Here is a 54,971-nt window from a genome sequence, read left to right as displayed (position 1 = left end):
AGAACCGGGCGCAGCTGGACCCGGACGTCTCGCTCTGGGACAGCCTGGCGCACGACCCCGAGCTGGGCGTGCGCGGCCGCAACGACCAGGTGATGGTGCGCGGCGCGCCGCGGCACGTCGTCGGCTATCTGAAGGACTTCCTGTTTTCCGAGGCGCAGGTGCGCAGCCCGGTGCGGGCGCTGTCGGGCGGCGAGAAGGCGCGGCTGCTGCTGGCGCGGATCCTGGCGAAGGAAAGCAATTTCCTGGTGCTGGACGAGCCGACCAACGATCTGGACGTCGAGACGCTGGACCTGCTGCAGGAGCTGATCGACGACTATGACGGCACCGTGCTGCTGGTCAGCCACGATCGCGATTTCCTGGACCGGGTGGCGACGCTGACCGTTCACATGGAGGGGCGGGGCCGGGCGACGGTCTACGCCGGCGGCTGGTCCGACATGCTGGCGCAGCGCGGCCCGCCGGAGCCGGTGGCGGAGGAGACGACGCCGCGCGCGAAACCGGCCGCCGCGCCGGCGCCGAAGCCGCGCCCGCGCGCAACCGGGCTGACCCAGCCGCAGCAGCACCGGCTGGCGCGGCTGCCCGCCGAGATCGAGCGGCTGGAGGCCGAGATCGCCAAGCTGGAGCAGTTCCTGTCCGATCCCGAGCTTTACACCCGCGCGCCGGCCAGGTTCGCCAAGGCGACCGAGGCGCTGGCCGAGCGGCAGGCGGCGCTGGCGGCGGCCGAGGAGGAATGGCTGGAGCTGGAGGCGCTGCGCGAGGCTTCGGGCTGAGGCCGGCCCGGCTCAGCCGGCTGCGGGTTCCGCCGCCGGTTCCGGACTGCCCAGCAGCCCGGCCCAGTCGGCGTGGCCCGCTGCGGTCAGCGCCGCGACCGCCGCCAGCCGCCCGGGCCGGCGGTGCTGCGGGTCCGGATCGAAGCGGTGGCGGCGGTAGCGGGCGACCAGCGCGGCGTCCAGCCCGTGCTGCCGCGCGCCGGCGACGATCAGCGCCAGGTACCAGTCCAGCGGGTTGATCGGCGCGATCGGGGCGCAGGCGATGTAGGTGCTGGCCGCGAGCGGCGCGCCGTCCAGCCGCACCGCGACCGAGTCGAGCCGGTGATAGCCGTGGCCGACGCCCTCGATCAGGTCCAGCGTCGCCAGATCGCCGTCGCTCAGCGCGTACAGCACGCCGTGCGCGGTCTGCCGTGCCGCTGGCAGGATTGTCGCCTTGCCGGAGCCGTCCACGGTGCTGAGCTTGGCGAACGCGACGCGGTGCCCGTCCAGCGTCGCGCGGCCCAGCGGCCGGGCGCCGGGGCAGCGCGCGGTCAGCCGCTGCGTCAGCAGGTTCGAGCCGTAGGCGAAGTAGAGCCGGGTCATCGCCGCAGTCTGAAGCGCGGCGATGTCGGGTGCAAGCATTGACCATTGTTCCGGATTGCGCCGCGCACTAGCTTTCCGGCGAGGGGGTCGGACCCTGCCGGAGCCGTGGTTGCGCGCGCGCGTCGGCATGGCCCGCCTGGCCGGAGACCCGAAGATGGCTGGAAGGGGACCGCGAATGATCGTGACCGGACGGGCGGCCGTGCTGATCCTGCTGCCGGTGCTGGCGGCATGCACCCCGCCGCTGGACAGCTGCGTGCGGCAGGCCACCGGGGACCTGCGCGCCGTGCAGGCCGACATCGCGCGCACCGCCGGGAACATCGACCGCGGCTACGCGATCCACCGGCAGGTGGTGCGCACGCCGCAGATCGGAATTTGCGGCGGCTTCGGGCAACATCGCGGCCCGATCGGCATCCAGGTGTCCGGCTGCCGCGGCCCGGACTACACCCGGCTGGAGACGCCGGTGCCGGTGGACGTCACCGCCGAGCGGCAGAAGCTGGTCGCGTTGCGGGAAAGGGAACTGACGCTGCGGGCGCAGTCTCAGCCCGGCGTCGCCGCCTGCTACGCCCGCTATCAGGGCTGACGCCGGTCAGTCGACCCGGTCGACGAAGCCGCCGCCGGTGCTGATGAAGGCATCGCGCGGAATCGCGCCGCCGCGGATCAGGCGGGCGCGCACCCGGTCGATCTCGCGCACCGGGAACGGCCCCAGCGCCGTCGCGTACATGCCGTTGCGCGTGCGCACCCGGATCAGTTGCGCGTCCGCCGGCAGGCCGTCGGCCTCGCGCCGAAGCGCCGCGGCGCTGCGGGCGCTTTCCAGCACCAGCCAGCGCTGGTCCGCGGGAAGGGACAGCGGCAGGTCGATGGCCGCGGTGGCGTTTCCGGTCCCGGTCGTCGCCCCTGCTTCCGCCGCGCCGGACGCGGTCACGGCCTCCCGTGTCGCGGTCTCTGCCCCGGTTTCTGTCCCGGTCTCTTTCTCGAGCGCGCGCCCCGGATCGAGTTCCGCCGCGGCCACGGTGCCGATCGCGGCGGGATTCGCCCGCTCCGGTGCCGACGGGTCCTGCTCCGGCGCTGCCGCCCGCGGCGCCTGCGCCGGGGCCTCTGGTGCGTCCTCCGGCGTCTCGGCCGGGGGCTCCTGCGCCGCGGCGGCGAACGCGCGGTCCGCGCCTTCGATGGCGATACCGGCCGCCTGCGCCGCCGCCGGCGTCAGCCAGGCGCTGCGGTCCGGATCGCCCGGCCGGAAGGTCATCGCCGGGAACAGCGGCTTCAGCCGGGTGTCCCGCAGGTAGTTCCGCACCAGCGTGGCCAGCGCCGCGGCCGAGGGCGCGGCCACGGTCGCGGTGGTGTCAATGCTCAGGTTCACCCGCGCGTCCGGCGCCATGTAGCGCGTCGCGCCCGCCAGCCAGGCCAGCGCGCAGCCCGAGGCGCAGCGGCTTTCCGGCACGATCGCCGTGGCGTAGCCGCGGGCGGAGATCAGCGCGCCGATCTTCATCGCCGTCACCGGGTCGCCGCCGGGACCGCGCAGCAGCACGATCGCGTCGTCGACGCCGTCGACGGCGGTCAGGAAATCCAGATCGTTGCCGACCGCGAGATCGCCGGCGATCATCACCAGGTGCGGACCGGACAGGGTCGCCAGCCGCTCGATCTGCGCCGCCTGCGCGGCGCCCGCGGCCAGCCCCGCGGCCGCAACCAGCAGCCCTGCGGTCGCTACCACCAGCCCTGCGGCTGCGCGGCGCATGTTCACACGTCCAGCGCTTCGACGAAGCGCGCGTTCTCCTGGATGTAGCTGAAACGCATCTCGGGCTTCTTGCCCATCAGCCGTTCCACCAGGTCCAGGGTCTCGCCCGGTTCGTCCTCGTCGATCGAGACGCGGATCAACTTGCGGGTGGCCGGGTTCATCGTGGTTTCCTTGAGGTCTTTCGCGTCCATCTCGCCCAGGCCCTTGAAGCGCGACACGTCGATCTTGCCGCGCCCGCCAAGGCCCTTCTGCATCAGCCGGTCCTTTTCGGCGTCGTCCATGGCATAGACCCGGTGTGCACCCTGAGTCAGGCGATAAAGTGGCGGACATGCGAGGTACAGGTGGCCATTGTCGATCAGCGGCCGCATCTGGGTGAAGAAGAACGTCATCAGCAGCGCCGCGATGTGCGCGCCGTCGACGTCGGCGTCGGTCATGATGATGACCTTGTCGTAGCGCAGGTCCTCGACGTTGAACTTCGTGCCCATGCCGGTGCCCAGCGCCTGGCACAGGTCCGACAGCTCGGTGTTCTGGCCCAGCTTGGAACTGGCCGCGCCCAGCACGTTCAGGATCTTGCCGCGCAGCGGCAGCAGCGCCTGCGTCTCGCGCAGGCGCGCCATCTTGGCGCTGCCGCCGGCGCTGTCGCCCTCGACCAGGAACAGCTCGGTGCCGTCGCGGGTATTGCGCGAGCAGTCGACCAGCTTGCCGGGCAGCCGCAGCCGCTTGGTGGCGGACTTGCGGCTGGTCTCCTTCTCGGCCTTGCGGCGCTGCCGTTCCTCGGCCTTCAGCACCAGGTAGTCGAGGATCGCGCCCGCCGACCTGGTGTCCGAGGCCAGCCAGTGGTCGAAATGGTCGCGCACGCTGGCCTCGACCAGGCGCTGCGCTGTGGCGGTCGACAGCCGGTCCTTGGTCTGGCCGACGAAGTCCGGCTCGCGGATGAAGACCGAGATCATCGCCGAGCCGCCGGCCTGCACGTCGTCGCGGGTGACCTGCGCCGCCTTGCGGTTGCCGACCAGCTCGCCGTAGGCGCGGATGCCCTTCAGGATCGCGGACCAGAACCCGGCCTCGTGCGTGCCGCCCTGCGGCGTCGGCACGGTGTTGCAGTAGGACGAGACGAAGGCGTCGCGGCCGGGGGTCCAGTTGATCGCCCATTCGACATAGCCGGCAGTGTCGTCGCGGAACTTCTCGGCGAACACCACCTTGCCGGCGAATGGCGCCTCGGCATAGGTCGCGGCGCCGTGCAGGCGCTCGTTCAGATAGTCCGCCAGCCCGCCGGGAAAGTGGAAGCTGGCTTGCGCCGGGGTGTCGTCGTCGTTGCCCAGCATTTCCGGCGCGCATTTCCAGCGCACCTCGACCCCCGAGTACAGATACGCCTTCGAGCGCGCCATCTGGTGCAGCCGCGCCGGCTTCAGCCGCGCGGCGGCGCCGAAGATCTGCGGATCGGGCAGGAAGGTGAAGCTGGTGCCGCGCCGGTTCTGCGTCGGCCCAAGGTTCTGCAGCGGGCCCTGCGGAATGCCCTGCGAGAATTCCTGCGCGTACAGCGTCTTGTTGCGCGCCACCTCGACCCGGATGTGCGACGACAGCGCGTTGACCACCGAGGCGCCGACGCCGTGCAGGCCGCCCGAGGTCTGGTATGACTTGCCGTTGAACTTGCCGCCCGCGTGCAGCGTGCACAGGATCACCTCAAGCGCCGAGCGGTCGGGGAACTTGGGGTGCGGATCGACCGGGATGCCGCGGCCGTTGTCGCGCACCGTCACGCTGCCGTCGGCGTGCAGCTCCAGCTCGATCCGGTTGGCGTGGCCGGCGACGGCCTCGTCCATCGAGTTGTCCAGCACCTCGGCCACCAGATGATGCAGCGCGCGCTCGTCGGTGCCGCCGATGTACATGCCGGGGCGCAGGCGCACCGCCTCGAGCTGCTCGAGAACCTCGATCGACGAGGCGTCGTAGCCGGTGTCCTCCGGCAGATCGTTGAACAGGTCGTCGGCGGCCATTGTTATGCTCGATATAGTGGTTTCTTGATCCGGCATTAGAACATCTGGAGGGATGCGGTGCAATACCGCGCCGCGCACCGTACCGGGGACCGCGGCGCAAACGCTTGCGGCGCGGCGCGATTCACGCGACATGGGGGGCGGCGAGGCGATGAAGCGATGGGTAGATGACCGACGAGCGGATTACCAGCCTGACCGAGACGCCCGACTGGCGCTATCTGCTGAAGGAGTTCTACGAATTCTACCGGCGCATGTCCTCGGGCGGCAGCGACAAGATCCGGGCGCACCAGCGCGCCGTGCGCGAGGCGATCAGCAAGACGCTCGCCGACCGGCCCGCCGTGCGCCTCGGCCCGCCGGTGCGGCGCCCGGTGACGGTGCACCTGCGCCGGGCGCTGGACCTGGGGCGGCGCTATCAGATGGACGGGGTGATCCGCGCCATCGACGCGGTGGCGGACGATCTGAGCTGGCAGTTCGGCTATGACAAGGTCCCGAAGGGGCTGGAGAACCGCTATGCCTATGCCGAGATCGCGGGGCCGAACGGGCCGGTCGCGACCGAGCGGGTGATCCTGGGGCTGGTGCTGTTCGCGCCCGGCTGCGTCTACCCGGCCCACGCCCACGACGACATCACCGAAAGCTACATCTGCCTGTCCGGCGCGGTGTCCGAGAACCACCAGGGGGTCTACGAGCCCGGCTCGCTGATCTTCAACCCGCCCGGACACATGCACCGGATCACCGTCTCCGACCGCGAGCCGTCGCTGCTGGGCTATGCCTGGGTCGGCCCGGCCGAGCAGCTGCGCGGCCAGAAGATGGTGTTCTCCCGTCCGCGGCCGGGCCGGTGACCCCGCTCAACCGGTGATCCCCCGCGCCGCTTCCGGGCAGCCGGCGGCGGTTTGCCCGACCGTTGCGGGCTCCAGTTGCGTGCGGATCTCGATCCGGGCATGCAGCGTGCGGTGCACCGGGCACTTTTCGGCGATCTCCAGCAGGCGGCTGCGCTGCGCCGGGTCCAGATCGCCGGTCAGGGTGATCCGCCGGTGCATCACGTCGACCTTCTCGCCGCCGTTGCAGTGCCGGCAGTCCGACGCGTGCACCTTGTCGTGGGTCACGTCCACCGAGACATGGGTCAGCGGCCAGCCCTTGCGCCGGGCGTACATCCGGATCGTCATCGAGGTGCAGGCGCCCAGCGCCGCGGCCAGGAACTGGTACGGCGTCATGCCGGCGTCGGTGCCGCCGAAGGCCTTGGGCTCGTCGGCGCGGGTGTAGTGCCGCGGCCCGGCGATCACGTCCTGCAGAAAGCCGTCGGGGTCGGCCTCGGCGACGCGCACCACGCCCTCGGGGGCGCCGATCGGCGCGGCGGGCTGGTGGATCCGCAGGTAGCGGCGGCTCCAGGTGGCGATCAGCTCGGCGGCGTATTCGGCATCCTTGGCGCGCGTCAGCAGGTGGTCGGCGTCGTCCAGCGTGACGAAGCTTTTCGGGTGCTTCGCGGCCAGGAAGATGTCCGAGGCGTTCTCGATCCCGACGGTCTCGTCGGTCGGCGCGTGCAGCACCAGCAGCGCCTTGCGCATCGTGCGGATCGCCTCGCCCAGCCGTGCGGCCGAGATGTCCTCGAGAAAGGCGCGGCGGATGGTGAACGGCCGCCCGCCCAGATCGACCTCGGCCTCGCCCTCCTGGCGGATGCGCTCGATCTGCCTGGCGAAGTGGTGCGCGACGTGGCCGGGATCGCACGGCGCGCCGATCGTCACCACCGCGCGCGCCGAGGGCACCTGCGCCGCCGCCTTCAGCACCGCCGCCCCGCCCAGCGAGTGGCCGATCAGCAGGCCGACCGGGTGGCCGAGCGTTTCCATGTGGCGGCAGGCCAGCACCAGGTCATCGACGTTCGAGGTGAAATGCGTGTTGGAAAACTCTCCCTGCGAATGCCCCAGCCCGGTGAAGTCGAACCGCAGCACCGCGATTCCCATCGCCGCCAGCCGGTCCGAAATCCGCCGCGCCGCGGCGATGTCCTTGCCGCAGGTGAAGCAGTGCGCGAACACCGCCGTCGCCAGGTGCCCGACGCTGGGGCGGTCGAGGCGCGCGGCCAGGCTGTGACCGGCGTGGCCGGTGAATGTCAGTTTCTCGGTCGGCATGGCGGGTTCCGTGGGATCCGGGCGATTGATTGGCAAGCATGCCGGAAGGTGAGGGGCGGCGGAACCGGATGCGAGAGGCTGGCACGGGATTGTGAGGGCCGGGGACGGCGCGTGAGGACGGGCTGGCCGGACAGGGGCCATTGCGTGCATGCTGCCGGGGCGAAGGGTGAGAGGACGACATGACGGACGCGATTCGCGGGGCGGTTTCGCTGTGCACGGCGCTGGCCATCCTGCTGACGCTGGCGGGGTATTTCGGTCACGCGCATCCGGCCTTCGACACGCTGGGCGCGCTGCGCATCCAGTTCGCGGTGGCCTTCGTCGGCGTGCTGCTGTTCTCGGTCGCCTTTGCCGCGCTGACCGCGCGGATGCTGGCGCTGACCGGACTGATGATCGCCGGCGCGGGGATCGCGCCGGCGGCGCTGCCGGCCGAGCGGGTGACCTCGGCCGACCTGAGCGTCTACAGTCAAAACCTGCGCTACGACAACGGATCGCCCGAGGCGGTGCTGTCCGCGATCGAGGCCTCGGACGCCGACGTGCTGGTGCTGCAGGAGGTGAGCGAGGGCAACATGCGCGTCATCGACCGCCTGCGCCGGCGCTACCCCGCCAGCATCGTGTGCGATTTCACCGGCGTCGGCGGCGTCGCGATCCTGTCGCGGATTCCGGACACCGGGCCGACCGGCTGCGCCGAGGGCGGCGGCGCGGCCTGGCTGCGGGTGGTCACCGCGTCGGGGCCGCTGACCGTGGTCGGCCTGCACCTGTACTGGCCCTGGCCCTACGGGCAGGCGGCGCATGTCGACCGGCTGGCGCCGGCGCTGTCGGCGCTGGCGGAGCCGGTGCTGATCGCCGGCGACTTCAACGCGCCGCCGTGGACCCACAGCGTCGACCGGATCGAGGCGGCCACCGGCACCCGCGTCGTCGGCGGGCTGCGGCTGACTTACCGGCGGTCCGAGATCTGGCCCGGGCTGCCGCTGGACCATGTTCTGGTATCCGAGGACATCGCCGCCGAGACCCGGCAGCTGGGCACCAGTGGTTCCGATCACGCGGCATTGCTCAGCCGCGTCGCCTTCCGTGTCCGCGCTGCGGTGCGCTGAGCTTGCGATACAATTTGCGCGCGAGGCCCGATCTGGTTCAATCTGGACGAAAGGGAGGAGCCGATGACCGATATCGACAAGCGGCGCGAGCAGCTGGAGACGCGCCTTGCCGAGCTGGAGGCGAAGTTGCGCGGGATCGAGCAGGAGCTCGACCAGCCGATGCCGAAGGACGACGAGGACCGCGCCACCGAGCGCGAGGGCGACGAGGTGATGGAAAGCATCGGCCGCGGCGGCCTGCACGAGATCCAGATGATCCGCGCCGCGCTGGACCGGATCGACAAGGGCACCTACGGCATCTGCGCGAACTGCGAGGAGCCGATCTCGGAAGAGCGGCTGGACCTGGTGCCGCACACGCCGCTGTGCCGCAACTGCGCGAGGTGACCCGATGAGTTTCGAATCGCTGAAGGCCAGCGCCTACGCGCTGCTGGAGGAGATCGCCGGCACGCCCACCGACCGGCACGTGCTGCACGAGCGCCTGCAGGAGACGATCCGCGAGATGTGGGCGATGGGCCAGACCCCGCCGAACGATCTGGTCGAACTGGAGGAGTGGCTGGCGCGCGACCTCTCGGCGCGGACCGCCGGGCAGGCGCATGCGCCGCTGCCCGACAGCGTGCGCCGCCGGGTACGGGACCGCCGCCCGGGCGGCGACCGTCCCGACGACGGGCGGCCGGACCGCGACCGCGGGCGCGACTGATTATCTAGCGGCCGAACCGGGGCGGCGGCGCGATCCATACCTCGATCAGGCCCGGCTCCGGCGGCGGCCGGTAATGGGTGAAATCCCGTGCCTCGGCGGCCAGGCCATAGGCGGTCAGCACCCGTGCGACGCGTTCGGCGACGGCCCGGTCCGAGGCGTGGAAGAAGCGCACGTTCGGCGCCCCAAGGCCGAAGCGGAAGGTGCGCACCGCGAACACGTCCAGCCCGTCCGTCATCAGGTAGCCGGCCACCGCGCGCCCGAAATCGACGTCGGCGTCGTAGGGCACATGCACCGCCACCCGCGTCCCGCTCATGCCCGCCGCGGGCCGGTCGAGCGCGGCGAGGCCGGTGCCCGGCCCCGGGCTCACGGTCGGCAGCTGCCTGCTGCGGCCCGTCTTTCCGGCGCGGGGTTCCGCATCGCGGCGGTCGCGGCGGTCGCGGCCCTCGGACACGGGCAGCGTGGGCGAGCGGTCGGCCCGCGGCCCGGCCTCGGGGGTGGCCAGCGTGGACGCCGTTGCCAGCGCGGGACGGCCCTCGGCCGGGCGCGGCGGCAGCGCGTCGCCGCGGCTGCGCGTCAGTCCCACCGGCGCCGACAGCGCGTCGGCGATCCTGGGGCGCTCGGCCGGCCCGTCGGATGGCGGGTAGGCCCGGTCGGCCTGTGGCAGCGCACGGTCCGCGCGCGGCGCTTCGGGCGCCTTGCGCTGCGCGGCGCGGGCCGCGGTCTCGGCCCCGGGCGGGCGCGGCAGCACGTCGGGCGCTTGCCGGTAGGCGGTCTGGCGCGGCGGACGGTCGGCCGGCGCGCCGGACCGGGTCTGTGCGATATCCCGCACTTCGTCCGTCGCGGGCGCACCGGTAGCCGGAGCCGCGTCGATCACCGGCGCGGGCGGCACGGCGTCAATCTGCGTGGCGCCGATCTGCGTGGCGTCGATCTGCGCGGTGTCGTTCTGCGTGGTGTCGTTCTGCGTGGTGTCGATCTGCGCGGCGGCGATGATGTCGCGCACCAGCCGGGTGGTCTGGCCGTTCTGCGCGGTGCGGGGCGGGGCCGGCGACAGAACTTCGGCCAGCAGCGCGATCGGGATGATCAGCGCCAGCGACCAGTATCCGGCGCCGCGCAGCCACCTGGGCCCGCGTCTATCGGCGCGCCATCGGTCGAGTCCGCGGGGCAGGATCCGCTCCGCGCGACCGACTTGTCCTGGCCCGGTCCGACCGTGTAACAAAACCACCGTCCCCCGCGTACTGCGGATACCCACTGCACTGCCGGCGCGCGCGCCGGTCGGCGGCGGCACTTCGGCCCCCGCCATGGGCGTTGCCGCCCTGAATCACTGTCGATCTGCCCCAATCGCGAACGGCGGCCGCGCCGCCATCCGACCGGACCATGATCCGCCGGATCGGCGTGCGTGGCAAGCCCGGGGCGCAAGGGACTGTGAAAATTGTCGGAATGCCCGCCTCTGGGCGGCGGTAAGGCCGCCGCCGGGGCGGGCTGGCGATCGGCCGGTCGGTTCCGGACCCCGGCCGGTGGCAACGGGCCGGCGGATAATTGTCCGCGCCGGAGGCCCGGCCGCGCCCGTGCGCGTACTGTCGTGCGTATTGCCGTGCGTACTGCCGCGAGTATTGCCGTGCGCGCTGCCGCGCCCGAAGGATGGCGCTGGCCGCGGGGCGGCCAGCGTCGGCGCGCTGACCGCGGGTCAGCAGCTGTAGTACATCTTGAACTCGACCGGGTGCGGGGTGTGCTCGTAGGCGTACACCTCTTCCCACTTGAGTTCCGAATAGCCCTGGATCTGGTCCATGGTGAACACGCCGCCGGCGGTCAGGAACTCGCTGTCGGCCTCCAGGCTTTCCAGCGCCTCGCGCAGCGAGCCGCAGACGGTCGGGATGCCGGCCAGTTCCTCGGGCGGCAGGTCGTACAGGTCCTTGTCCGCCGCGTCGCCCGGGTTGATCTTGTTCTTGATCCCGTCCAGGCCCGCCAGCAGCAGCGCCGAGAACGCCAGGTAGGGGTTGGCCGACGGATCCGGGAACCGGGTCTCGACGCGTTTCGCCTTCGGGCTTTCGGTCCACGGAATGCGCACCGAGGCCGAGCGGTTGCGCGCCGAATAGGCCAGCAGGACCGGCGCCTCGAAGCCCGGGATCAGCCGCTTGTACGAGTTCGTCGACGGGTTGGTGAACGCGTTCAGCGCCTTGGCGTGCTTCAGCACGCCGCCGATGTACCACAGCGCCTCGTCGCTCAGGTCGGCGTACTTGTCGCCGGCGAACAGCGGCTTGCCGTCCTTCCAGATCGACTGGTTGACGTGCATCCCGGTGCCGTTGTCGCCGGCGATCGGCTTGGGCATGAAGGTTGCCGACTTGCCGTAGGCCTGCGCGACCTGGTGGATGACGTACTTGTACTTCTGCAGGTTGTCGGCCTGCTCGGTCAGCGTGCCGAAGATCAGCCCCAGCTCGTGCTGGCACGACGCCACCTCGTGGTGGTGCTTGTCGACCTTCATGCCGATCCGCTTCATGGTCGACAGCATTTCCGAGCGCAGATCCTGCGCGGCATCCACCGGGGGCACCGGGAAGTAGCCGCCCTTGACGCCCGGACGGTGGGCCATGTTGCCCATCTCGTACTCGGTGTCGGTGTTCCAGGCGGCGTCATGCGCATCGACCTCGTAGCCGACCTTCTCCATCGAGACCGAGTAGCGGACGTGATCGAAGATGAAGAATTCGGCCTCGGGGCCCCAGAACGACTGGTCGCCGACGCCCGAGGACTTCAGATAGGCCTCGGCCTTCTTGGCGGTGGTGCGCGGGTCGCGCTCGTAGGCCTCGTTGGTGTCCGGCTCCAGCACGTCGCAGTGCACGCAGAGCGTCTTTTCCGCGAAGAACGGGTCCATGTAGGCGGACGATGCGTCGGGCATCAGCTTCATGTCGGACTTGTCGATCGACTTCCAGCCGGCGATCGACGAGCCGTCGAACATGAAGCCTTCGGACATGAAGTCCTCGTCGACCAGGTCGTTGATCACCGTGACGTGCTGCAGCTTGCCGCGCGGGTCGGTGAAACGGACGTCGATGTACTCGACCTCCTCGTCCTTGATCGTCTTGAGAAACTTTTCGGTGTCGCTCATCGGTGTCTTCCCTGGTCTTGGATCTGGGCTTGGATTGGGGGGAGGGGCGTCAGAGGGCGTCGGAGCCTTCTTCGCCGGTGCGGATGCGGATCGCCTGATCCACGTTCGAGACGAAGATCTTGCCGTCGCCGATCTTGCCGGTCTTGGCGGCGGCGATGATCGCCTCGATGGCCTGGTCCAGCATCGAGTCGTCGATCACCACCTCGATCTTCACCTTCGGCAGGAAGTCGACGACATACTCGGCGCCGCGGTAGAGCTCGGTGTGGCCCTTCTGGCGGCCGAAGCCCTTCGCTTCGATCACGCTGAGCCCCTGGATGCCGATTTCCTGCAGCGCCTCCTTCACCTCGTCGAGCTTGAAGGGTTTGATGACGGCCTCGATTTTCTTCATGTTTCCGGTCTCCAATGCCCCCGTGCACGGGACGGGTGGTCGTGTTTCGGGCGGTGAAAGCACCTCGCCCGGGCGATTTCAAACCGGTAGCATGGGGCGAGGCGGGGCGTCAGCAGGATTTGCGGGATCTTGCCCATTATTTGTGCAGATTGCCCAACCGGTGGGCTGGGTGAAAAGGTAAAGCGATGAGCGAGCTGCTGACCGCCGCCCAGATGCGGGCCATCGAGAAGGCTGCGATCGACAGCGGGGCCGTCACCGGGCTGGAGCTGATGGAGCGCGCCGGCCGCGGCGTGGTCGAGGCGATGCTGGACTGGCGCCCCGAACTGGCCACGGCCCCGCACCGGGCGGTGGTGCTGTGCGGGCCGGGCAACAATGGCGGCGACGGCTTCGTGGTGGCGCGGCTGCTGACATGGCGCGGCTGGAAGGTGGAGGTGTTCCTCTACGGCGACGAGGCCAGGCTGCCGCCGGATGCCGCCGAGAACTGTCGGCGGTGGCGGGAGATGGGGGAGGTGAGGCCGAGCGCCGATCTGGACGGATTTGACGGTTATGCCGAGATCCGCGTGGATGCGCTGTTCGGCGCCGGCTTGCAGCGCGACCTTGCCGATGCCGAGGCGCTTCGATGCGCACAGGCCATTCGCGGTGAAAACTGCGTCGCTGTGGATTGTCCATCGGGGCTATGCCTCGACAGCGGCCGCTTCCGTGTGCCGAAAGACCAGCGCGATCACTTTCTCGACACCGCGCTGACGGTGACATTCGAATTCGAGAAAATCGGTCACCGATTGGCCGACGGACCGCAGATCTGCCAGCGCCTTCGCACCGTCCCGATCGGTCTGGATCGACTGAAGGCAATGCGCGAAATCGGACGAGTACGGGACCCGGGAAGGCCGGGCAGGTTCGACAGGACAGCAGCTGTCACGATGGTCCCGCCGTCGGTCTCCGAGCCATCCAACGCGCGCGATTATCTCGCGAAGACTTTCAATACCCACAAATACACCCACGGCCACGCCCTGATCCTCGCCGGCGGCGTCGGCAAGGGCGGCGCCGCGCGCATGGCCGCGCGGGGTGCCCTGCGCATCGGCGCCGGCCTCGTCACCCTCGGCTGCCCGCCCGCCGCCGTGATCGAGAACGCCGCCCAACTGAACGCCATCATGTTGCGCCCCATGGGCGATGTCGACGCCCTGACCGCCGCGCTCCAGGACCCCCGCCTCGCCGCCCTGCTGATCGGCCCCGGCCATGGCGGCGGCGAGGCGACCCGCGCCATGACCCTCGCCGCCCTCGCCGGCAACCGCGCCACCGTCCTCGACGCCGACGCGCTCACCGCCTACGCGGGCGATCCCGGCACCCTTTTCGCCGCCCTGCACGAGCGCTGCGTCCTCACCCCCCATGCCGGCGAGTTCGCCCGCCTGTTCCCCGACATCGCCGAAAAGCTCAGCCAGCCCGCCACCAGGGGCCCCGCCTTCTCGAAGGTCGACGCCACGCGCGAGGCCGCCGCCCGCGCCGGCTGCACCGTGCTCTACAAGGGCGCCGATACCGTCATCGCCGACCAGACCGGCCGCGCCGCGATCAGCTCCGCCCATTACGACCGCGCCGCCCCCTGGCTGGCGACCGCCGGCGCCGGCGACGTGCTGGCCGGCTTCATCACCGGCCTGCTCGCCCGCGGCTTCTCTCCGATGTCCGCCGCCGAGACCGCCGCCTGGCTGCATGTCGAATGCGCGCGCAGCTTCGGCCCCGGCCTGATCTCCGAGGACCTGCCCGAGCAGCTGCCTCGGGTGTTGCACGAGCTTGGCGTCGGCGGAGCGGGCCGGGCGCGATCCGGTTGACGCGGGCTTCGGATCCGGTTGACGCGGGCTTCGCCGGGGTGCGACCCTCGACGGTGAAATTTCTGCTCGCCCCCGCCGGATCGCTTTGCTAGAAGGCGCGGGATTTCGGGACGCCCGGCGCCCGGACGCCGGTGATGCGGGTGTGGTGGAATTGGCAGACACGCCAGATTTAGGTTCTGGTGCCGCAAGGCGTGGGGGTTCAAGTCCCTCCACCCGCACCAGGCGCCGGCGGCGGGCGGCAACACGGCAATAAGGACGACGGACGGATGCAGGTCACCGAGACCCAGAACGAAGGACTGAAGCGGGCCTACGCGATCACGCTGACCGCGCAGGAGCTGGACCAGAAGGTCAACGCCAAGCTGGAAGAGGCGCGCAAGAACTTCCAGATGAAGGGCTTCCGCAAGGGCAAGGCCCCGGCCGCGCTGATGAAGAAGATGTTCGGCAAGTCGGTTCTGGGCGAGGCGATGCAGGAAAGCATCGACGAGGCCATGCGCGAGCATTTCGAGCAGACCGGCGACCGTCCGGCGATGCAGCCCGACGTCAAGATGACCAACGACGAGTGGGAAGAGGGCCAGGACGTCGAGGTCGCGCTGAGCTACGAGGCGCTGCCCGAGGTACCCGAGGCCGATTTCTCGGGCATCGAGCTGGAGAAGCTGGTCGCCGAGATCGACGACGCATCGGTGTCCGAGGCGCTGGACAACCTGGCGAACTCGGCCAATCACTTCGAGTCGCGCGCCGAGGGCGATGCGGCGCAGGACGGCGACCAGGTGGTGATCGACTTCGTCGGCAAGATCGACGGCGAGCCGTTCGACGGCGGCTCGGCCGAGGACTATCCGCTGGTGCTGGGCTCGAACAGCTTCATCCCCGGCTTCGAGGAGCAGCTTCAGGGCGCGAAGGCCGGCGAGGAGCGCAACGTCGAGGTCTCGTTCCCCGCGGAATACCAGGCCGAGGCGCTGGCCGGGAAGCAGGCGGTGTTCGAGTGCAGGATCAAGGACGTCAAGGAGCCGAAGCCGGCGCCGATCGATGACGAGCTGGCCAAGCGCTTCGGCATGGACGATCTCGAGGCGCTGAAGGCGCAGGTGCGCGAGCGTCTGGCCGACGAATACGCCGGCGCCGCCCGCCAGGTGCTCAAGCGCAACCTGATGGACAAACTGGACGAGCAGTTCGACTTCGACCTGCCGCCGAGCCTGGTCGAGACCGAGGCGAAACAGATCGCGCACCAGCTGTGGCACGAGGACAACCCCGATCACCAGGGCCACGACCACCCGGAAATCGAGCCCACCGAAGAGCACAACCGGCTGGCCGAGCGCCGCGTGCGTCTCGGCCTGCTGCTGGCGGATGTCGGCAACAGGGCCGAGATCAACGTCAGCGACGCCGAGATGCAGCAGGCGATGATGGCCCAGGCCCGTCAGTACCCGGGCCAGGAGCGCGCCTTCTTCGAGTTCATCCAGAAGAACCCCGGCGCCCAGCAGCAGCTGCGCGCGCCGATCTTCGAGGACAAGGTCGTCGACCACATCGTCGAGCAGGCCAAGGTGACCGAGAAGACCGTGACCAAGAACGAGCTGCAGAAGGCCGTCGAGGCGCTGGACGACGACGCCTGAGCCTCGGGCCGGTGAACTTCGATGGCCCCGCCCGCGGGGCCATCGGCATTTTGCGGCCACGGCCGCCGCGTGACGCGAACGCGCGCTTGCAGGTCGGAGGCGGATGCGCCGGACCCGCGCCGCCGCGCTAAGCGGGATCAGACCTTCCGAAGGAGGAGCCGTTGTCCGAAGCCGACCACACCGCCGCCGAACAGGACTATTCCGACCAGGCCGCGACCTTCGGCGACCGCATCGTCGCCGCGCGCGAGATGATGGGCATGAACCAGGCCCAGCTGGCCCGCCGGCTGGGCATCAAGACCCAGACCCTGCAGAACTGGGAGGAAGACCGCGCCGAGCCGCGGGCCAACAAGCTGCAGATGCTGGCCGGGGTGCTGAACGTGTCGATCGTCTGGCTGATGAGCGGCGAGGGCCCGGGCGTGAGCGTCCGCGACGACGGCGCCGCGCCGCCGGACCTGCGCGACATCGTCGCCGAACTGCGCGAGCTGCGCGCGCTGCAGACCGATCTGGCCAACCGCACGCTGCGCCTGGAGCGGCGGCTGATCGGGCTGCTGCGAGAGTGACATGAGAGCCGCCCCCGACCTGCCGCCGCACCGGAAGCGGCTGCTGCTGCGCTGCTGGCGCCGCGGCACCAGGGAAATGGACCTGATTCTGGGCCCCTACGCCGACGCCCGCATCCAGGACATGACCGCGGACCAGCTTGCCGCCTTCGAGGCGCTGCTGGTCGAGAACGACCAGGATCTCTATGCCTGGATCACCGGGCAGAGCCCCGCGCCCGCCGCGCTGGCGGCGGTGCTGGAGCCCGTCCGGCGCTTTCACGGCATCGGCTGACGCGATTCGACGGCATTAACCGGATATTGTCGGTATTCGTGAAGTTTCGGGAAGAACCTCTCCCGAAGACACGGATGTTGCCCATGAACGCGCTACCCAAGACCAACTCGCCGCAGGCCGACGCCGAAGGTGCCGGCTACATGCCGCAATACCTGGAGCTTCTGGCGATAATCGAGCGTTTGCATCGGCTTCTGCTGGATGTCGTCAAGGACGAGTTCGAACGGCTTGCGATCCTCGACATCAACGCGGTGCAGGCGCTGCTGATCTTCAACGTCGGCGACAACGAGGTCACGGCGGGCGAGCTGAAATCGCGCGGCTACTATCAGGGCTCGAACGTCTCCTACAACCTGAAGAAGCTGGTCGAGGCGGGGTACATGCATCACGAGAAGTGCCACATCGACCGGCGCGCGGTGCGCATCCGGCTGACCGACAAGGGACGGAAGATCTCCAGCATCGTCGGCGAGCTGTTCCGCGACCAGGCCGAGGAACTGCGCGCGCAGTCGCGGCTGGGAAACGTCTCCGTGGGCGAATTGAACGACGCCTTCCGCCGGCTGGAGCGGTACTGGACCGACCGGATCCGGTACATCTACTAGGACGGTCGGCTGTTTTCCGCCACCTGTCCGAAAGCGGCGCGCGGGGCCGGGGTGGCCACGCCCCCGTCATCGCCGGGTATGCAAGAAGTCGCGCGCAAGCGCCCGGAACGGTTGAACAATCCGTTCCCCCGAACGCACGCGACGACGGCCGGAACCGGGCCGATCGCACGCGCCGGCCGCTGCCGGACCGGGCTGCGCAGCACCGCGGACCGCCGGCGTTTCAGGGCCGAAACAGGCAGTGCAGCGGTGCCCGTCGATCATCAGAACCAGGCCGCAACCTGCTGGGAACAGGGAACATTCACGGAAGTCGCCGGGGGCGGTTGGACCTTGTGGCCGGACCCGCCCCGCGCCGCGGCCGGCGGCACTGCAGCGCACCGCCGCGGCCGAAGATGCGCCGTCTTGTACGATCACGCGTTCGTGTTAATACCTTGCCTGCGGCGGTGCGGATCGGCCGACGGCAGGCCTGCGGCCGGAGCAACGGACAAAAATGGCGCGGGACTGCGTTCGCTTTGCAGCAGGTCGGTCATGATCACGTCAAGAAGCAAACATCCTGTCCACATGGATTGGGTTTAGTGATATTCAAGACTCAAAAAACCAATGATTGGCAGGACATACGATTCGTTCGTCCAGAGCAGGCAGAGAAGGGGCGGCACGAGAATTGATGGGCAGTGAGGATCGGGATATCGGACTGCGTGGTTTCGACGCCTACGACGTGACGCTCGGCGACCACCTGAGGGGCGAGCGCGCGACGCTCGGGAAATCGCTGCTGGACGTGCAGCGGGAATTGCGGATCCGTGCCTCGTACATCGCGGCGATCGAGAACTGCGACAAGGCGGTGTTCCCGAACCCCGGTTTCGTCGCCGGTTACGTCAGATCCTACGCGCGGTACCTGAAGCTCAATCCGGACGAGGTGTTCGCGCGCTTCTGCCATGAAAGCGGGTTCAGCGGCCCGAACGCCGCGCTGCAGAACCGGCAGTCGGACAGCGCGGGCCGGATCGTCGCCTCGGGTCCGGTGAAGGTGTCGTCCGACGATCCGCTGATGCGCTCGTTGCGGGTGCCGGCATCGGATCTGCAGCCCGGAATGCTTGAGCGGTTGTCGGTCTCGGCGATCGGCTCGCTGCTGGTGCTGTTGCTGCTGGTCGGCGGTGTTGTCTACGGCGGCTTCCAGGTGCTGCAGAACATCCAGCGGGTGACCATCGTGCCGGTCGACCAGCGACCGGACACGCTGTCCGACGTCGCCGGTCTCGAGACGCCGATCCTGAACGCCGAGGATACCTCGCTGTCGCAGGCCCCCGACGCCGGGCAGGCGAATTCGATCGACCTTGCGCGGCTCTACCAGCCGCGGGAACTGGAAGTGCCGGTGGTCGAAAGCCGCGACGGCCCCATCGTCGACATCGACCCGACGCGGTCGGGCCTGTTCGTCGCCACGCGGACCGAGCGCGAAGGCCAGGAGGCGGAAGAGGTGCTGCGCGCCGTCATGGCCTCGGAACAGCCGATCCTGCCGAGCGAACAGCCGGACCCGCAGGTGCGCGAACCCGCCGCCGTCCCGGTCGTGCATGTGGTGGCGCGGCAGCCGGCGTGGGTGCGTGTCTACCTGACCAACGGCACGGTGCTGTTCGAGAAGATCCTCGACACCGGCGAGACCTATACCCTGCCGACCGACATCGACCAGCCGCCGCTGCTGCGCGCCGGCAACGCCGGATCGGTCTACGTGGCGCTGGGGGACACCAGCTACGGGCCGCTGGGCAACGGTGCCTCGGTGGTCAAGAACGTCTCGCTGTTGCCGGACGACGTACGCGCCGGCCTTCCCCAGCTGACCGACCCGCCGGAGCTGATCTCGGCCACGGTCAGCGCGCTGAACCTGCCGCCTGCGGCGCAGTAGCACGTCCCGGCGGCGTCCCGCCCCAGTGACATCCCGCGGCGGTTTGATTACATCGCTGACTGACGCAACGTCCAAAGCGGAAACCTGTTTCATGATGCAGAACCACGTCCGACCGTGGCGCAACATCTACCGCCGCAAGAGTCGGCAGGTCCGGGTCGGCGACGTGCCGGTCGGCGGCGACGCGCCGATCAGCGTGCAGACGATGACCAACACGCTGACCACCGACGCCGCGGCCACCATCGCCCAGGTCCGGGCCTGTGCAGAGGCCGGGGCCGACATCGTGCGCGTGTCCTGCCCCGACGCGGCCTCGACCGCGGCGCTGCGCCAGATCGTGCGGGAAAGCCCGGTGCCGATCGTCGCCGACATCCATTTCCACTACAAGCGCGCGATCGAGGCCGCCGAGGCCGGCGCCGCCTGCCTGCGCATCAACCCCGGCAACATCGGCTCGGAGGACCGGGTGCGCGAGGTGATCCGCGCCGCCCGCGATCACGGCTGCTCGATCCGCATCGGCGTGAACGCGGGCAGTCTCGAGAAGGACCTGCTGGAGAAGTACGGCGAGCCCTGTCCCGAAGCGATGGTCGAGTCGGGTCTGCGCCACATCCGCATCCTCGAGGACAACGACTTTCTCGACTTCAAGATCAGCGCCAAGGCGTCGGACGTGTTCCTGGCCGCCGCCGCCTACCAGGGCCTGGCCGACGCCACCGACGCGCCGATCCACCTGGGCATCACCGAGGCGGGCGGGCTGACCACCGGCACCATCAAGTCGGCGATCGGGCTGGGCAACCTGCTGTGGATGGGCATCGGCGACACCATCCGGGTCAGCCTCTCGGCCGACCCGGTCGAGGAGGTCAGGGTCGGTTTCGAGATCCTGAAGGCGCTGGGCCTGCGCCACCGCGGCGTGAACATCATCTCGTGCCCGTCCTGCGCCCGCCAGGGCTTCGACGTCATCAGGACCGTCGAGATCCTGGAAAACCGGCTGGAACACATCAAGACGCCGATGAGCCTGTCGATCATCGGCTGCGTGGTGAACGGCCCCGGCGAGGCGCTGATGACCGATGTCGGCTTCACCGGCGGCGGCGGCGGGCACGGCATGGTCTACCTGGCCGGAAAACAGGATCACCGCCTAGATAATGACAAGATGATCGACCACATTGTCGAGATGGTCGAGAAGAAGGCCGAAGAACTGGAAGAGGCGCGCAACGCTTCGCAGGCAGCCGCGGAATAACACCATGAAAACAATGCTGGTGATCGTCATTCTGGGGCTCATGGGCCTGTTGGGGTACCTGGCCTATGTCGTCAGGACGATCGATCACGATCCCGCGGTCTGGCATGTCGAGCCGTTGAACGCGCCGCCCTCGGACTCCCCCAACGACTTCCGGGTCGCGCCGCCAGAAGTGTCGGAACATCCCGTCCAACTGGACGCGCCGGTCTATGCCGGCGACGCCCGGACCCTCGCCGCCGCCTTCGACGAGTTCATCATGGCGCAGCCGCGGGTCGAGCGGGTCGCCGGCACCGTCGACGAAGCCTGGCTGACCTATGTGCAGCGGACCGAGACGCTGATGATGCCGGACTACATCAGCGTGCGGTTCTACGACCTGGAAGGTGCTGAGACCGAGATAGATACCGCGCAGACCAGTGCGGCATCGGGCGCAACCGGCACGGACGCCACCGATGCCGCGCCCGCGCCCACCGTCGAGCCGCGCGCGACCGTCGCCATCTATTCGCGGTCCCGGTTCGGGTACGGCGACATGGGCCTGAACGAGGAGCGCGTCACCTCCTGGCTGCGCGCGCTCGACAGTTTCGTCGCCGACGAGTGACCGCGCCTGCTTGACCTTCGCGCGGGGCGGGGGCATCACCGACAGATGCTTCCAGTCGAGACCCTTGACCAGATCTCCCGGCGTTTCGCCTTTCTCGAGGCGCGGCTGAACGAAGGCCCGCCGGCCGAGGAGCTGACCGCGCTCAGCCGGGAATACGCCGAGCTGCGCCCGGTGGCCGAGACGGTGGCCGCCTACCGCGACAGGATGCGGCGCATCGCCGATGCCGAGGCGATGCTGGACGATCCGGACATGCGCGAGCTGGCCGAGGAGGAGCTGGACGCCCTGCGCGCCGATCTGCCGGAGCTGGAGCAGGCGGTGCGGCTGGCGCTGCTGCCGAAGGACGCCGCCGACGCGCGGCCCGCGATCCTCGAGATCCGCGCCGGCACCGGCGGCGACGAGGCCGCGCTGTTCGCCGCCGACCTGGCGCGGATGTACCAGCGCCTGGCCGAGGCCCGCGGCTGGCGCTTCGAGGTGCTGGAACAGTCGCAGACCGAGTTGGGCGGCTACAAGGAATTCGTCGCCAGCGTGAAGGGCGAGGGCGTGTTCGCACGGCTGAAGTTCGAAAGCGGCGTGCACCGGGTGCAGCGCGTGCCGCAGACCGAGAGCGGCGGCCGGATCCATACCTCGGCCGCGACCGTGGCGGTGCTGCCCGAGGCCGGCGAGGTCGACATCCAGATCCCGGCCGAGGACATCCGCATCGACACCATGCGCGCCAGCGGCGCCGGCGGCCAGCACGTCAACACCACCGACAGCGCGGTGCGGATCACCCACCTGCCCAGCGGCATCGTCGTCACCAGTTCCGAGAAGTCGCAGCACGCCAACCGCGCCCGCGCGATGGAGGTGCTGCGCGCGCGGCTGTTCGACCTGGAGCGCCAGCGCCAGGCCGACGCGCGCGCCGCGGCGCGCAAGGGCCAGGTCGGCTCGGGCGACCGGTCCGAGCGGATCCGCACCTACAACTTCCCGCAGGGGCGGCTGACCGACCACCGCATCAACCTGACGCTCTACAAGCTGGATCAGGTGATGCAGGGCGACCTGGACGAGGTGATCGACGCACTGATCGCGGCGGACCATGCCGAGCGCCTGGCCGAGCTGGAGCCGTGAGCGAGACCCTGGCCCAGGCGCTGGCGCGCGCCGCCGCGCGGCTGAACGCGGCGGGGGTGCGGGATGCCGCGCGCGATGCGCGCGCGCTGCTCGCCCATGCCGCCGGCCTGCCGCCCGACCGGGTGCTGCTGGAACGGGACGCCCCGCTCGGCGCGCAGGCGGCGGCTGTGCTGGAACGCGCCCTTGCCGACCGCGGGCGGTTCCGGCCGGTGGCGCAGATCATCGGCCGGCGCTGCTTCTGGGGCCGCGATTTCATCGTCACCGGAGACGTGCTGGACCCGCGCCCCGAGACCGAGACGATCGTCGATCTGGCGCTGCGCGGCCCGGCACCGGCGCGGATCCTCGATCTGGGCACCGGGACCGGCGTTCTGGCGCTGACCCTGCTGGCGGAATGCCCGCAGGCGCGGGCGGTGGCAGTCGATATCAGCCCGGCGGCGCTGGCGGTCGCGGCCCGCAACGCCGAGGCGCTTGACGTCGCGGACCGGGTGCGCTTCGTGCAGGGCGACTGGTGCGCGGGCATCGAAGGCCGGTTCGACCTGATCGTGTCCAATCCGCCATACATTCCGCAGCCGGAAGCGGAACGACTGGACCCCGACGTGCGTTTGTGGGAACCGGATGGGGCGCTTCTTGCCGGCCCCGACGGGCTGGACGCCTATCGGGCCATCGCGCAAGACCTTGCGGCACGGATGTCGCCCGGCGGGCGCGCACTGTTCGAGCATGGGCGGGATCAGGGCGCGGCAGTCGCCGCGATCATTGCGGCGGGGCATGAATTCGTGATCGCTCATCACGACGACATGAGCGGCAAACAGCGGGTGGTGGAGGTTCTATACCCCCGCTGACGCGCTATTCGGGCCGTCAGGGGTTGTGTTTTCGCCTCGGGACGGTATAGCTGGTGTATCTGCAGCGCTCAGCCGGCGTATTTGAGCACGCGGATCTACACACCGATATTCGGAGCAGGAGGCGTTCGGGCGCACGAGTGTGCGCCAGTGGATCGGACGCCAGGCATATCAGACAAGCGAAACGGACCTTGATGAGATCCTCCAACAAATCGCGATCGCGCAGTAAGAGCAGCAACCGCAGCCGCGGCGTCGGCAACGTCGTCAACCGCGTCTTCGACAGCGCCGGCCCCGAGGGCAAGGTGCGCGGCACGCCGCAGCAGATCATCGAAAAGTATCAGACGCTGGCGCGAGACGCACAGCTGTCGGGCGACCGCGTGGCCGCCGAGAACTTCCAGCAGCACTCCGAACACTACACCCGGATGCTGAACGATGCGCAGCGCGAGCAGGCCGAGCGCCAGGCCGCCGAGAACCGCAACCGCCCGCAGCAGCAGGGTCAGGCGGACGATCAGCAGCAGCCGCAGCAGCCGCAGCAGCCGCAGTCGCAGCAGCCGAGCGACGAGCAGGCGCCGCAGCAGACCGTGCACGACACCCCCGCCGAGCGTCCGGCGCCGCGCAACAAGCGCAACGGGGCGGCCCGCGGCAAGGACAGCAGCGCCACCGAGGTGCTGGGCGACGAGCCCGACTCGGGGCTGGTGGACACGCCGGAAAGCAGCAAGCAGTCGGCGGACAGCGGCAAGCCGGGCGACGCTGATGGCAACACCTCGGGCGGCAGTGCCGACGGCGGCGGCGACAACGGCGGCGGCGACAACGGTGGCGGGCGCCCGCGCAGCACCCGTGGCCGGCCGCGCAAGGCGGCGGCGAAGAAGGACGGATCGGGCGAGGCGGAACTGCCGCTGGACCAGTCGGCGGACACGCCGATCCAGTAACTTCGGGTGGCGCGCGTCACAGCGCGCGCGCAAGCCGGCAGAACGCTTCCAGGTCCAGGGTTTCGGCCCGCGCCGTCGGATCGATGCCGAGGCTTTCGAGCCGCGCGACGATGTCCGGCGCCAGCCCCTTGAGCGAGGCGCGCAGCATCTTGCGCCGCTGGCCGAACGCCGCGGCGACCACACGCTGCAGGCGGTCGGGATCCGCCGGGTGCCGCGGCGCGGGCAGCGCCTCGAGGTGTACCACGGACGAGGTGACCTTCGGCGGCGGGGTGAACGCCTGCGGCGGCAGATCGAACGCCAGCCGCGGCTCGGTGCGCCACTGCGCCAGCACCGCCAGACGGCCATAGGCCTTGCTGCCCGGCGCGGCGACGATCCGCTGCGCCACCTCGCGCTGGAACATCAGCGTCAGCGACGCCCAGTAGGGCGGCCAGCTGTCCGGCGTCAGCCAGCGCACCAGCAGTTCGGTGCCGACGTTGTAGGGCAGGTTGGCCACCACCCGCACCGGCCGGGTCAGCAGCGCCTCGGCGTCGATCCGCAGCGCATCGCCCTGCACGATCTCGAGCCGCCCGGGATAGGCCGCGGCGATCTGCTCCAGCGCCGGCAGGCAGCGCGGGTCGCGCTCGATCGCCACCACCCGGCGGGCGCCCTCCGACAGCAGCGCGCGGGTCAGCCCGCCCGGTCCGGGTCCGACCTCGAGCACGTCGCAGGCGCTCAGATCGCCGGCGCGCCGGGCGATCTTGCGCGTCAGGTTCAGATCCAGCAGGAAGTTCTGCCCCAGCGCCTTGCGCGCGCTCAGCCCGTGTTCGGCGATCACCTCGCGCAATGGCGGCAGCCCGTCGCCGGTCATGCCGCCGCCCGGTTCCGGCCGATCCGGTGCGCCAGGCGCAGCGCCTCGACCAGGCTGTCGGGATCCGCCCGGCCGGTGCCGGCGATGCCGAACGCGGTGCCGTGGTCCGGCGAGGTCCGCACGAACGGCAGCCCCAGCGTCACGTTCACCCCGACCGAGAACCCCAGCGTCTTTACCGGGATCAGCGCCTGGTCGTGGTACATGCATACCGCCGCGTCATAGCCGGCGCGGGCCGGCGGGTGGAACATGGTGTCGGCGGGCAGCGGTCCGGCCAGGTCCATGCCCTCGGCGCGCAGCGCCCCCAGCACCGGCCGGATCACCGTTTCGTCCTCGGTGCCCATCAGCCCGCCTTCTCCCGCGTGCGGGTTCAGACCGGCGACGGCGATGCGCGGCGCGGGCAGGGCGAAATCGCGGCGCAGCGCGGCATGGGTGACGCGGATCGTCTCGGCCAGCAGCTCGGGCGTCAGCAGCGCCGGCACCGCCGAGATCGGGACGTGGATGGTCACCGGCACCGCCCGCAGCTCCGGCGCGACCAGCATCATCACCGGGCGCGCGACCCCGCCAAGCGCCGCCAGGTATTCGGTATGGCCGGGATGCGCGAATCCGGCACCGTCGACCAGCACCTTTTTCGAGATCGGGTTCGTCACCACCGCCGCGGCGTCGCCGGCGCGCGCCAGCTTCACCGCCCGGTCGATCGCGGCGATCACCGCCGCCGCGTTGCCCAGATCCGGCGCGCCCGGCACCGGGGCCGAGGTAAACGGCTGGTGCAGCACCGGCAGCGCGCGCGGCATCACCTGCGCCGCCTCGGCGATGCCGGCGATACGCGCCACCGGCACGCCGGCGGGCGCGCCGAGGGCGGCCATGTGGTCGGCATCGCCGATCAGCGCGAACGGCAACTCGTGCCGCAGCCGGCGCCAGGCGGCGAGGGTGATCTCGGGGCCGATCCCGGCCGGGTCGCCGCAGGTCAGCGCCAGCGGCGGCGTCATTGCTCGACGATGACGGCGTCGCCCCGCAGTTCCTGCAGGAAGCCCTGCGCGAAGGTGTTCATGCGCTCGTTGAACAGCCGCAGGCGCAGCTGCTCGCGCTCCTCGGCCGACGCCTCGCCGCTGCGCGCGCACAGCATCACCAGCACCACGCCGCGCTGGTCGGTGACGATTCGGCTGTCGCCGGACTGCATCGCCGCCAGCTCTGCCGCCAGTCCCGCGGGCAGGGCGCCGATCGGCGTCGGCGCCGAGCGGCCGCTGCCCAGGTCGAACTCGGCGGCCTGCGCTTCCAGATCGGTGCAGGTGTCGGCCTCGTCGCGCAGCCGCAGCGCCCGGCTGCGCGCCGACAGCACGGCGTTGTCGGTGGCGTTGGCGGGCAGCGCCTGGACCAGCTCCAGGTAGGTCACCGTGTCCGCCGCGTCGCCGCCGGCGGTGCGCTGCTGCTGGCGGATGTCGCGCAGCTTGAAGATCGACAGCCCGCCGCGCACCGGCACCGGGGCCGAGACCTCGCCCGGCATCAGCGCCAGGATCTGCCCGGCCAGCTGCGGCGGCAGTTCCGAGGCCGGCATCCATTCCAGCAGGCCGCCGCTCTGCGCCGACGGCGAATCCGAGTACCGCGCCACCGCCGCACCGAAATCGCCGCCGCGGTTCAGTTCGCGCGACAGCCGGCGGGCCAGCTCGGCGGCCTCGGTCTCGCCGCGCTTCTCGACCGACAGCGACAGTTCCTGCAGCAGCACGCTTTCCTCGACGCCGCTGCTCGCGCCGCTGTCGGAATAGACCAGCGCGTTGTCCAGATCCTGCTCGCTGGGCCGGGCGCGGTTGCGGAACAGCGCCTGCACCGCGTCGCGCCAGCGGATCTGCATCTCGAGAAAGCTGCGCAGCGTCGCCTCGTCGACGCCGCGCTGCGCCAGTGCGCCGATCAGCGCGTCGACCGGGATCTCGCGGCGGTCGGCGAAGTCCTGCACGGCGCTGTCGACCGCGCCGTCCTCCAGGGTCATCTCCAGCCGCTCGACCACGTCCATCTTCAGGCGGTCGTCGATCAGCTGGCTGCGCGCAAGCTCGCGCGTGTCGCCGCCGGCGCCGAAGGCTTCCAGCAGCCGCGCGCGCTGGTCCAGCTCCCAGCCGGTGATGGCGCGTTCGTTCACCAGGATCACCGGCTCGGCGGCGCGCTGCGCGACGGCGGGCGCGCCAGCCAGGACGGCCAGGGCGGCGAAGAGGCAGAGCGCCAGGCGGCGCGAATGGCTAATGAGTCTCATGGCCTTCAGATACCCCGGCAGCGCTGCGCCGGCCAGTCCTCAGTTCCGCGATCGCCGCTCAGACCGACAAGATTCACCTGCAGCGACACCCGCGTGTCCTCGGGCACGTCGTTGACGCTGGTGAAGCGGCGCGAGACGGTCAGTTCGGCCTCGACGCATTCGTTGCCGAAGGCAAGCCCGCCGCCGGCGAAGATCGACCGGCTGTCGGCTAGGTCATAGCGCCATTCGCCGCGCACATCCCAGTTCGGCCGCACCCGGTAGCGGCTGCCGATGGCGATTTCCTGCCGCTCGGTTACGCTGCCCAGCACCGGGTCGGCCGAATCGCCCGCCAGGAACGTGTAGCTGGCGTTGACGTCGAACCGGCGCGAGGCGTAGTCCAGCTCCATCTCGGCGCGCTTGAACTCCAGCGCCGAGTCGAACAGCGACCGGCCGGTCACCGAGAACCCGCTGGGAAGCGCGAGCGAAGCCGCCGCGACGAAGTCCGAACTGTAGCCGCGCAGCCCCGAGCCCTCGGGGAACTCGTCGTTGGATTCGGTGCGCAGCACCCGGCCCAGGGTCGCGCCCACGGTCCAGCCCGACGGATCGATCCGGGTGTAGTTCACGCCCAGGTTCAGCCGCAGCCCGCTCTCGCGCCGGTCGATGCCCGGAAAGCGGTTCAGCGCGAACAGGTTGGTCTCGTCCAGCTCGGGCGAGACGCTGTCCTCGTTCGGCACGTCGCTTTCGCCAAGGGCGCGGGAATAGACCGCCTGCACCACCGGCTCGATCACGTGCGTCGCGCCCGCGGTGGTGCGCGCGAGGGGCCAGCGCAGCTCGGCTCCGACCAGCGGCGTCAGCCGGCTGCGGGTGCCCGGAAAGTCGGCATCGTCGCCGACCTGGTAGACCACGCCCTCGACATCGGCGAAGCCGGCCACCAGCACGCCGTTGTCCAGCGTCAGATCGCCGTTCCAGTCCGCGCCCAGATCCAGCCGGGCGACGTCGCGCCCGGCCTCGCGGACCACGCCCAGCACCCCGGCGTCGGCGCCGAACACGCTGCTGCCGACGGTCCAGATCCGCCGGTAGTCCAGCTTCGGCAGCATGATCGGGATCTCGGACTGCGGCTCGCCCTCGCGCAGCGTCTGGTAACCTTCGATCCGCAGGTCGAACAGGTCGCGCCGGCGAACGCGGTTGATCGAGCCGTAGCTGAGCAGGCGGTCGCGGTCGGAATAGCCGAACTGCCCGAGAAAGCTGCGGTCGGTGGCGCGGTGCAGCCGCAGGTCGGCGCGAAACCCGCGGGGCAGGGCAAAGGCGCCCTCGGCCAGAACGAAGGCGCGGTTGGAGACACCGTTGCCGTCGTACAGCGCGTAGGCGCCCGCCAGCCGCAGCGCACCGCTTTCGAAGCGGCGGCGGTATTCGGCCTCGAGGATGGTGGCGCCGGTGGTGGTGGCAAACGGCGTCAGCGTCAGGTCCGAATGCCGGCCCAGCGGAAAATAGTACGGCAGCTTCAGCCCGAAGCCGCTGAAGTCCGAGGTCGTCGCCACCGGCGGCAGGACGCCGGCGGCGCGGTCGACGCCGGGCGCCGGGATCCGCAGGCGGGGGGCGTAGAACACCGGCAGGCCGAACACGTCGAACCAGGCGTTCTCGAAATAGATCCGCTGCGCCTGCTCGTCGTGTACCACGCGGCGGGCGCGGATCCGCCAGATCGGCACCGGCGCGCCGGCGCAGACCGAACAGCTGCTGGCGACGGTCTTGTAGAGCGTGTTGTAGCGCCCCCCGGTGCGCGCGCCCTCGACCGAGGCGATCTGGAACTGCTGCTGGAAGATCAGCCGCGCGCCCTGCACCAGCCCGGTCCGGAAATCGGTCGACAGCTCCACCAGGTCGGCCAGGATCACCACGCCGTCGGGGCCCTCCAGCCGGATCGTGCCCTCGGCGCGCACCGTCTCGGCGGCGGCGTCGTAGAAGATGCGCTCGGCGCTCAGCCGGTTGCCCTGGTAATAGACCTCGACGTTGCCCTCGGCGACCAGTTGCCCGGTCGCGGTGCGGTAGGTGATGTCGTCGGCGAACAGCGCCACCGTCTCCTGCGCGAGGAGCGGGCGGGTCGTAAGCAGCGCCAGCAGCAGCACGGTCAGCCAGAGTCTCAGCATGTCAGCCGTCTTCCAGATGCAGCAACAGGCCCAGCGCCAGCAGGATCGCCGCGGCGGGCGGGCTCCATGCCGCCAGCACGACGGGGATCTCGCCGTTCGATCCCAGCGTCCTGGCGATGTCGATGAAGAAGTACAGGCTGAAGCCCGCGAACACCGCGAACAGGATCATCACCCCGACCTGGCCGAAACGCACGTGCCGCAGCGAGAACCCGGCGCCGATCAGCACCATGGCGATGAACAGCGCCGGGCGGGCCAGTTCGGTGTGCAGGAACACCCGGTGCCGCGTGGCCGAGAAGCCCGCCTGTTCCAGCCGCTCGATGAAGGCCGGCAGCTTCCAGAACGGGATCGTCTCGGGCGCGGCGAAGCTGTCGAGGATCTGCTCGCGGGTCAGGTTGGTCGGCAGCCGCAGCTGCGACAGCTCCTCGGGGGCGCCGATCGGCGCGCCCTCCGCGCCGCCGCCCACGGTCCACCGGCGCACGCCCAGCAGGATCCAGGCGTCCTTGGACAGCGTGGCGCTGTCGGCCTCGATGCGGGCGACCAGCCGGTCGTCCGGGTCGAACTGGTGCAGCCGCGCGCCGTACAGCACCGAGCCTTCCTCGCTGGCGCGGCGGGCCTGGATCACGGTCTGCCCCGAGGGCAGGCCCTGACGCAGCCACAGCCCGCCCTCGTTCACCGACATGGCGCTGACCTGGGTGCCGGACATCGCCGCACGCAGCGCCGATTCCCGCTCCATCGAGGCGGCCATGATCGGGTTGTAGATCGTGGTGGCGACGCCGCCCAGCAGCGCCGCGACCGCCACCGGCAGCACCAGGATGCGCAGCGCCGACACCCCCGAGGCGCGCACGATCACCATCTCGGAGGTGCGCGACAGGTTCAGGAAGGTGATCAGCGAGGCCAGCATCAGGATCAGCGGAAACGTCTGGCCCATCACCTCGGGCATCTGGAACAGCGTCAGCGCCCCGGCCAGCGCCACCGACGCGTCCTTGGACGCGGCGTAGCGCAGGTTCTCGACGCCCGAGATCAGCGCGGCGATGCCGCCGATGACCAGCGTCACCATCACCATGCTGCGCAGGAAGCGGCGGGTTATGTACAGGCTCAGCGTCATCGTCACGCCGTCGTCGCCGCCGCAGCCGTCGCGAGCCGCCGCGGCCGCGAGGCGGAGCGGAACAGCACAAGCGACAGCAGCGTCGCCGCCGCCGCCGGCGCATAGCTGACCGGCCAGGCCGCCGGGGCGCCGATCACCATCGACTTGGCGCCCATGCCGGCGACGATCAGCGCCACCCCGGCCGCCACCGCGGCCAGGATGCGCTTGCCGAAGCCGCGGCGCCGGTAGCCGCCGGTCAGCATCACCGCCAGGCCCAGGATCGGCAGCAGGAAGGCATGCACGCCGAACACGATCCGCTCGTGCCCGGCAGCCAGGAAATAGCCCCGGTTGAACCGCCTGAGCGCGCGCACCTCGGCGTCGGGGGCGATCAGCTGCCAGGTCCACAGCGCGCCGGCCCGCTGCGGCGTCTCGGGCACATCGGCGATCAGGTCGGACAGATCGTAGGTGAAATCGTCGAACTGCACCCGGCCCAGCAGCCGGTTCTCCGGCGAATAGCTCAGTGCCGCGCCGCGCGACATGATCAGCCGCGCAACATCGCCGTCGCGCAGCAGCAGCGCCTGTTCGGCGGTGTAGGTGACCGGGCGTTCCGGGTCGCGTTCGTCGTGCAGGAACACGCCCTCCATCCGGCCGTTGTCGCCGGCGCGGCGGATGAAGATCGTCAGCCCGTCGACCGGGTGCAGGAAGCGCCCCTCGCGGATCAGCGCGTTCGCCAGCTCGGTGGTCAGCGCCTGGCGGTCCCGGTCCAGCTTCAGCTCGCCCCAGGGCGCGAGGATGTTGGTCATCAGCAGCGTGGTCAGCCCGACCAGCGCGGCGAATGCCGCGACCGGCCGCGCCAGCGCGTAGGGCCCCTGGCCCGACATCATCATCACCACCAGCTCGGCCTCGGAGTACAGCTTGTTGACCACGTACAGCACGGCGGCGAAGCCGGCCAGCGGCACGACCATGCTCAGCACCCGCGGCAGCACCAGCAGCGAGAACTCGAACAGCCGGATCAGCGACTGCCCCGAGGACAGCACCAGATCGATCAGCCGCACCGCCTGCGACAGCCAGATCACGCCGGCCAGGATGAACGTGAAGAACACGAACGCCATGGCGATCTGGCGCAGGATGTAGCGGTCGAGCTGCAGCATCGGATTCCTTCCAGGCACCGCGGCGCGGGACGCCGCAGCCGCCCCATGTGACAGGGCCGGGCGGTGCTGGTCAACCGCCCGGGCATTGCCTAAAGAGGATGGGACAACAATCCGGAGCAGTTTCGAATGAGCAATCCGCCGACCTTCGATTTCGCGGAGCCCGCGCTGGACGCGATGGCGCAGGCCGAGGGCACCGTGGCCGTGCTGGTCGCCCCCGACGGCAAGCTCGACCGGGCGGCGCGGCGCGCCGACAAGCTGACCCGCGGCGCGGTCTCGCGGATGCTCGCCGACACGTCCTGGGCCAGGCTCGACGCCGGGCGGGCGCAGACCCTGGCCTGGCCGGCGGGCCTGGCCGCCAGCCGGCTGGTGGTGGTGAAGCTGTCGCACACCGATGCCGAGGCGACCGGCCAGCTGGCCGGGGCGGCGATCGCGAAGGCGGCGGCCGCCGGCGCGCCGGTGCAGATCCACGCGGCCCGGCCGCGCACCGCCGTGCGCATCGCCCTGGGCTTCGCGCTGCGCGCCTACGGTTTCGAGCGGCACCGCACGTCCGAGACCGACGGGCTGCCCGGCCCGGTCACGCTGCTCACCACCCAGCCCGACCAGGCCGGCGCCGAGGCCGAGGCGCAGCTGGCGGTGGCGCGCGGCGTCCACTTCGCGCGCGACCTGGTCAACGAGCCGGCCAACGTGCTGACCACCACCGAGTTCGCCACCCGCCTCGAGGGGCTGCGCGATCTCGGCGTCGAGGTCGAGGTGCTCGACGAGCCGCGCCTCGAGGAGCTGGGCATGCGCACCCTGCTGGCCGTCGGTCAGGGCTCGCGCAGCCCGTCCAGGGTCGTGGTGATGGAGTGGCGCGGCGGCGGCGACGCGCCGCCGTTCGCGCTGGTCGGCAAGGGCGTCGTGTTCGACACCGGCGGCATCAGCCTCAAGCCCGGACCGGGGATGGAGGAGATGACCATGGACATGGGCGGCGCCGGCGTCGTCGCCGGCGCGATGGCGGCGCTGGCGGGCCGCAAGGCGAAGGCGAATGTCGTCGGTCTCGTCGGGCTGGTCGAGAACATGCCCGACGGCAACGCGCAGCGCCCCGGCGACGTGGTGCGCTCGATGAAGGGCGACACCATCGAGGTGCTGAACACCGACGCCGAGGGCCGGCTGGTGCTGGCCGACGTGCTCTGGTACGCGCAGGAACGCTTCCGGCCCAGCGGCATCGTCGATCTCGCGACGCTGACCGGGGCGATCATCATCGGCCTCGGCCATCACCGCGCCGGGGTGTTCTCGAACGACGACGCGCTGGCGAGCGATCTGCTGAAGGCCGCCGCCGCCGAGGGCGAGGGCGCGTGGCGGATGCCGCTGGGGCCGGAGTACGACAAGCAGCTGAAAAGCCGGATCGCGGACATCGCCAACATCGGCGGGCGGCCCGCCGGGGCGGTCACCGCGGCGCAGTTCCTGCAGCGGTTCGTCAAGGACGGGCAGCCCTGGGTGCATCTGGACATCGCCGGCGTCGCCGCGCTGAAGGAAGAGACCGACTTCGCGCCGAAGGGCGCGACCGGCTGGGGCGTGCGCACGCTGAACCGGCTGATCGCCGACGGCTACGAGACCGGGTGAGCGGCATGGCCGAGGTGCTGTTCTACCACCTCACCGCCTGGCCGCTGGACCGCAGCCTGCCCGAGCTGCTGACCCGCTCGCTGGACCGCGGCTGGCGCGTGGTCGTGCGCGCCGGCTCGGAGCCGCCGCTGGAGCGGATCGACGAGATGCTCTGGAGCCATGACGCGCAAAGCTTCCTGCCGCACGGCACCGCCGCCATGGGGCACGCCGGGCAGCAGCCGATCTATCTGACCGCCGGCCCCGAGAACCCGGCCGGGGCCAATGTGCTGATGCTGGTCGCGGGGGCGCGCGTCGATCCGGCCGAGGCCAGCCGCTGGGACCGGGTCTGCCTGCTGTTCGACGGCAACGACGCGGCCGAACTGGAGGCGGCGCGCGCCGACTGGATCGCGGTGCGCGATGCCGGGCTGACCGGAAAGTACTGGGCGCAGGACGGCGGGCGCTGGACCCAGAAGGCGGCTACCGGGCCCTGAAGACCATCCGGTTGTCGCGCATCTCGACGCCCTCGAACAGCCGCAGGAAGCTCATCCCCAGCAGCGAGGTATCGAGCGCTCCGCCGTTCACCGCGGCGCGCACGTTGCGCATCGTGACCCCGGCCAGCGTCATCTCGTCCAGGGTGACCGGGGCCATCCGGACCTCGCCGTTGGCGGTGCGGGCGCGGCCGGTGTAATCCAGCGCGTCCGGGTCCAGGCCGATCCGCCGCGCGTCCTCGCGGCTCAGGATCACCACCGTCGCGCCGGTGTCGACGACGAACCGCACCGGCGCGCCGTTCACCTCGACCTCGCTGTAGAAGTGCCCGTCGAACGCGCGCCGCAGCGTCACGTCGGTCGCCACCAGCGAGCGAACCCGCGGCAGGCTGCTGCGCGCATCGGTGACGTCCCTGCCGGCCAGGTTGTCGACCGCCAGCAGCGCGCCGAGATAGAGCCCGAGCATCACGATCAGCCCCGAGACCGTCGCGGCAAAGCGCCGGCCCGCGTCGTAGAACAGCAACGCCGCGGCCAGCAACGCGGTGAAGGGGATCAGATAGGTTGCGCCAGCGTCACCCATGCCCGTCACCCATGCCCGTCACTCATGTCAGTCATCTCCGGCTGCCTCTCGAACGGAATATCACAGCCCGCGCGCGCTGTCGCGGGGCTTAGCCCTCGACCAGCAGCATCTGGTCGCCGCGGATCTCGATCCGCTCGAACCGGTTCAGATAGGACATCCCCAGCAGCGAGACGCCCAGTTCGCCCTCGTTCACCGAGGCCGGCACGTCGCGATCGGTCCGCCCGGCGAATGCCAGCGTGTCCAGCCGCACGTTCGCGGTGCGCACGGTGCCGTTGGCGGTCGCCGCGCGGCCGATGAACCGCAGCGCGTCCTGGTCGAACCCGGCGCGGGCCGCGTCCTGCATCGTCAGCACGATGTCGGTGGCGCCGGTGTCGATCAGGAACCGGACCCGGACGCCGTTGACCTCGGCGGTGGTCAGGAAACTGCCCGACGGGGTGCGGTTCAGCGCGATCGTGCGCTCGTCGAGCTGCCGCGCCTCGCGCGGGAACAGCTCGCGGTTCAGCACGTCGCGCTGGCCGTAGAGCACCACGAACGCGGCGAAGATGCCGATCCAGATCAGCGCCTGCTGCAGGCCGCGGGCGGCGCGGCCCCGGCGCCGCCGCGACAGCGCGAAGCCGCCGATGAACGCCAGCAGCAGCGCCAGGTACACGAGGCGGGCGTAGTCGTCTCCGGTCATCGCGGGTCCTCAGCCGGGCAGGGGCGTCAGCGCCCCCACGTCGCGCAGGCCGTCGATCACGAACTGCACCGACAGCGCCGCCAGCAGCATGCCCAGCAGCCGGGTGATCACGTTGATGCCGACCTGTCCCAGAAGGTGCTCCAGCAGCGAACTTGCCCGCATTCCCACATAGGTCAGCAGCACCACAAGTCCCGTGGTGCCCAGGATCGCCGCCTGGGTGGCGTAGTCGCCGCGGTTCTGGCCCATCAGCAGGATGATCGTGGCCAGCGCACCGGGGCCGGCCAGCAGCGGCACCGCCATCGGGAACACCGACGGATCGGGCCCGTCGTGCTCGGCCTCGGCGGTGTCGACCGCCTTGCTGCGCCGTTCGGTGCGGCGGTCGAACAGCATCTCGACCGAGATCAGGAACAGCAGGATCCCGCCCGAGATGCGGAACGCGGGAAAGCCGATGCCGATCACGTCCAGCAACCGCTCGCCGGCGACGCCGAACACCGCCAGCACGCCGAAGCCGATCAGCGCCGCGCGCCCGGCGGCGCGGCGCCGGGCTGCCCGGTCCATGCCCTGCGACAGCGCCGCGAACAGCGGCGACAGGCCGATCGGATCGATGATCACGAACATGGTCACGAAGGCGGTCAGCGCGACGTCGATCATGCGCGCTCGCCCGCCGCTTCCAGCCGCTCCATCGCCTGCATCCACAGCGCCTCGGCCCGCTCCAGCCCGTCGAGGATCTCGGCGCGCTTCTTCTGCCATTTCCTGAGCTCCGCCGGCTCGGCGGATTCGTAGAACCGGGGGTTGCCCAGCCGCGCATCGACGGTCTCGCGCAGCTCCTCCAGCTTCTGCACGCGGGCCTCGCACCTGCGCGCCTCGGCGCGCAGATCGGCCAGCGCCGTCGCCGGGCGGGGCCGGGACTTCGGCGCCGGTCTTTCCCGCTCGGGTTTCTTCGCGGGCTGGCCCAGCAGCATCCGCCGGTAGGCGTCGAGGTCCTCTTCCCACGGCGTCACCCGGCCGTCGCGCACCAGCCACAGACGGTCGGCGACCAGCCCGACCAGGTGCGGATCGTGGCTGACCAGGATCACCGCGCCGGAATAATCGGTCAGCGCCTCGACCAGCGCCTCGCGGCTTTCGATGTCCAGGTGGTTGGTCGGCTCGTCCAGGATCACCAGGTGCGGCGCGTCCAGCGTCGCCAGGATCAGGCTCAGCCGCGACTTCTGCCCGCCCGACAGCTTCGCCACCGGGGTTTCGACGATATCCGCGCCGATGCCGCCCCGCGCCAGCCGGGAGCGCAGCCTGGCCGGCGCCTCGTCGGGGCGCTCGCGGCGGATGTGCTGCAAGGGCGTCTCGTCCAGGTGCAGCTCGTCGACCTGGTGCTGCGCGAAATAGCCGATCCGCAGCTTGGTTGAGCTGGTGACGGTGCCGGCGCACGCCTGCAGCCGCCCGGCGATCAGCTTCGACAGCGTCGACTTGCCCTGGCCGTTGTTGCCCAGCAGCGCGATCCGGTCGTCCTGGTCGATGCGCAGGTTCAGCCCGCGCAGCACCGGCGGCCCGCCGTAGCCGACCGAGACGTCCTCCAGCCGCACGATCGGCGGCGACAGCTCCTCGGGCTGCGGAAAGTCGAAGCGCGCGACGGCCTGGTCGTGGATCAGGGTGACGCTTTCCATCTTCTCCAGCATCTTCAGCCGCGACTGCGCCTGCCGGGCCTTCGACGCCTTGTAGCGGAACCGGTCGACGAACGCCTGCATGTGCGCGCGCTGCGCCTCCTGCTTCTTGGCGAAGGCGGCGGCCTGCTCGGCCTTGGCGCGGCGCTGCCGGGCAAAGCTGTCGTAGTTGCCCTGGTACAGCGTCAGCTTGCGCTGGTCGAGGTGCAGGATCGCCCCCACCGCCCGGTTCAGCAGCTGCCGGTCGTGACTGATCACCAGCACGGTGTGCGGATAGCGCGCAAGGTAGCCTTCCAGCCACAGCGTGCCCTCGAGGTCCAGGTAGTTGGTCGGCTCGTCCAGCAGCAGCACGTCGGGGGCCGAGAACAGCACCGCCGCCAGCGCCACGCGCATCCGCCAGCCGCCCGAGAAATCGCTGCACGGGCGCTGCTGCGCGGCGGCGTCGAAGCCCAGCCCGTTCAGGATCGCGCCAGCCCGCGCCTCGGCGGAATGGGCGTCGATGTCGACCAGCCGGGTCTGGATCTCGGCGATGCGGTGCGGGTCGGTCGCGATCTCGGCCTCGGCGGTCAGCGCGGCGCGTTCGGTGTCGGCGGCCAGAACCGTGTCGATCAGGCTGGTGGCGCTCGACGGCACCTCCTGCGCGACGCCGCCGATGCGGGTCAGGCGCGGCAGCCCGATGCTGCCGCCGTCAAGTGCCAGCTCGCCCCGGATCAGCCGGAACAGCGTGGTCTTGCCGGTGCCGTTGCGCCCCACTAGGCCGACCTTGTGGCCGGCCGGAATCGTCGCGCTCGCCTCCTGGAACAGGGGCTTTCCGGCGATTGCATAGCTGATGTCGTCTATCCTGAGCATGACGAGCGGTTTGGAGCCTTCGCGGGCGGGTGTCAACGGCACGGCGGATTGGGCCTTTATCGCCTGCGCGGGGCGTGCTAGCTCCCCCGCGACGAGTTCAGACGAACTTTCCACAGAGGACTTCCCGACATGGCGACCCAACGCACCTTCTCGATGATCAAGCCTGACGCCACCAAGCGGAACCTGACCGGCAAGATCAACGCCAAGCTGGAAGAGGCGGGCCTGCGCATCATCGCGCAGAAGCGCGTCCACCTGACCCCGGCCCAGGCCGGCCAGTTCTACGCCGTCCACAAGGACCGCCCGTTCTACGGCGAGTTGGTCGAGTTCATGAGCTCCGGCCCGATCGTGGCCCAGGTCCTCGAGGGCGAGGACGCGGTGGCGAAGAACCGCGAAGTGATGGGCGCGACCAACCCGGCCGAGGCCGCCGACGGCACCATCCGCAAGGATTTCGCGCTGTCGATCGGCGAGAATTCCGTGCATGGCTCGGACGGTCCGGACACCGCCGCGGAAGAGATCTCGTTCTTCTTCTCGGGCCTCGAACTGGTCGGCTAACGCCGCGGCTCGATCACGCCCAGCGCATTCAGGGCCGCTTCGATCTCGGAGCGGCCCTTTTCCATGCCGCCGACCAGCGCGTCGAAGCGCTTGCGCAGATCGGCCTTCTCCTCCGGGCCCGGGTCGTTCCACGGCCGGCCCTGCAGCCCCATGACCAGCGCGTAATAGCCGATGAAGTGCGGCCGGCTGCCCGCGGCCAGCAGGCGGCGGTAGGCCTCGTCCGCGCCCAGCGCGATCACCTGCTCGGCCGAGGTCAGCCCGGCGCGCGCGAAGCTTTCCACCGACTTCGGCCCGAGGTTGCGGATCGTGTCGACAGGCCGGGCCACCGCGCGCCTCAGAGGATCGCGAACGGTGCGCGTTCGCCGGCGGCGAAGCGGCGCAGCGCCTCGGGATAAAGCCGGTGCTCGACCGGCAGCAGCCGCTGCGCCAGGCTTTCGGGCGTGTCCTCGGGCAGGATCGGGATCACCGCCTGGCCCAGGATCGGCCCGGCGTCCAGGTCCGCGGTCACCTCGTGCACGGTGCAGCCGTGGATCGCCATGCCCGACTCGATGGCGCGGGCATGGGTGTCCAGCCCGCGGAACAGCGGCAGCAGCGACGGGTGCACGTTCAGCATCCGCCCCTCCCAGCCAAGCACGAACCCGGCGGACAGGATGCGCATGAACCCGGCCAGGCAGACCAGCTCGATCCCGGCCGCCCGCAGGCAGGCGTCCAGCTCGGCCTCGAATTCGGCGCGCGCCTTGCCGCGGTGGTCGACCACCGCCGTCGCGACGCCCAGCCTGGCGGCGGTCTCCAGCCCCTTGGCCGCGGGCAGGTTCGACAGCACCAGCGCCGCCTCGGCCGGATGGTCCCCGGCCTGCATGCTCTCGACCAGCCGGACCATGTTCGAGCCGGTGCCCGAGATCAGGATCGCGACGCGGGTCCGGCTCATCCGGCGGCGCCGGTATAACGGACGCCCGCCCCCTCGACCACGGTACCGATGCGGAACACGGTCTCGCCCTCGCTTTCCAGCGCCGCCTGCACGCCGCGCGCGGCGTCCTCGGCGACGACCGCGATCAGGCCGATGCCGCAGTTGTAGGTCTTCAGCGCCTCGGCCTCGTCCAGCTGCGCGGTCTCGATCAGCCAGCGGAACACCCCGGGCCGCGCCCACGCCGACAGGTCGACCTCGGCGCCCAGCCCCTGCGGCAGCACGCGGGGCAGGTTCTCGGTGATGCCGCCGCCGGTGATGTGCGCCAGCGCGTGCACGCCGCCGGCGGCGATGCCGGCCTGCGCCGAAGCGACGTAGATCCGCGTCGGCGTCAGCAGCGCCGCGCCCAGCGGGCCGTCCCCGAACGGGGCCGGGGCGTCCAGCGCCAGCCCGCTGCGTTCGATCGTGCGCCGCACCAGCGAATAGCCGTTCGAGTGTACCCCGTCCGAGGCGAGGCCCAGCAGCACGTCGCCCGCGCCGACATGCGCCGGCAGCACCGCGTCGCGCTCGACCGCACCGACGGCGAAGCCGGCCAGGTCGAAATCGCCCGGCGCGTACATCCCCGGCATCTCGGCGGTCTCGCCGCCGATCAGCGCCGCGCCCGCGCGGCTGCAACCCTCGGCAATGCCCTCGATCACCCGCGCCGCCTCGTCGACCGACAGCTTGCCGGTGGCGAAGTAGTCCAGGAAGAACAGCGGCTCGGCGCCCTGGCAGATCAGGTCGTTGACGCACATCGCCACCAGGTCGATGCCGACGCCCGAAAGCCGCCCGGCCTCGATCGCCAGGCGCAGCTTGGTGCCGACGCCGTCGGTGGCGGCGACCAGCAGCGGGTTGACATAGCCCGCCGCGCGCGGGTCGAAGAACGCGCCGAAGCCGCCCAGCCCGGCCATGGTGCCGGGCCGAGCGGTCGCCGCGGCCGCCGGCTTGATCCGTTCCACCAGCGCGTTCCCGGCGTCGATGTCGACGCCCGCCCCGGCATAGGTCAACCGCTCGTCTGTCATACTCTCGTGCCCTCGCGCATGCCCGTGGGCCGGGTCTTAGAGCAAGCGCGCGGGCATGAAAACGGCAAATGGCATGTGCCCCGGCCGACGTGGCCCGGCGGCAGCGTGTTGACCGCGGTGCAAAGCTGCCGTACCGGAATGCGACGGCGGGCCTGTAGCTCAATTGGTCAGAGCAGAGCGCTCATAACGCTTTGGTTGGGGGTTCAAGTCCCTCCGGGCCTACCATCTGCCGCGTGGATCATTGAAAACATTGGGTTTTTCGGAAATTGTGTCCACCCCTCGGCCGGGGGGTGGACACATTGCTACCACTCGTAGCCTTCGAGCGCGTTCATGGCGCGTTCCGCCAGGCGGCGGCGTTCGGCATCTTTCGTGTAGATCTCGGATGACTTGGCCTCGGTGTGAGCGAGCACCGACATCACCTGGTACTGCGTCATCCCGCTCTCGGACAATAGCTCCGCCACCGATTTGCGGACGCCATGCGAGGAGCGGTTCGTAAGGCCAGCCTGCGTGATCCAGTCACGGACCTTGTTGCCGAGCGCGGCCGAGCTCGCGAAGGGCTGGCCGTCAGCGCGCGGAATGAAGGCGTCGGGATGCACGACCTTCTGCGCCTTGATCGCTGTATCGAGCGGCGGCATCACCGGCAGCATGACGGGGGCCGAGCCCTTCTTCTTCGGTTGCCACTTGAGGTCGGTGCGGCCGTTCAGCTTGGCCAACTGCTTCGGCCCGAGCCAGACGGCATCGGAGATCCGAGCGCCTGCGAACATCAGGAGCGTGAGGTACAGGTGCGCCATCGTACCCGCCGGGTGGCGTTCGCGGTACTGCTTCATGTCCTCGGGCGTCCACGGCTTCGCGCCGCCCTTGTTCTGCTTGTAGGCTTTCACGCCTTTCGCCGGGTTGTGCGAGATCCAGCCGCGCTTCATAGCGAGCTCGTACATCGCGCGGACGGCCTTCATGGTGTTGTCGGCCTCGCCTGGCGTTGAGATCTTATCGAGGTTGAACTGCTCCCACGCGACCGTGGGCAGATCGAGATCATACTCGCCGTAGGTGCCGCCCTTCTCGGCCGGGTGCTCGCACAGGCGCACAAGCTGGTTGCGGCGCCGGCTCAGCGTCAGCTTCGACTTGAGCCCGGCCTTCACTTCTTTTTCGAAGAATTCGATGTAGCGGGTGACGAGCCACTCGACCGATCGCTTCGTCGCCGCCTTCTCAATGGGCGCGTCGATCTGAACCGAGCCGTTCCGATAAGCGCGATAGTAATCGCCAAATCGCGGGTGCTGAGGGTCGATCGCGCGGGGCAGCAGGCACCGCTTCTTCGGGTTCGCCTTCTCTGCGACGCGGTAGCGCACAACGCCTTTCCTGACCTCCCGGTGAAGTCCCTCAATGTGCATCCTCACGTCATTCCTCCAGCGACATCAGTCCCACTTGCGAAAGGGCGGAGTGACATCGATTCGCGTCTCGCCTGCGACGGGGCCGCCTTCGTCGCGCAAGATTCGGACGGTGCCCGTTTTCGGATTAAACTCGGCCCCGGCGACCTTGATGCCCTTGGCCTCGAAGGCGTTCAGCATCCCCGTGACGGCGCGCTCGACCTGCGCGCGGGTGAAGTCGGGGTTCCTTGCCATGATAGCCCTCCGCCGCCACGCGCTTCGCAACGCGCGAATGTCTCAGGGCTCGAGTCTTCCACATGGTAGGACGCAGGGCGATACGATTATTGCAAATAGAGGATATTTACGCGGATGGCGAGGCGAGCCTTAGTTGGTGTCACGCAAGGTCAGGTCTTCCGGCATGACATAGGCTCGAGCGGGTTGAGCCCAGGCAAGCTTCACATCGTAGAGCGGACGTTCCAGTGAGCGTGGCTCCATTGAGATCAAGGTGAAGCGCGCTTTCCGGCTTCCATCCACCAGCTGTGCGAAACGCAGATCACCGTCAACCGTTTCGCAGATGACCGGGCGTGACCGGTCGGCAGTCACCTCGTCGCGCCCCTGGCGAAAAACAACGGCTTCGCCTTTCACGAAAACGGGTTCATAGCCTTGATTGCCAATCAAAATTGCAGCCGAGTTGTCGTGATCGACGAATGTTGGGCACGTCATGCTGCATGAACTCTGGAGCGTGATCAGTCCGCCAGTTCCGGCCACGCCAAGCACCGGGATATTGCGGCTGATCCTGGGGGCAAGCAGGTCTGCAACCTCGACCTCGAGGCCCGCCGCCAAGCGCTCCAGAACATCGGCGTTGGCGCGACGGTCATTGCGCTCCAGCTGGCTCAGATAGCTTTGACTGATCCCTGCCTTGGTCGCGAGTGCCGTCAGCGTAAGTCCGCGCGCCTTTCGAAATTCGCGGATCCGCAGCTCCATTGTTCTGTTCCTCATAATTCGCACTTTGCGAATATCGCCATGCCGCGACCAGTGCAACCGTGTTCGCAATGCGCGAATGGGTCACCCCCAGAGCCTGCAGGGACGAGTGGAGGTGAGTTGTATGGGACCACGGATATGCGTCCGATCGAACGGATTTAGAGACCACTACCCGCGCGCCCGCGCGAGAAAGCTACCTGCTTTAGCTGATGGAAAGTGTGGCGTCGTCCCGCGTGCGAATATCCGATGACGACCGTCTGCTGATGTGTTCGGCCGGCCTGTCCATCGACGAATGGGTTGCCATCAAGGACGGGTGATGTTGCTCTGATCCTTCGATGGAAGATCCCGACCCTGGACTCAGAAGCGACAGAAGAAAGAGCGTTCTTTTGTCGCGGAATCCAGCGGAATACAGAGCGTTATATTGATAAGTGTATGAAAAAACAAGGAAAATACTGATGCCGCGGCAATGCCGCGGCTTTGCCGCGGCATTGCCCCCACACCCACACCCACACCCACACCCACTAGTTCAGTATCTCCTGACGGAGATACTGCGCCGCCGGCGCATGATCCCCCTGACGGGGATGCGGTGGACCCCAAAACCGCCCCGTCCCTGCATGCAATGTCACGTCAGCGCCGGACCCGCTGCATGGCACCAGGATGCTGCTGTGGCGGCAGGGTGTGGCGCTGCTGACTCGCTACCGCGACAGCTTCGACACCGCGCAGGCAGATTGGCATGCTGCTCGAGGATTGCAGCCCCGCCGCCATGTCGCGGCGAGCCTATGGTGATCGAGCGATTCCGCTGCAGCCGCTCATCGCGTGGTCCTTCTGGTACGCGGAGCTGGCGATCCTCGCGCCGAACCCGAGCGCCAACCGAATCGAAGTCGCGCCGTTCATCAGCCTCCAGGTCAGCCACTATCGCGCCTGGTCGACCGGTCCGTAGTTACCCCGACCCGTACTCACTGGCTTGGTCGACAGCGTTCGCAAGCTGCTAATCCCGCTCGCCGAACACCGGACTACCGGTCAGCTGGATGCGAACACGTGCTTCAGCGAAGCGGGAAGCACATCGGTTTTCGTGGGGCAAATGCAGCCCGAGTCGCGCTTCCGTTGGCAGCAATTTTCGGACCGCTACGCGCGCGTGCGAGGCGCGGTCTGGCGCCGCGACCGGCACACGCGACGAGAGGTCGAGATCGCCGTAGCCCGCGGCGAAAACACTCGGCCCAGGACTGAACATCACCCGTGGCCTTCGAATGGAGGGACGCCTAATATGGGCACCGGACCGGAGCGACAACCGCGGCAGGTCCAGTCAAGGCGCGCATCGATCTAAACAAGCTGTCCCTTTCCGAGGGGAAAATCACCAGTGCTCGCGCCGAGTTGGAGATCGAAAAGCGCACCGCACGGTCACGTCCGTCAATGTGGTGGAGATTCCGGATTGGCCAATCGAGGTCATCGCTCAGGCGGCCTGCGTTGATATGCTGAGAAGCGGGTCGATCTGCGCGGCATCGATGAGGGCGAAGGCTTCGACCTGCATGTAGCGGTGCTGGCTCTGCCAGTCATCGTTCTGCTCGAAGAGCACCGCTCCGATCAGGCGGATGATCGACTCCTCGTTGGGGAAGATGCCGACGACATCGGCTCGCCGCTTCACCTCCTTGTTCAATCGCTCGAGCGGGTTGGTCGAGTGCAGCTTGGTGCGATGCTGCGCCGGGAAGGCCATGTAGGCGAGCACGTCGGCCTCGCTCTCGTCCATGAGGGTGGCGAGCTTCGGCCAGCGGGGGCGGAGCTGGTCAGCCACGTGGCGCCAGACTTCCTGGGCACCCTTCTGATCGGGCTGGGTGAAGGCCTGGCGGATCGCGGCGGCGACGACCGTGTGTTGGCTCTTCGGCACGTGAGCGAGCGCATTCCTGATCCAATGAACGCGACACCTTTGCCATGTCGCCTCGAAGACCCGCGCGATGGCGACCTTGAGCCCGGTATGCGCGTCCGAGATCACAAGCTTCAGCCCGCCGAGGCCACGGCTCTTCAGACTGCGCAGGAACTCGACCCAGAACGTCTCCGCCTCGGAGGGGCCGATGCTGAGCCCGATGATCTCCCGGCGGCCGTCGGTGTTGACCGCCACGGCTATTATTGCGGCCACCGAGACGATCCTGCCGCCCTGGCGCACCTTCAGATAGGTGGCGTCGAGCCAGAGATAGGGCCAGTCACCAGTGAGCGGCCGGTCCAGGAAGTCACGCACCCGCTCGTCGATATCCTTGCAGAGCTTCGACACCGTGCTCTTCGAGATGCCGCTCAGCCCCATGGCCTGCACCAGCTCGTCCACCCGCCGGGTCGAGACGCCGCCGATCCAGGCCTCCTGGATCACCGCCACCAAGGCTTTCTCCGAGGTCCTGCGCGGTTCGAGGAAGCCGGGGAAGTAGGAGCCCTGCCGAAGCTTCGGCACGCGCAGGTTCAGAGCGCCCAGGCGGGTCTTCAACTCGCGATCTCGGTAGCCGTTGCGCCAGGTCTGCCGCCCGTCACCGCGTTCGTAGCGGCCAGCGCCGATCAGCCCTTCGACGTCGTGCTCCATCAGGGTCTGGAGCACCGCCTCGGTGACAGCGCGGAGAAAGTCTCCCTCGTCGTGCTTTTGCAGCAGCTCGATCAGGGGCATGTTGGTCTCGGTCATCGGGGTCTCCATCGGTCCGTGGTTGAAGTCCGCAAACTCCACCATAACCGACGCCCTCGATGGCCACCCCGGCTACACCGTCCGCGCGGTGCCAAATTCCACCACGTGCTCGGACACTACCTATATCAGCTCTTGGCGGAGCAAACGCATTGTGTCGTGGCGATGGAGGCCTGTGCGACGTCCCATCACTGGGGGCGGGTTGCTCAGTCTCATGGGCACGAGGCGCGCCTGATCCCTGCGGCCTATGTGAAGCCGTTCGTGAAACGCCAGAAGAATGACCGCGCTGACGCCGAGGCGATAGCCGAAGCGGCCAGCCGCCCCAGCATGCGTATTGTGGCGGTGAACACGGGGCTGGCCGTCAGCTACCTCACCGATGCGCCGCTGGTCTTTGCCACGCAGAACGTGCTGAACGGGCTGGACAAGTTCGCGCTGCTGGCGATCCCCGGATTCATCCTGGCCGGAAACATCATGGAGAAGGGCGGAATCACCGAGGACATCATCCGCATCTTCCGCCACGCCCTCGGCCACACTCCGGGCAGCCTGGGGCTGGTCACGATCTTCTCGTGCATGTTCTTCGCGGCGATCTCCGGCTCGGGGCCGGGCACCGTGGCCGCCATCGGTTCAATCATGATACCTGCCCTGATCAAGTACGGGTACCCGCCGCAATACGCGGCCGGCGTCTCGGCCATCGGCGGCATGCTGGGCGTGATGATCCCGCCGAGCAACCCGCTTATCATCTGTGGCATGCTGCCCGGTCTGTTCACCGCGCTGCTGCTTGGTTTGTGGCCTATCTTCAGGCGCGGCGGACCGGTGCCGTGATCACCGACAGCGAGGATGTGCCCGACTTCAGCATCTGGCGGCTGATCTGGCAGGCGAAGTTCGCGCTGTTCCTGCTGGTGTTCATCCTCGGCGGCATCTACTCGGGCATCTTCACACATGTCGAAGCCGCCGTCTGTGCCGTGGTCTGTGCCCTGCTTGTCAGCCTGCTGGTCTACCGGCAGCTGACATGGGCGTCGCTGAAAGCGGCCTGCGAAGGCGCCGTCCGCCTTGGCGGCGCGCTGATGATCATCGTGGCCTGTTCCACGCTGTTCGCCACCGTGGTCACGCTGGAGCGTATTCCTCAGGACGTGGTCGCGGCGTTCGGAGGCATCACCGACAGCGCCATCGTGATCCTGCTGCTGATCTGCGCGATGCTGATCGTGATCGGCACGTTCATGGAGACGATCAGCGCGATCATCATCCTGGCGGCGATCCTGGTCCCGCTGGTGAAAAGCTACGGCGTCGATCCCGTGCACTTCGGCATCATCCTGATCGTCACGGTCGAGATCGCGTTCCTGACGCCGCCGCTGGGGGTCAACCTGTTCGTGGCCAGCACGCTTGCCAATATCCGCTTCGAGCGGGTGGCCATCGCGATCCTGCCCTTCGTGTTCACGCTGATCGTGGCCATGCTGATCGTGATCTTCTTCCCGGGACTGAGCCTCTGGCTTCCCGAAACGCTCCGAGAATTGAGGTGGTTCAACGACCATCGAAATCCGCAATCCGGCACGGCCGTCCGAAATCGTCGCGACACTTGCGACGACACCAGCCGACGCGCTGGACGGCATCGTGGCAGCGGCCCGCGCGGCACAGGCGGACTGGGCGAAGGTTCCCCAGCCCGAACGCGGCCGGGTCGTCGCCCGGTTCCTCGACGCGCTGGAAGCCCGCACCGAGGACATCGCCGCGTCGATCACCGCCGAGATGGGCAAGCCGATGGCCGAAAGCCGTGGCGAGATCGGCAAGGGCATCGCCGAGGGCCGGATGACCGTCGCCCGCGCCGGTGCGCCGATCGGCGAGGTGCTGCCCTCGCAGGTGCCCGGCGTGACGGCCTCTTCCACGCGACGAGCGGGAAGAGCGCCTGATGCTCGAGACCGGGCAGGACTATCGCGGGGTGAACCCGACGCAGGAAAACATCGAAGCCGGGCTGACCACCCTGACCGAAAAGACCATGGGCCCGCTCAGCAAGATCGGGCGGAGCGGCTTTGCCGGATGTCTCGGGTTCGCGGACCGGCCGGCGGCGCCGGGCCTCCATTTCATGGACACGCCGTTCTTCAGCCCGACCTCGCTGACCGGAATGGCGCTTGGGGGCGCGCAGGTCGGACTGTTCGCGATGGGTGTCTTCAATCCCTCGGGCATGCCATTGATGCCGACGCTGAAGGTCTGCGGCAACCCGGCGACGCTGGACCGCTGGGCGGACAGCATAGACGTCGATGTTGCCGCGCTGCTGACCGGTGCCGAGGATCTGGATGCGGGTGCGGACCGGATTCACCGGGCCGTGCGCGCGGTCGTGGCAGGCGAACCGACGCGCGCCGAACACTGGACCGAAGGCCAGCTGATCGCGCCAAGGGTTACGGCAGCACTGTGACAGTGACGGAGAATGCCGCGGGAGAGGCCACAAATCTGTCAGTGGACTCCGTGATCATGGGCCTAATTGGAGCGGCGCAATGGGCGACAGATGTCCACCATGATGCGCGTGCCACCTGCCAAGCTGAAGGGGATGAACCCTGTCGGTGCCGACAGCACTGCAGCGATGGGGCTGGCGAGAAACAGGAGCGGGTTCCCGTCGGAGATGATGAGACCTTGCCGAAGACTGCGCGGATCGCATGGGCGATCATCACAGGGAACGTGGCCATTGCAGGTTGAACACCATCTCCTTGCCGCAGATCGGCAAGGGAATGGCGGAAGACGACCGAGTGGCGATGACAAACCGGGCCCACCATCTCGCCGCACACCTCGGGAAATCGGGCTCGGGCGCAGATGCGATGAGAAGGACCGGACCGCCGATGCCGCGAGATACCTTGGCGCCGGCATGGAACCCGCAATCAGCTTTTCGCGGTTCCCGCGAAAGCCGGTCATCAGGCTGTCGAAGACGATGGCGTCGTCGCTGCTCGCGCACATGACCTGTCGGCCAGGTGTGACCGCAGGATCCCGCACCGCCGGGGGTCAGGATACGCGGCCTGGTCATGGCGCTCCCCAACCCGGTGTACCGCTGCAACCGCACCGATCGACGCTCTGCGCCATTGGCGCTGCCGGGACAGGACGCAGCAAGGCCGACGTGAACGGTCCGGCCGAGGCGCGGTCCTGCGGCGGATGGGCGAGAAGCCGCCGCGCCGGCGAAATCCTTTCCGCAGCGTGGCTTGCTTGACACGAATCGAGGCTGCCTCGCATGATCGCAGCGCTCGATACCGCGCACAAAGCCGCGCACGCGGCGCATCACAATCATAACGCACCCTGGGGGGGAACTTCATGAAACGCTCGATTTTCGCGGCCGTCGCCGCAGCCGTCACCGTGTTTTCGGGTCACGCCGCACTGGCGCAGGGCGAGACCATCGCGTTTTCCGTGCCCAGTCTCGGCTTCCCGTTCTTCGTCCACATGCAGAACCAGTTCAACGCCGAGGCCGAGACTCTGGGCGTGACGGTGCAGAACTACGACGGCCAGAACCAGACCACCAAGCAGACCGCGGACGTCGAGGCCGCGATCACCAGCGGCGTCGACGGGCTGGTGATCAGCCCGCTGGATTCGGTGGCGATGGCCCCGGCGGTCAGCCAGGCGGTCCAGGCCGGCATTCCGGTGGTGACCATCGACCGGCGGGTCGACGGCGTCGAGGGGCTGCTGGCGCATGTCGGCGCCGACAACGTCAAGGGCGGCGAGGCGCAGGGCCAGCTGATCGTCGACATGTATCCCGACGGCGCGCGGATCGTGAACCTGCAGGGCCAGCCCGGCTCCAGCCCGGCGATCGACCGCAACCAGGGCGTCCACAACGTGCTGGACGGCATGGCCGACAAGTACGAGTTCGTCGCCGAGCAGACCGCCAACTTCGCCCGCGAGGAGGGCGCCAGCGTGACCGAGGCGATCCTCGCCGGGCTCGACAGCCCGCCGGACGTGATCGTCGCCGCGAACGACGACATGGCGCTGGGAGCGATGCAGGTGGTGCAGGAGCAGGGCCTCGACATCGCCATCATCGGCTTCGACGCGCTGCCCGAGGCGCTGGCCGCGATCCAGAACGGCACCCTGACCGCGACGATCGAGCAGATGCCGGGCGGCCAGAGCCGGAACGCGCTGAACGCGATGATCGAGTACCTGCGCAACGGCACCGAGCCGGAACCGGAGATGCTGCTGACGCCGATCGCGATCACCCAGGACAACATCGACCAGGCCGAGCGCCTCGGCGAGATCAACTGAGCCTTCGGCGCACCGGATCCACCGGATGAGCAGGCAGGACGAAACCATCGGTTCGGCCGCGCGGGCCGAACCGTTCGACGCGGTCGGCTTCGCCGCGCGCCATTCGGCGGTGATCTTCCTGGTCGCGCTGGTGGTCGTGTTCGCGCTGCTCGAGCCGCGGTTCCTCAGCGCCTTCAACCTGATGAACGTGCTGCGGCAGGTGTCGATCTCGGGGCTGATCGCGATCGGCATGACCTTCGTGATCCTCACCGCAGGGATCGATCTGTCGGTCGGCGCGCTGGTCGCGCTGTCCGGTCTGGTCGGGGCCTATGTCGCCAAGGGCGGGCTGGAGGACCGGTTCGCGGTCGGCGCAAGCGTCGATGCCGGCAACCCGGTGATCCTTGCGTTCCTGGCGGCGGCGGCGGTCGGCATGGCCGGCGGCGCGCTGCAGGGCTGGGCGGTGACGCGCCTGCGGGTGCCGCCGTTCGTGGTCACGCTGGGCGGGCTGACCGCGTTCCGCGGCGCGGCGCTGCTGTTCTCGGGCGGCGGGCCGATCAGCGGCTTCAGCCCGGCCTACACCTGGTGGGGGCAGGGGCGGATCGCCACCGTGCCGATCCCGGTGGTCATCTTCGCGGTCACCGCGCTGATCGCCCACATCGTGCTGCGCCACACCCGGTTCGGGCTGCACGTCTACGCGGTCGGCGCCAATCCGCGCGCCGCCGAGGAGAACGGCGTGCCGGTGCGGCGCGTCACCTGGCTGGTCTACGTCATCGTCGGCTTCGCCTGCGGGCTGGCCACCTTCCTGCTGTCGGCGCGGCTGAATTCGGCCGAGGCGGTGGCCGGGCTGGGGCTGGAACTGGACGTGATCGCCGCGGTGGTGATCGGCGGCACCTCGCTGTTCGGCGGCGTCGGCGGGGTGTTCGGCACCGTGGTCGGCGCGCTGCTGATCGGCGTGCTGCGCAACGGGCTGGTGCTGATGAACGTGTCGTCCTTCATCCAGCAGATCGTCATCGGCCTGATCCTGGTCGCCGCCGTGGCCTTCGACCAGTACGCCGCCGCGCGGAGACGGTCGTGATGCCGGTGCTGGAGCTGCGCGGCATCGCCAGGCACTTCGGGGCGATCCAGGCGCTTGGCGGCGTCGACCTGACGCTGGACAGGGGCGAGGTCCTCGGCCTGATGGGCGACAACGGCGCCGGCAAGTCGACGCTGGTCAAGATCATCGCCGGCAGCCTTCAGCCCAGTACCGGCACGATGCGGCTGGACGGGCAGGAGGTGCGCTTCGCCCGCCCCGGCGAGGCGCGCGCCGCGGGGATCGAGCTGGTGCACCAGGACCTGGCGCTGTGCGACAACCTGCCGGCGGCGCTGAACGTGTTCCTCGGCCGCGAGATCGTCCGCCGGATCGGTCCGTTCCGCTTTCTCGACCGCGGCGCGATGTTCGCCCGCGCCGAGGAGCTGTTCGCCGAGCTGAAGTCCGAGACCCGGCCGCGCGATCTGGTGCGATCGATGTCGGGCGGCCAGCGCCAGGCGGTGGCGATCGCCCGCACCCGGCTGGCAGATCCCAAGATCGTGCTGCTGGACGAGCCCACGGCGGCGATCAGCGTGCGCCAGGTCGAGGAGGTGCTGGGCCTGATCCGGCAGCTGCGGTCCACCGGGCACGCGGTGATCCTGATCAGCCACCGGATGCCCGACGTGTTCTCGGTCGCTGACCGGGTCGCGGTGCTGCGCCGCGGCCAGAAGGTCGCCGACAAGCCGATCGCGCAGACCTCGGCCGAGGAGGTCACCGGGCTGATCACCGGCGCGATCGAGATCGCCTAGGATGCGGACTCACAATCCCACATCCAGTGGCGTGAACAGGCGATGAGGACTGCGGCCAGCTGGCTTCGGGTGGTTTTCTCATGGCGCGTGGCGATCTTCCGGAAGTGCTCGAGCTTGGCGAAGAACCGCTCGACGAGCTTGCGCCGGCGGTTGGTCGCGGGATCGACGGTTCTCGGGACGTGCTGCGTGGGGATATGGCCGCGTCCGCCCCGCGCGGCGATCAGCTCCAGGATCGCGCGGGCATCGCGGCCCCGGTCGGCCACGACGTCTCCCGGGGCCGGATGCGCGCCCAGAAGCGCCGCCACCGCGGCCTTGTCCGAGGCCTGCCCGGGCGAGAGGGTGATCGCCGCCGGCTGCCGCTGGCGGCGCTGCTGCTGGACGTGCTGGCGATCACCGGCGCCGGCGCACTTGTCATGCTGGCCGCCGGGCGCAGCGCGGCAGCGGCGGCCGGCACCCGCAATCCGGCCGCCCCTCCTCGCTGGGCAGCGCGGTGCGGTACATCCGGCTTGACGGACCGCCGCCCATGACTTACGCCACCTCCTGTTGAGCGGGCATGGTGAAATGGTATCACACGAGCCTTCCAAGCTCTTGGTGCGGGTTCGATTCCCGCTGCCCGCTCCATTCTGATAGGCAAAGTGATTTGCAGGCATGGAGTTTCTTCTTTGCCATGCTTTGCAGCCCCACATATTGCCATTCAATGGCACCTGCCGCCTGCAACTCATGAGCCTTGGGCACGGCACGATTCCGATCACAATTCTGATCGTTGATGACTTGGGCTGCGATCCGATCGGGCTCGGCGAAAGGATGGTACCGGTGGCTGAGACCTCCGTACTTGCGCCACTGATCGGGATGCACTGCGACGTAGTCCATGGCATACGGGTGCCGCGGCTAACGGTAGATGTCTTTCCTGGCATATCCCGGGTTGGGGCTTGCATTGATGGGGATCACCGCAGTTAACCGACTGGGGGCTATTCTGGTTTTTCGCTCAGGGTAGCGAGGCAAGGCCTGAAGCGGGAAGGCGGCCTCCTTTTCTTTATAAGGGTCCATTCCAGCTGAGTGACTCTGAGAGCATGTTAAGGTGCTCCTATGGCTCAGAAAACCCGCTGTTGTTTCGGGGGAGAATCTCCGGGCGCAAATTCCGCGATCTCGCGCGCCATTTCGCCCTCGTCATCACTGCCGACAGGGCCGCCATCCTGGCCGGCCTCTACCACAAGACAGCGGCCGCGATCTACACGCTGCTGCGATTGCGCATGGCCCTCCTGGCCGAGGCCGACTGCCCGTTCCGCGGCCAGGTCGAGATCGACGCGAGCCGTTTCGGCCCCGGCCGCCCGCGCGGTCACCCCGGACGCGGCGCGGCCAGGAAGACGCCCGCAACGTGGCTTTGCACTTGTTGGAGGGAACCAACAACAATTGGTGGGTCGAAGATCTCGTTTCGCTTTATACCGAATAGAGGCATGGTACGTCCGTCACAGTCGGGTGTCCGCCATGAGCCGTGGCAAAACACATTCCTGATCTCTTGCGCTTGTTTGATCGCGGCAATGCGTTCGTGGCCTGACTTTTCCTCAGACAATGTCGTCGCCTTGGCAGACCGGACCAGCGCAGAAAACCGGCCCGGCTGCTGATCATTCACGCCGATGGCTGCGGGACAGGCGCCGTCAGCCCTCCGGGCCGTAATGTGCGAGGAACATGTCCACGCAGTCGGCGATGACCGCATCCGGGTCGACCTCCGCCTTCGCACCCATCAGAAACTCCGGCCAGACCAGGAAATGCTTCGCCATCGCCAGAAGCTGACCCGCGGCAAATCCCGGTTTGGCCTGGCGCAACGCGCCGGCCTGCATCGCTTGGGAAATCAGCCCCGTAACGGGACCGTCCTGCGCGGCCGCCTTGGCAAGGAAGGCCTGTGCCAGGTCCTGATCGCGCAGAAGCTCTGACATCACCAGCCGGTTCAGACCCATGTAGTGCTCGGCGGTCAGATGCGCGACATTGTCTTTCACCGCGGCGACCAGCTGTTCCCGCAGCGGCACCTCCGGCGTGAAATGCAGCTTCGGAACGGTGGCGATTTCCTCCAGCAGGACATCGGTGATCGCCTGGAACAGCATCTCCTTGCTTTCGAAATGTTTGTAGAGCGTGCGCTTGGACACCTCTGCCAGCTCGGCGATGCGATTCACCCGTGCGGCGGGAAAGCCCTGTTCGCGGAATTCCCGGACCGCCGCATCCAGAATATCTTTTCGTTTCTTTTCAGTGAGTTTCATCTTTTCCGCCTCGTCACGGCGCAGTTTTGTAAACTCAGGTGTTTACATCGACCGCCACTCTGCCATATGTAAACACAACGGTTTACAAACACAAGCGCAGGTACCGCGTCGCCTGACTGCCCCATCGAGAGATCAGAGACATGAAACACACCCAATTCGGCCCCGAGGGCTGGACGCCCGAGCGCCTCGGCAACCTCGCCGGCAAGACCCATGTCATCACCGGCGCCAATACCGGCGCAGGCTTCCAGGCCGCGCGCATCCTTCTGTCGAAGGGCGCGAAGGTGGTGATGCTGAACCGCAGCGCCGAGAAGTCGGCGGTCGCTGTGCGCGAGCTGAAGCAGGAATACGGCGCGGATGCCGAGGTAAGCTTCGTCCGCATGGACCTCGCCGAGCTGGCCTCGGTCCGCGCCGCCGCCGAAGAGGTGCTGAAGACCGTGCCGCGCATCGACGCGCTGATCTGCAATGCCGCCATCGCCCAGGTGCCCACGCAGAAATTCACCAAGGACGGTTTCGAGAGCCAGCTCGGCACCAACCACTACGGCCATTTCGTCCTGTGCGGGATGCTCTTGGACCGCATCGAGGAAGCGAAGGGCCGGATCGTCGTCGTGGCCAGTCTGGGCTACAACATGGGGATCAAGACGATCCAGTTCGACGACATGAACTGGGACAGGAACTACAGCCCGAACCCGGTCTACAGCCAGAGCAAGCTGGCGCAGATGATGTTCGCCTACGAGCTTCAGGACCGGGTGAAGGCGGCCGGCAGGAACGTCGCGGTCCATGTCTGTCATCCCGGCGCCTCCGCCACCTCGCTGATCAGCACCAGCGGGGGGAGGATGACACGCCTGACCTGGTGGCTGATGACCAAGACGCCCTTCGTGCAATCCGCCGCGAAGGGCGCCTATCCGGAAGTCATGTGCGCCACAGAGGACGGGCTGGAGCAGCGCGCCCTCTACGGCCCGACGGGCCGGATGCAAACCGGCGGTCCGGTCGGCAAGGGCAAGCTGGAGCCGCATGCCCATGACAAGCCCGTCATGGCCCGCCTCTGGGAGGTGTCGGAGCAGGCCACCGGCTTCCACTGGGCGCTCTGAGCAACATAAGGACGCTGCGGCCCGGCCCGCTCCGGGCAGGCATCAAGGTTTCAATCGCGAGGCATATCCGTGGATATCGTGAAAGCGGCCACCGACTCGGGCCGGGCAGAGGTGCTCTCTGCCGCCGTCTTCGTCGCCTTCGGGCTGGCCTTTCTTCTGGCAGGCCTCGGCTTCCGGCAACTGGGCACGACCGACATGGCGCGCGCCTTCGTGCTCCCCATGCTGGTGGCGAGCGGGCTGCTGTTGATCCTCGGGGCGGGGCCGTTCTTCCCCGCCCGGGTGCGCCTCGCTGCCATCCCCGCTTTGCACGCAGGCGATAGCCAGGCTTTCCTCGTCGCCGAGATCGCCCGGACCGACAAGGTGCTGAAGGACTACCGGATCGCGGTGTTCCGCGTATTTCCCGCCATCATCGCCCTTTGCGCCCTGCTGGTCCCGTTTCTTGACACGCCGCCGTGGCGGGCGGGGCTGATCACCGCCATCGCCATGTTCACGGTTCTCCTGCTCGTCGACGCCAACGCCAACGCCCGCCTCCAGAGCTACAAAGCGCAACTCGCCGCGGCGCCGCCATCAAGCTGAGCCGAGGGGCACCGTGAACGGAATGCTCTCACTGCCCGAGCGCCAGGACGCACTGGAGAAAGTGCGAATGGGCGAGGCTGCGATGCTGCCGATCTCGCCCGAGCAGCTGCGCAGCGTCTCGGTGCGGTCGGTCCTCAGGCAGCGCGAGATAGGGCTCTGGGTATTGGACGAGGCGCATCGCGTTTCGGGGGCACGACGTCCGTCCGGACTACCGCTATGTTTCGCGGTTCATCAAGGAGACGGCGGGCGATGCCGATCCCGTTCCGGTGATTTGTCTGACCGCCACCGCGAGGCCGGAGGTCGTCCGAGATGTCCCGTGATCATTGAGCTACTCCCCATTCGTTGGACAGTTTCCTACGCGATTTAAGCTACTCTCTGCCCCTGCTGGTCGGTTTCGATCT

Annotated in this window: 54 protein-coding genes, 3 tRNA genes and 4 pseudogenes (1 of these 61 running past the window's edge); 35 read left to right on the top strand and 26 right to left on the bottom strand. The window is 69.1% G+C overall.

The genetic code is table 11. The features are described from left to right. On the top strand, positions 1-767 hold the final stretch of the coding sequence (locus GE300_RS09875) for an ABC-F family ATP-binding cassette domain-containing protein (RefSeq protein ID WP_154446394.1). Its footprint begins 1,054 nt before the window's first position; only the last 767 of its 1,821 coding nucleotides appear in the window; its start codon lies off the left edge, out of view; it ends in the stop codon at positions 765-767. 12 nt (positions 768-779) lie between these two features. Here GE300_RS09875 and GE300_RS09870 read toward each other — a convergent pair whose 3' ends face one another. Further along, positions 780-1,388: a gamma-glutamylcyclotransferase family protein gene (locus GE300_RS09870; RefSeq protein WP_233416917.1), complete on the bottom strand. Its 609-nt coding sequence runs from the start codon at positions 1,386-1,388 to the stop codon at positions 780-782. A 136-nt stretch (positions 1,389-1,524) separates the two neighbouring features. Here GE300_RS09870 and GE300_RS09865 point away from each other — a divergent pair, with 136 nt between their 5' ends. Then, complete coding sequence (locus tag GE300_RS09865) at positions 1,525-1,929, top strand: hypothetical protein (protein ID WP_233416916.1); 405 nt, start codon at positions 1,525-1,527, stop codon at positions 1,927-1,929. Between the two features lie 6 nt (positions 1,930-1,935). Here the strand turns inward: GE300_RS09865 and GE300_RS09860 are convergent, their stop codons facing one another. Further along, positions 1,936-3,057: a hypothetical protein gene (locus GE300_RS09860; RefSeq protein WP_233416915.1), complete on the bottom strand. Its 1,122-nt coding sequence runs from the start codon at positions 3,055-3,057 to the stop codon at positions 1,936-1,938. Positions 3,058-3,083: 26 nt separating this feature from the next. Beyond that, a complete protein-coding gene (gene parE / locus GE300_RS09855; RefSeq protein ID WP_154446390.1) occupies positions 3,084-5,069 on the bottom strand; it encodes a DNA topoisomerase IV subunit B in 1,986 nt (661 codons plus the stop codon). Between the two features lie 164 nt (positions 5,070-5,233). Between parE and GE300_RS09850 the strand changes: the two genes are divergently transcribed. Further along, a complete protein-coding gene (locus tag GE300_RS09850; RefSeq protein WP_154446389.1) occupies positions 5,234-5,905 on the top strand; it encodes a dimethylsulfonioproprionate lyase family protein in 672 nt (223 codons plus the stop codon). A gap of 6 nt (positions 5,906-5,911) precedes the next feature. On the opposite strand, the gene GE300_RS09845 is transcribed toward GE300_RS09850, so the two are convergent. After that, the gene (locus GE300_RS09845; protein WP_154446388.1) at positions 5,912-7,186 is read right to left on the bottom strand and encodes a bifunctional alpha/beta hydrolase/OsmC family protein; all 1,275 of its coding nucleotides are present in this window, start codon (positions 7,184-7,186) and stop codon (positions 5,912-5,914) included. 179 nt (positions 7,187-7,365) lie between these two features. Here GE300_RS09845 and GE300_RS09840 point away from each other — a divergent pair, with 179 nt between their 5' ends. From GE300_RS09840 to GE300_RS23860, 4 genes are all read left to right on the top strand, one after another. After that, complete coding sequence (locus GE300_RS09840) at positions 7,366-8,277, top strand: endonuclease/exonuclease/phosphatase family protein (protein WP_154446387.1); 912 nt, start codon at positions 7,366-7,368, stop codon at positions 8,275-8,277. A 63-nt stretch (positions 8,278-8,340) separates the two neighbouring features. Next, complete coding sequence (locus GE300_RS09835) at positions 8,341-8,658, top strand: TraR/DksA family transcriptional regulator (protein ID WP_154446386.1); 318 nt, start codon at positions 8,341-8,343, stop codon at positions 8,656-8,658. Between the two features lie 4 nt (positions 8,659-8,662). Next, positions 8,663-8,971 (top strand): hypothetical protein, encoded by a 309-nt coding sequence (locus GE300_RS09830; RefSeq protein ID WP_154446385.1) that lies wholly within the window; start codon positions 8,663-8,665, stop codon positions 8,969-8,971. Continuing rightward, on the top strand, positions 8,868-10,184 hold the full coding sequence (locus GE300_RS23860) for a pentapeptide repeat-containing protein (protein WP_407647714.1): 1,317 nt from the start codon (positions 8,868-8,870) through the stop codon (positions 10,182-10,184). Before GE300_RS09830 ends, GE300_RS23860 begins: the two co-directional genes overlap by 104 nt. 471 nt (positions 10,185-10,655) lie before the next feature. Here the strand turns inward: GE300_RS23860 and glnA are convergent, their stop codons facing one another. Together glnA and GE300_RS09810 are read right to left on the bottom strand one after the other, a co-directional pair. Then, positions 10,656-12,065, bottom strand: coding sequence for a type I glutamate--ammonia ligase (glnA, locus tag GE300_RS09815; protein ID WP_154446383.1), 1,410 nt, complete (start codon positions 12,063-12,065; stop codon positions 10,656-10,658). 49 nt (positions 12,066-12,114) lie between these two features. Next, positions 12,115-12,453: a P-II family nitrogen regulator gene (locus GE300_RS09810; RefSeq protein WP_154446382.1), complete on the bottom strand. Its 339-nt coding sequence runs from the start codon at positions 12,451-12,453 to the stop codon at positions 12,115-12,117. Positions 12,454-12,638: 185 nt separating this feature from the next. Here GE300_RS09810 and GE300_RS09805 point away from each other — a divergent pair, with 185 nt between their 5' ends. The 12 genes from GE300_RS09805 (at position 12,639) to GE300_RS09750 (ending at position 23,860) form a co-directional block, all read left to right on the top strand. Continuing rightward, positions 12,639-14,273 (top strand): NAD(P)H-hydrate dehydratase, encoded by a 1,635-nt coding sequence (locus tag GE300_RS09805; RefSeq protein WP_154446381.1) that lies wholly within the window; start codon positions 12,639-12,641, stop codon positions 14,271-14,273. Positions 14,274-14,409: 136 nt separating this feature from the next. Further along, positions 14,410-14,494, top strand: a tRNA-Leu gene (locus GE300_RS09800). Positions 14,495-14,539: 45 nt separating this feature from the next. Then, positions 14,540-15,874, top strand: a complete 1,335-nt coding sequence (tig, locus tag GE300_RS09795; RefSeq protein ID WP_154446380.1) for a trigger factor — start codon at positions 14,540-14,542, stop codon at positions 15,872-15,874. A gap of 161 nt (positions 15,875-16,035) precedes the next feature. Further along, a complete protein-coding gene (locus GE300_RS09790; protein WP_233416913.1) occupies positions 16,036-16,434 on the top strand; it encodes a helix-turn-helix domain-containing protein in 399 nt (132 codons plus the stop codon). Between the two features lies 1 nt (position 16,435). Continuing rightward, entirely contained in the window at positions 16,436-16,702 is a 267-nt protein-coding gene (locus tag GE300_RS09785) for a succinate dehydrogenase assembly factor 2 (protein WP_154446379.1), read from the top strand. Positions 16,703-16,785: 83 nt separating this feature from the next. Next, positions 16,786-17,295, top strand: coding sequence for a MarR family winged helix-turn-helix transcriptional regulator (locus tag GE300_RS09780; RefSeq protein WP_407647707.1), 510 nt, complete (start codon positions 16,786-16,788; stop codon positions 17,293-17,295). Between the two features lie 661 nt (positions 17,296-17,956). Continuing rightward, positions 17,957-19,177 carry a helix-turn-helix domain-containing protein gene (locus tag GE300_RS09775; RefSeq protein ID WP_154446378.1) on the top strand — a complete coding sequence of 407 codons (1,221 nt, stop codon included), beginning with the start codon at positions 17,957-17,959 and terminating at the stop codon, positions 19,175-19,177. Positions 19,178-19,268: 91 nt separating this feature from the next. After that, the gene (ispG, locus tag GE300_RS09770; RefSeq protein ID WP_154446377.1) at positions 19,269-20,402 is read left to right on the top strand and encodes a flavodoxin-dependent (E)-4-hydroxy-3-methylbut-2-enyl-diphosphate synthase; all 1,134 of its coding nucleotides are present in this window, start codon (positions 19,269-19,271) and stop codon (positions 20,400-20,402) included. A 4-nt stretch (positions 20,403-20,406) separates the two neighbouring features. Beyond that, positions 20,407-20,994: a DUF1499 domain-containing protein gene (locus GE300_RS09765; protein WP_154446376.1), complete on the top strand. Its 588-nt coding sequence runs from the start codon at positions 20,407-20,409 to the stop codon at positions 20,992-20,994. 45 nt (positions 20,995-21,039) lie between these two features. Beyond that, positions 21,040-22,095 (top strand): peptide chain release factor 1, encoded by a 1,056-nt coding sequence (gene prfA / locus GE300_RS09760; RefSeq protein WP_154446375.1) that lies wholly within the window; start codon positions 21,040-21,042, stop codon positions 22,093-22,095. Continuing rightward, complete coding sequence (gene prmC, locus GE300_RS09755) at positions 22,092-22,934, top strand: peptide chain release factor N(5)-glutamine methyltransferase (RefSeq protein ID WP_325063184.1); 843 nt, start codon at positions 22,092-22,094, stop codon at positions 22,932-22,934. Before prfA ends, prmC begins: the two co-directional genes overlap by 4 nt. Positions 22,935-23,125: 191 nt before the next feature. Further along, complete coding sequence (locus GE300_RS09750) at positions 23,126-23,860, top strand: DUF4167 domain-containing protein (RefSeq protein ID WP_154446374.1); 735 nt, start codon at positions 23,126-23,128, stop codon at positions 23,858-23,860. Between the two features lie 16 nt (positions 23,861-23,876). Here GE300_RS09750 and rsmA read toward each other — a convergent pair whose 3' ends face one another. From rsmA to GE300_RS09720, 6 genes are read right to left on the bottom strand one after another with little or no spacing between them, the layout of a single operon-like run. Next, entirely contained in the window at positions 23,877-24,707 is an 831-nt protein-coding gene (gene rsmA / locus GE300_RS09745; RefSeq protein WP_154446373.1) for a 16S rRNA (adenine(1518)-N(6)/adenine(1519)-N(6))-dimethyltransferase RsmA, read from the bottom strand. After that, on the bottom strand, positions 24,704-25,693 hold the full coding sequence (pdxA, locus tag GE300_RS09740; protein ID WP_154446372.1) for a 4-hydroxythreonine-4-phosphate dehydrogenase PdxA: 990 nt from the start codon (positions 25,691-25,693) through the stop codon (positions 24,704-24,706). The genes rsmA and pdxA overlap by 4 nt, the downstream gene beginning before the upstream one ends. Continuing rightward, positions 25,690-26,946: a peptidylprolyl isomerase gene (locus GE300_RS09735; RefSeq protein WP_154446371.1), complete on the bottom strand. Its 1,257-nt coding sequence runs from the start codon at positions 26,944-26,946 to the stop codon at positions 25,690-25,692. The genes pdxA and GE300_RS09735 overlap by 4 nt, the downstream gene beginning before the upstream one ends. A gap of 5 nt (positions 26,947-26,951) precedes the next feature. Further along, complete coding sequence (locus GE300_RS09730) at positions 26,952-29,066, bottom strand: LPS-assembly protein LptD (RefSeq protein WP_154446370.1); 2,115 nt, start codon at positions 29,064-29,066, stop codon at positions 26,952-26,954. A 1-nt stretch (position 29,067) separates the two neighbouring features. Beyond that, positions 29,068-30,171 (bottom strand): LPS export ABC transporter permease LptG, encoded by a 1,104-nt coding sequence (lptG, locus tag GE300_RS09725; protein ID WP_154446369.1) that lies wholly within the window; start codon positions 30,169-30,171, stop codon positions 29,068-29,070. A gap of 2 nt (positions 30,172-30,173) precedes the next feature. Continuing rightward, positions 30,174-31,301 carry an LptF/LptG family permease gene (locus GE300_RS09720; protein ID WP_154446368.1) on the bottom strand — a complete coding sequence of 376 codons (1,128 nt, stop codon included), beginning with the start codon at positions 31,299-31,301 and terminating at the stop codon, positions 30,174-30,176. A 126-nt stretch (positions 31,302-31,427) separates the two neighbouring features. On the opposite strand from GE300_RS09720, the gene GE300_RS09715 reads away from it, so the two are divergent. Together GE300_RS09715 and GE300_RS09710 are read left to right on the top strand one after the other, a co-directional pair. Beyond that, positions 31,428-32,903: a leucyl aminopeptidase gene (locus GE300_RS09715; protein ID WP_154446367.1), complete on the top strand. Its 1,476-nt coding sequence runs from the start codon at positions 31,428-31,430 to the stop codon at positions 32,901-32,903. A 5-nt stretch (positions 32,904-32,908) separates the two neighbouring features. Continuing rightward, positions 32,909-33,373 (top strand): DNA polymerase III subunit chi, encoded by a 465-nt coding sequence (locus GE300_RS09710; protein WP_154446520.1) that lies wholly within the window; start codon positions 32,909-32,911, stop codon positions 33,371-33,373. Here the strand turns inward: GE300_RS09710 and GE300_RS09705 are convergent. From GE300_RS09705 to GE300_RS09690, 4 genes are all read right to left on the bottom strand, one after another. Next, positions 33,360-33,947, bottom strand: a complete 588-nt coding sequence (locus tag GE300_RS09705; protein WP_154446366.1) for a retropepsin-like aspartic protease family protein — start codon at positions 33,945-33,947, stop codon at positions 33,360-33,362. The genes GE300_RS09710 and GE300_RS09705 overlap by 14 nt on opposite strands. Positions 33,948-34,035: 88 nt before the next feature. Beyond that, positions 34,036-34,623: a retropepsin-like aspartic protease family protein gene (locus GE300_RS09700; protein ID WP_154446365.1), complete on the bottom strand. Its 588-nt coding sequence runs from the start codon at positions 34,621-34,623 to the stop codon at positions 34,036-34,038. 9 nt (positions 34,624-34,632) lie between these two features. After that, positions 34,633-35,274 (bottom strand): MarC family protein, encoded by a 642-nt coding sequence (locus GE300_RS09695; RefSeq protein ID WP_154446364.1) that lies wholly within the window; start codon positions 35,272-35,274, stop codon positions 34,633-34,635. After that, positions 35,271-37,127, bottom strand: a complete 1,857-nt coding sequence (locus tag GE300_RS09690; RefSeq protein ID WP_154446363.1) for an ABC-F family ATP-binding cassette domain-containing protein — start codon at positions 37,125-37,127, stop codon at positions 35,271-35,273. Before GE300_RS09690 ends, GE300_RS09695 begins: the two co-directional genes overlap by 4 nt. 129 nt (positions 37,128-37,256) lie before the next feature. On the opposite strand from GE300_RS09690, the gene ndk reads away from it, so the two are divergent. After that, complete coding sequence (gene ndk, locus GE300_RS09685; protein WP_154446362.1) at positions 37,257-37,679, top strand: nucleoside-diphosphate kinase; 423 nt, start codon at positions 37,257-37,259, stop codon at positions 37,677-37,679. On the opposite strand, the gene GE300_RS09680 is transcribed toward ndk, so the two are convergent. Genes GE300_RS09680 through purM form a run of 3 tightly spaced genes read right to left on the bottom strand, consistent with a single transcriptional unit; the run spans position 37,676 to position 39,644 of the window. Continuing rightward, entirely contained in the window at positions 37,676-38,005 is a 330-nt protein-coding gene (locus tag GE300_RS09680) for a TfoX/Sxy family DNA transformation protein (protein ID WP_325063183.1), read from the bottom strand. The genes ndk and GE300_RS09680 overlap by 4 nt on opposite strands. Positions 38,006-38,013: 8 nt before the next feature. After that, complete coding sequence (purN, locus tag GE300_RS09675; protein ID WP_154446360.1) at positions 38,014-38,607, bottom strand: phosphoribosylglycinamide formyltransferase; 594 nt, start codon at positions 38,605-38,607, stop codon at positions 38,014-38,016. Next, a complete protein-coding gene (gene purM / locus GE300_RS09670; RefSeq protein ID WP_154446359.1) occupies positions 38,604-39,644 on the bottom strand; it encodes a phosphoribosylformylglycinamidine cyclo-ligase in 1,041 nt (346 codons plus the stop codon). Before purM ends, purN begins: the two co-directional genes overlap by 4 nt. A gap of 148 nt (positions 39,645-39,792) precedes the next feature. On the opposite strand from purM, the gene GE300_RS09665 reads away from it, so the two are divergent. Further along, positions 39,793-39,869: transfer RNA gene (locus GE300_RS09665), tRNA-Ile, on the top strand. Positions 39,870-39,946: 77 nt separating this feature from the next. Here GE300_RS09665 and GE300_RS23690 read toward each other — a convergent pair. From GE300_RS23690 to GE300_RS09650, 3 genes are all read right to left on the bottom strand, one after another. Next, entirely contained in the window at positions 39,947-40,987 is a 1,041-nt protein-coding gene (locus GE300_RS23690; RefSeq protein ID WP_325063182.1) for a site-specific integrase, read from the bottom strand. A gap of 66 nt (positions 40,988-41,053) precedes the next feature. Beyond that, complete coding sequence (locus tag GE300_RS09655) at positions 41,054-41,260, bottom strand: hypothetical protein (RefSeq protein WP_154446357.1); 207 nt, start codon at positions 41,258-41,260, stop codon at positions 41,054-41,056. A gap of 129 nt (positions 41,261-41,389) precedes the next feature. Further along, positions 41,390-41,989, bottom strand: a complete 600-nt coding sequence (locus tag GE300_RS09650) for a helix-turn-helix domain-containing protein (protein WP_233416912.1) — start codon at positions 41,987-41,989, stop codon at positions 41,390-41,392. Between the two features lie 730 nt (positions 41,990-42,719). Here GE300_RS09650 and GE300_RS09645 point away from each other — a divergent pair. Continuing rightward, positions 42,720-42,926: a hypothetical protein gene (locus GE300_RS09645; protein ID WP_154446355.1), complete on the top strand. Its 207-nt coding sequence runs from the start codon at positions 42,720-42,722 to the stop codon at positions 42,924-42,926. Positions 42,927-43,436: 510 nt separating this feature from the next. Here the strand turns inward: GE300_RS09645 and GE300_RS09640 are convergent. After that, on the bottom strand, positions 43,437-44,642 hold the full coding sequence (locus tag GE300_RS09640; protein WP_154446354.1) for an IS256 family transposase: 1,206 nt from the start codon (positions 44,640-44,642) through the stop codon (positions 43,437-43,439). 150 nt (positions 44,643-44,792) lie between these two features. On the opposite strand from GE300_RS09640, the pseudogene GE300_RS23540 reads away from it, so the two are divergent. The 7 genes and pseudogenes from GE300_RS23540 to GE300_RS09610 all read left to right on the top strand — a co-directional run. Continuing rightward, positions 44,793-45,461 (top strand): annotated as a pseudogene (locus GE300_RS23540) (TRAP transporter large permease subunit); the annotation flags it as partial. Continuing rightward, positions 45,425-46,057, top strand: a pseudogene (locus GE300_RS23535) (TRAP transporter large permease subunit); the annotation flags it as partial. The pseudogenes GE300_RS23540 and GE300_RS23535, both read left to right, overlap by 37 nt. A gap of 109 nt (positions 46,058-46,166) precedes the next feature. After that, a pseudogene (locus GE300_RS09630) lies at positions 46,167-46,463 on the top strand (aldehyde dehydrogenase family protein); the annotation flags it as partial. Positions 46,464-46,539: 76 nt separating this feature from the next. Next, a complete protein-coding gene (locus GE300_RS09625) occupies positions 46,540-47,043 on the top strand; it encodes a UxaA family hydrolase (RefSeq protein ID WP_154446353.1) in 504 nt (167 codons plus the stop codon). A gap of 881 nt (positions 47,044-47,924) precedes the next feature. Then, positions 47,925-48,860, top strand: a complete 936-nt coding sequence (locus GE300_RS09620; protein WP_154446352.1) for a substrate-binding domain-containing protein — start codon at positions 47,925-47,927, stop codon at positions 48,858-48,860. A gap of 25 nt (positions 48,861-48,885) precedes the next feature. Then, positions 48,886-49,914: an ABC transporter permease gene (locus GE300_RS09615; protein ID WP_154446351.1), complete on the top strand. Its 1,029-nt coding sequence runs from the start codon at positions 48,886-48,888 to the stop codon at positions 49,912-49,914. Beyond that, a complete protein-coding gene (locus GE300_RS09610; protein ID WP_154446519.1) occupies positions 49,914-50,654 on the top strand; it encodes an ATP-binding cassette domain-containing protein in 741 nt (246 codons plus the stop codon). Before GE300_RS09615 ends, GE300_RS09610 begins: the two co-directional genes overlap by 1 nt. Here GE300_RS09610 and GE300_RS09605 read toward each other — a convergent pair. Next, positions 50,651-51,238: a transposase gene (locus GE300_RS09605; protein ID WP_154446350.1), complete on the bottom strand. Its 588-nt coding sequence runs from the start codon at positions 51,236-51,238 to the stop codon at positions 50,651-50,653. The two genes, GE300_RS09610 and GE300_RS09605, sit on opposite strands and share 4 nt — an antisense overlap. Here GE300_RS09605 and GE300_RS09600 point away from each other — a divergent pair. Then, positions 51,202-51,275: transfer RNA gene (locus tag GE300_RS09600), tRNA-Gly, on the top strand. The genes GE300_RS09605 and GE300_RS09600 overlap by 37 nt on opposite strands. A gap of 715 nt (positions 51,276-51,990) precedes the next feature. On the opposite strand, the gene GE300_RS09590 is transcribed toward GE300_RS09600, so the two are convergent. Together GE300_RS09590 and GE300_RS09585 are read right to left on the bottom strand one after the other, a co-directional pair. Beyond that, entirely contained in the window at positions 51,991-52,284 is a 294-nt protein-coding gene (locus GE300_RS09590; RefSeq protein ID WP_154446348.1) for a hypothetical protein, read from the bottom strand. A gap of 25 nt (positions 52,285-52,309) precedes the next feature. Continuing rightward, positions 52,310-52,906: a TetR/AcrR family transcriptional regulator gene (locus tag GE300_RS09585; RefSeq protein ID WP_154446347.1), complete on the bottom strand. Its 597-nt coding sequence runs from the start codon at positions 52,904-52,906 to the stop codon at positions 52,310-52,312. A gap of 140 nt (positions 52,907-53,046) precedes the next feature. Between GE300_RS09585 and GE300_RS09580 the strand changes: the two genes are divergently transcribed. The 3 genes and pseudogenes from GE300_RS09580 to GE300_RS09570 form a co-directional block, all read left to right on the top strand. Further along, on the top strand, positions 53,047-53,994 hold the full coding sequence (locus GE300_RS09580) for an SDR family oxidoreductase (RefSeq protein ID WP_154446346.1): 948 nt from the start codon (positions 53,047-53,049) through the stop codon (positions 53,992-53,994). Positions 53,995-54,063: 69 nt separating this feature from the next. Beyond that, positions 54,064-54,570, top strand: coding sequence for a hypothetical protein (locus GE300_RS09575; protein WP_154446345.1), 507 nt, complete (start codon positions 54,064-54,066; stop codon positions 54,568-54,570). A gap of 10 nt (positions 54,571-54,580) precedes the next feature. Then, positions 54,581-54,884, top strand: a pseudogene (locus GE300_RS09570) (DEAD/DEAH box helicase); the annotation flags it as partial. Positions 54,885-54,971 lie beyond the last annotated feature (87 nt).

Source organism: Halovulum marinum (genome assembly GCF_009697225.1).
Taxonomy (GTDB): domain Bacteria; phylum Pseudomonadota; class Alphaproteobacteria; order Rhodobacterales; family Rhodobacteraceae; genus Halovulum; species Halovulum marinum.
This window is presented reverse-complemented; position numbering and strand designations above follow the sequence as displayed.

Excerpts from the sequence above, each read along its gene's own strand:
- purM (WP_154446359.1), bottom strand. The coding sequence starts at position 39,644 with ATGACAGACGAGCGGTTGACCTATGCCGGGGCGGGCGTCGACATCGAC.
- rsmA (WP_154446373.1), bottom strand. The coding sequence starts at position 24,707 with ATGACCGGCGACGGGCTGCCGCCATTGCGCGAGGTGATCGCCGAACAC.
- GE300_RS09715 (WP_154446367.1), top strand. The coding sequence starts at position 31,428 with ATGAGCAATCCGCCGACCTTCGATTTCGCGGAGCCCGCGCTGGACGCG.
- glnA (WP_154446383.1), bottom strand. The coding sequence starts at position 12,065 with ATGAGCGACACCGAAAAGTTTCTCAAGACGATCAAGGACGAGGAGGTC.
- GE300_RS09865 (WP_233416916.1), top strand. The coding sequence starts at position 1,525 with ATGATCGTGACCGGACGGGCGGCCGTGCTGATCCTGCTGCCGGTGCTG.
- GE300_RS09840 (WP_154446387.1), top strand. The coding sequence starts at position 7,366 with ATGACGGACGCGATTCGCGGGGCGGTTTCGCTGTGCACGGCGCTGGCC.
- GE300_RS09585 (WP_154446347.1), bottom strand. The coding sequence starts at position 52,906 with ATGAAACTCACTGAAAAGAAACGAAAAGATATTCTGGATGCGGCGGTC.
- GE300_RS09700 (WP_154446365.1), bottom strand. The coding sequence starts at position 34,623 with ATGACCGGAGACGACTACGCCCGCCTCGTGTACCTGGCGCTGCTGCTG.
- prfA (WP_154446375.1), top strand. The coding sequence starts at position 21,040 with ATGCTTCCAGTCGAGACCCTTGACCAGATCTCCCGGCGTTTCGCCTTT.
- GE300_RS09705 (WP_154446366.1), bottom strand. The coding sequence starts at position 33,947 with ATGGGTGACGCTGGCGCAACCTATCTGATCCCCTTCACCGCGTTGCTG.
- GE300_RS09835 (WP_154446386.1), top strand. The coding sequence starts at position 8,341 with ATGACCGATATCGACAAGCGGCGCGAGCAGCTGGAGACGCGCCTTGCC.
- GE300_RS09750 (WP_154446374.1), top strand. The coding sequence starts at position 23,126 with ATGAGATCCTCCAACAAATCGCGATCGCGCAGTAAGAGCAGCAACCGC.
- GE300_RS09805 (WP_154446381.1), top strand. The coding sequence starts at position 12,639 with ATGAGCGAGCTGCTGACCGCCGCCCAGATGCGGGCCATCGAGAAGGCT.
- GE300_RS09645 (WP_154446355.1), top strand. The coding sequence starts at position 42,720 with ATGCTGCTCGAGGATTGCAGCCCCGCCGCCATGTCGCGGCGAGCCTAT.
- GE300_RS09610 (WP_154446519.1), top strand. The coding sequence starts at position 49,914 with ATGCCGGTGCTGGAGCTGCGCGGCATCGCCAGGCACTTCGGGGCGATC.
- tig (WP_154446380.1), top strand. The coding sequence starts at position 14,540 with ATGCAGGTCACCGAGACCCAGAACGAAGGACTGAAGCGGGCCTACGCG.
- GE300_RS09830 (WP_154446385.1), top strand. The coding sequence starts at position 8,663 with ATGAGTTTCGAATCGCTGAAGGCCAGCGCCTACGCGCTGCTGGAGGAG.
- GE300_RS09615 (WP_154446351.1), top strand. The coding sequence starts at position 48,886 with ATGAGCAGGCAGGACGAAACCATCGGTTCGGCCGCGCGGGCCGAACCG.
- GE300_RS09785 (WP_154446379.1), top strand. The coding sequence starts at position 16,436 with ATGAGAGCCGCCCCCGACCTGCCGCCGCACCGGAAGCGGCTGCTGCTG.
- GE300_RS09780 (WP_407647707.1), top strand. The coding sequence starts at position 16,786 with ATGAACGCGCTACCCAAGACCAACTCGCCGCAGGCCGACGCCGAAGGT.
- GE300_RS09765 (WP_154446376.1), top strand. The coding sequence starts at position 20,407 with ATGAAAACAATGCTGGTGATCGTCATTCTGGGGCTCATGGGCCTGTTG.
- GE300_RS09735 (WP_154446371.1), bottom strand. The coding sequence starts at position 26,946 with ATGAGACTCATTAGCCATTCGCGCCGCCTGGCGCTCTGCCTCTTCGCC.
- GE300_RS09810 (WP_154446382.1), bottom strand. The coding sequence starts at position 12,453 with ATGAAGAAAATCGAGGCCGTCATCAAACCCTTCAAGCTCGACGAGGTG.
- GE300_RS09870 (WP_233416917.1), bottom strand. The coding sequence starts at position 1,388 with ATGCTTGCACCCGACATCGCCGCGCTTCAGACTGCGGCGATGACCCGG.
- purN (WP_154446360.1), bottom strand. The coding sequence starts at position 38,607 with ATGAGCCGGACCCGCGTCGCGATCCTGATCTCGGGCACCGGCTCGAAC.
- GE300_RS09640 (WP_154446354.1), bottom strand. The coding sequence starts at position 44,642 with ATGACCGAGACCAACATGCCCCTGATCGAGCTGCTGCAAAAGCACGAC.
- GE300_RS09720 (WP_154446368.1), bottom strand. The coding sequence starts at position 31,301 with ATGCTGCAGCTCGACCGCTACATCCTGCGCCAGATCGCCATGGCGTTC.
- parE (WP_154446390.1), bottom strand. The coding sequence starts at position 5,069 with ATGGCCGCCGACGACCTGTTCAACGATCTGCCGGAGGACACCGGCTAC.
- GE300_RS09710 (WP_154446520.1), top strand. The coding sequence starts at position 32,909 with ATGGCCGAGGTGCTGTTCTACCACCTCACCGCCTGGCCGCTGGACCGC.
- pdxA (WP_154446372.1), bottom strand. The coding sequence starts at position 25,693 with ATGACGCCGCCGCTGGCGCTGACCTGCGGCGACCCGGCCGGGATCGGC.
- ispG (WP_154446377.1), top strand. The coding sequence starts at position 19,269 with ATGATGCAGAACCACGTCCGACCGTGGCGCAACATCTACCGCCGCAAG.
- GE300_RS09690 (WP_154446363.1), bottom strand. The coding sequence starts at position 37,127 with ATGCTCAGGATAGACGACATCAGCTATGCAATCGCCGGAAAGCCCCTG.
- GE300_RS09850 (WP_154446389.1), top strand. The coding sequence starts at position 5,234 with ATGACCGACGAGCGGATTACCAGCCTGACCGAGACGCCCGACTGGCGC.
- ndk (WP_154446362.1), top strand. The coding sequence starts at position 37,257 with ATGGCGACCCAACGCACCTTCTCGATGATCAAGCCTGACGCCACCAAG.
- GE300_RS09650 (WP_233416912.1), bottom strand. The coding sequence starts at position 41,989 with ATGGAGCTGCGGATCCGCGAATTTCGAAAGGCGCGCGGACTTACGCTG.
- GE300_RS09845 (WP_154446388.1), bottom strand. The coding sequence starts at position 7,186 with ATGCCGACCGAGAAACTGACATTCACCGGCCACGCCGGTCACAGCCTG.
- GE300_RS09655 (WP_154446357.1), bottom strand. The coding sequence starts at position 41,260 with ATGGCAAGGAACCCCGACTTCACCCGCGCGCAGGTCGAGCGCGCCGTC.
- GE300_RS09730 (WP_154446370.1), bottom strand. The coding sequence starts at position 29,066 with ATGCTGAGACTCTGGCTGACCGTGCTGCTGCTGGCGCTGCTTACGACC.
- GE300_RS09625 (WP_154446353.1), top strand. The coding sequence starts at position 46,540 with ATGCTCGAGACCGGGCAGGACTATCGCGGGGTGAACCCGACGCAGGAA.
- GE300_RS09695 (WP_154446364.1), bottom strand. The coding sequence starts at position 35,274 with ATGATCGACGTCGCGCTGACCGCCTTCGTGACCATGTTCGTGATCATC.
- GE300_RS09580 (WP_154446346.1), top strand. The coding sequence starts at position 53,047 with ATGAAACACACCCAATTCGGCCCCGAGGGCTGGACGCCCGAGCGCCTC.
- GE300_RS09620 (WP_154446352.1), top strand. The coding sequence starts at position 47,925 with ATGAAACGCTCGATTTTCGCGGCCGTCGCCGCAGCCGTCACCGTGTTT.
- GE300_RS23860 (WP_407647714.1), top strand. The coding sequence starts at position 8,868 with ATGCGCCGCTGCCCGACAGCGTGCGCCGCCGGGTACGGGACCGCCGCC.
- lptG (WP_154446369.1), bottom strand. The coding sequence starts at position 30,171 with ATGACGCTGAGCCTGTACATAACCCGCCGCTTCCTGCGCAGCATGGTG.
- GE300_RS09775 (WP_154446378.1), top strand. The coding sequence starts at position 17,957 with ATGGGCAGTGAGGATCGGGATATCGGACTGCGTGGTTTCGACGCCTAC.